Annotated in this window: 42 protein-coding genes, 2 tRNA genes and 1 pseudogene (1 of these 45 running past the window's edge); 11 read left to right on the forward strand and 34 right to left on the reverse strand. The window is 58.7% G+C overall.

What is annotated here, in order from left to right:
* The 16 genes from rsfS to RAE09_RS05940 form a co-directional block, all read right to left on the reverse strand.
* A protein-coding gene (gene rsfS, locus RAE09_RS05865; protein WP_179387589.1) for a ribosome silencing factor crosses the window boundary here: on the reverse strand, positions 1 to 10 show its beginning. The gene continues 434 nt to the left of window position 1, outside the view; 10 of the gene's 444 nt are visible here — the first part of the coding sequence; its start codon is at positions 8 to 10; its stop codon lies off the left edge, out of view.
* Between the two features lie 146 nt (positions 11 to 156).
* Complete coding sequence (nadD, locus tag RAE09_RS05870) at positions 157 to 774, reverse strand: nicotinate-nucleotide adenylyltransferase (RefSeq protein WP_316981199.1); 618 nt, start codon at positions 772 to 774, stop codon at positions 157 to 159.
* A gap of 23 nt (positions 775 to 797) precedes the next feature.
* A complete protein-coding gene (locus tag RAE09_RS05875) occupies positions 798 to 2,066 on the reverse strand; it encodes a glutamate-5-semialdehyde dehydrogenase (RefSeq protein WP_316981200.1) in 1,269 nt (422 codons plus the stop codon).
* Positions 2,067 to 2,138: 72 nt separating this feature from the next.
* On the reverse strand, positions 2,139 to 2,636 hold the full coding sequence (locus tag RAE09_RS05880) for a DUF1707 SHOCT-like domain-containing protein (RefSeq protein WP_316981201.1): 498 nt from the start codon (positions 2,634 to 2,636) through the stop codon (positions 2,139 to 2,141).
* The gene (locus RAE09_RS05885) at positions 2,636 to 3,541 is read right to left on the reverse strand and encodes a D-isomer specific 2-hydroxyacid dehydrogenase family protein (protein WP_316981202.1); all 906 of its coding nucleotides are present in this window, start codon (positions 3,539 to 3,541) and stop codon (positions 2,636 to 2,638) included. The genes RAE09_RS05880 and RAE09_RS05885 overlap by 1 nt, the downstream gene beginning before the upstream one ends.
* Complete coding sequence (locus RAE09_RS05890) at positions 3,541 to 4,470, reverse strand: D-isomer specific 2-hydroxyacid dehydrogenase family protein (protein ID WP_316981203.1); 930 nt, start codon at positions 4,468 to 4,470, stop codon at positions 3,541 to 3,543. The genes RAE09_RS05885 and RAE09_RS05890 overlap by 1 nt, the downstream gene beginning before the upstream one ends.
* A 33-nt stretch (positions 4,471 to 4,503) precedes the next feature.
* Entirely contained in the window at positions 4,504 to 5,736 is a 1,233-nt protein-coding gene (gene proB / locus RAE09_RS05895) for a glutamate 5-kinase (RefSeq protein WP_316981204.1), read from the reverse strand.
* Positions 5,737 to 5,817: 81 nt separating this feature from the next.
* The gene (gene obgE, locus RAE09_RS05900) at positions 5,818 to 7,350 is read right to left on the reverse strand and encodes a GTPase ObgE (protein WP_316981205.1); all 1,533 of its coding nucleotides are present in this window, start codon (positions 7,348 to 7,350) and stop codon (positions 5,818 to 5,820) included.
* 72 nt (positions 7,351 to 7,422) lie between these two features.
* A complete protein-coding gene (locus tag RAE09_RS05905) occupies positions 7,423 to 8,415 on the reverse strand; it encodes a LamG-like jellyroll fold domain-containing protein (RefSeq protein ID WP_316981206.1) in 993 nt (330 codons plus the stop codon).
* Positions 8,408 to 9,319: a S24/S26 family peptidase gene (locus RAE09_RS05910; RefSeq protein ID WP_316981207.1), complete on the reverse strand. Its 912-nt coding sequence runs from the start codon at positions 9,317 to 9,319 to the stop codon at positions 8,408 to 8,410. The genes RAE09_RS05905 and RAE09_RS05910 overlap by 8 nt, the downstream gene beginning before the upstream one ends.
* A 96-nt stretch (positions 9,320 to 9,415) precedes the next feature.
* Positions 9,416 to 10,036, reverse strand: a complete 621-nt coding sequence (locus tag RAE09_RS05915) for a hypothetical protein (protein WP_316981208.1) — start codon at positions 10,034 to 10,036, stop codon at positions 9,416 to 9,418.
* Positions 10,037 to 10,521: 485 nt separating this feature from the next.
* Positions 10,522 to 10,791, reverse strand: a complete 270-nt coding sequence (locus RAE09_RS05920) for a transcriptional regulator (protein ID WP_316981209.1) — start codon at positions 10,789 to 10,791, stop codon at positions 10,522 to 10,524.
* 38 nt (positions 10,792 to 10,829) lie between these two features.
* Complete coding sequence (locus tag RAE09_RS05925) at positions 10,830 to 11,183, reverse strand: hypothetical protein (RefSeq protein ID WP_316981210.1); 354 nt, start codon at positions 11,181 to 11,183, stop codon at positions 10,830 to 10,832.
* A gap of 219 nt (positions 11,184 to 11,402) precedes the next feature.
* Entirely contained in the window at positions 11,403 to 11,681 is a 279-nt protein-coding gene (gene rpmA, locus RAE09_RS05930) for a 50S ribosomal protein L27 (RefSeq protein ID WP_005329214.1), read from the reverse strand.
* A gap of 42 nt (positions 11,682 to 11,723) precedes the next feature.
* Positions 11,724 to 12,029, reverse strand: a complete 306-nt coding sequence (gene rplU / locus RAE09_RS05935; protein WP_316981211.1) for a 50S ribosomal protein L21 — start codon at positions 12,027 to 12,029, stop codon at positions 11,724 to 11,726.
* A gap of 226 nt (positions 12,030 to 12,255) precedes the next feature.
* Positions 12,256 to 16,143, reverse strand: coding sequence for a translation initiation factor IF-2 N-terminal domain-containing protein (locus tag RAE09_RS05940; protein WP_316981212.1), 3,888 nt, complete (start codon positions 16,141 to 16,143; stop codon positions 12,256 to 12,258).
* 203 nt (positions 16,144 to 16,346) lie between these two features.
* Between RAE09_RS05940 and RAE09_RS05945 the strand changes: the two genes are divergently transcribed.
* Entirely contained in the window at positions 16,347 to 17,114 is a 768-nt protein-coding gene (locus tag RAE09_RS05945; RefSeq protein ID WP_150851658.1) for a hypothetical protein, read from the forward strand.
* Here RAE09_RS05945 and arsB read toward each other — a convergent pair.
* On the reverse strand, positions 17,111 to 18,175 hold the full coding sequence (gene arsB, locus RAE09_RS05950; protein WP_316981213.1) for an ACR3 family arsenite efflux transporter: 1,065 nt from the start codon (positions 18,173 to 18,175) through the stop codon (positions 17,111 to 17,113). The genes RAE09_RS05945 and arsB overlap by 4 nt on opposite strands.
* A gap of 108 nt (positions 18,176 to 18,283) precedes the next feature.
* On the opposite strand from arsB, the gene RAE09_RS05955 reads away from it, so the two are divergent.
* Positions 18,284 to 18,634: a metalloregulator ArsR/SmtB family transcription factor gene (locus tag RAE09_RS05955; protein ID WP_316981214.1), complete on the forward strand. Its 351-nt coding sequence runs from the start codon at positions 18,284 to 18,286 to the stop codon at positions 18,632 to 18,634.
* A 269-nt stretch (positions 18,635 to 18,903) separates the two neighbouring features.
* Here the strand turns inward: RAE09_RS05955 and ndk are convergent, their stop codons facing one another.
* The 6 genes from ndk to RAE09_RS05985 form a co-directional block, all read right to left on the reverse strand.
* Positions 18,904 to 19,314 (reverse strand): nucleoside-diphosphate kinase, encoded by a 411-nt coding sequence (gene ndk / locus RAE09_RS05960; protein ID WP_005324068.1) that lies wholly within the window; start codon positions 19,312 to 19,314, stop codon positions 18,904 to 18,906.
* A 72-nt stretch (positions 19,315 to 19,386) separates the two neighbouring features.
* The gene (locus RAE09_RS05965) at positions 19,387 to 19,704 is read right to left on the reverse strand and encodes a hypothetical protein (protein WP_250412467.1); all 318 of its coding nucleotides are present in this window, start codon (positions 19,702 to 19,704) and stop codon (positions 19,387 to 19,389) included.
* Between the two features lie 48 nt (positions 19,705 to 19,752).
* Positions 19,753 to 20,265 (reverse strand): DUF4233 domain-containing protein, encoded by a 513-nt coding sequence (locus tag RAE09_RS05970; protein ID WP_150851524.1) that lies wholly within the window; start codon positions 20,263 to 20,265, stop codon positions 19,753 to 19,755.
* Entirely contained in the window at positions 20,262 to 21,797 is a 1,536-nt protein-coding gene (gene folC, locus RAE09_RS05975) for a bifunctional tetrahydrofolate synthase/dihydrofolate synthase (RefSeq protein ID WP_316981215.1), read from the reverse strand. Before folC ends, RAE09_RS05970 begins: the two co-directional genes overlap by 4 nt.
* Positions 21,797 to 24,517 carry a valine--tRNA ligase gene (locus RAE09_RS05980; RefSeq protein ID WP_316981216.1) on the reverse strand — a complete coding sequence of 907 codons (2,721 nt, stop codon included), beginning with the start codon at positions 24,515 to 24,517 and terminating at the stop codon, positions 21,797 to 21,799. The genes folC and RAE09_RS05980 overlap by 1 nt, the downstream gene beginning before the upstream one ends.
* 80 nt (positions 24,518 to 24,597) lie before the next feature.
* The gene (locus RAE09_RS05985) at positions 24,598 to 25,548 is read right to left on the reverse strand and encodes a malate dehydrogenase (protein WP_316981217.1); all 951 of its coding nucleotides are present in this window, start codon (positions 25,546 to 25,548) and stop codon (positions 24,598 to 24,600) included.
* A 373-nt stretch (positions 25,549 to 25,921) separates the two neighbouring features.
* Between RAE09_RS05985 and RAE09_RS05990 the strand changes: the two genes are divergently transcribed.
* Positions 25,922 to 26,689 carry a TetR/AcrR family transcriptional regulator gene (locus RAE09_RS05990; RefSeq protein ID WP_316981218.1) on the forward strand — a complete coding sequence of 256 codons (768 nt, stop codon included), beginning with the start codon at positions 25,922 to 25,924 and terminating at the stop codon, positions 26,687 to 26,689.
* Between the two features lie 66 nt (positions 26,690 to 26,755).
* On the opposite strand, the gene clpX is transcribed toward RAE09_RS05990, so the two are convergent.
* The gene (gene clpX / locus RAE09_RS05995) at positions 26,756 to 28,051 is read right to left on the reverse strand and encodes an ATP-dependent Clp protease ATP-binding subunit ClpX (RefSeq protein WP_005324061.1); all 1,296 of its coding nucleotides are present in this window, start codon (positions 28,049 to 28,051) and stop codon (positions 26,756 to 26,758) included.
* A gap of 227 nt (positions 28,052 to 28,278) precedes the next feature.
* Between clpX and fabG the strand changes: the two genes are divergently transcribed.
* Positions 28,279 to 29,046 carry a 3-oxoacyl-ACP reductase FabG gene (fabG, locus tag RAE09_RS06000; RefSeq protein WP_179386884.1) on the forward strand — a complete coding sequence of 256 codons (768 nt, stop codon included), beginning with the start codon at positions 28,279 to 28,281 and terminating at the stop codon, positions 29,044 to 29,046.
* A gap of 99 nt (positions 29,047 to 29,145) precedes the next feature.
* On the opposite strand, the gene RAE09_RS06005 is transcribed toward fabG, so the two are convergent.
* From RAE09_RS06005 to RAE09_RS06030, 6 genes are all read right to left on the reverse strand, one after another.
* On the reverse strand, positions 29,146 to 29,400 hold the full coding sequence (locus RAE09_RS06005) for a hypothetical protein (protein WP_005324057.1): 255 nt from the start codon (positions 29,398 to 29,400) through the stop codon (positions 29,146 to 29,148).
* A gap of 163 nt (positions 29,401 to 29,563) precedes the next feature.
* Complete coding sequence (locus RAE09_RS06010) at positions 29,564 to 29,854, reverse strand: hypothetical protein (RefSeq protein ID WP_005324056.1); 291 nt, start codon at positions 29,852 to 29,854, stop codon at positions 29,564 to 29,566.
* A gap of 3 nt (positions 29,855 to 29,857) precedes the next feature.
* Positions 29,858 to 31,156 (reverse strand): inorganic phosphate transporter, encoded by a 1,299-nt coding sequence (locus tag RAE09_RS06015; protein ID WP_316981219.1) that lies wholly within the window; start codon positions 31,154 to 31,156, stop codon positions 29,858 to 29,860.
* A 322-nt stretch (positions 31,157 to 31,478) separates the two neighbouring features.
* The gene (locus RAE09_RS06020; protein WP_179386885.1) at positions 31,479 to 32,981 is read right to left on the reverse strand and encodes a peptide MFS transporter; all 1,503 of its coding nucleotides are present in this window, start codon (positions 32,979 to 32,981) and stop codon (positions 31,479 to 31,481) included.
* Positions 32,982 to 33,218: 237 nt separating this feature from the next.
* On the reverse strand, positions 33,219 to 33,842 hold the full coding sequence (locus tag RAE09_RS06025) for an ATP-dependent Clp protease proteolytic subunit (protein ID WP_005324052.1): 624 nt from the start codon (positions 33,840 to 33,842) through the stop codon (positions 33,219 to 33,221).
* A 20-nt stretch (positions 33,843 to 33,862) separates the two neighbouring features.
* Positions 33,863 to 34,462 (reverse strand): ATP-dependent Clp protease proteolytic subunit, encoded by a 600-nt coding sequence (locus RAE09_RS06030; protein ID WP_005324051.1) that lies wholly within the window; start codon positions 34,460 to 34,462, stop codon positions 33,863 to 33,865.
* Between the two features lie 138 nt (positions 34,463 to 34,600).
* Here RAE09_RS06030 and RAE09_RS06035 point away from each other — a divergent pair, with 138 nt between their 5' ends.
* The 6 genes from RAE09_RS06035 (at position 34,601) to RAE09_RS06060 (ending at position 40,065) form a co-directional block, all read left to right on the forward strand.
* Entirely contained in the window at positions 34,601 to 35,281 is a 681-nt protein-coding gene (locus RAE09_RS06035; protein WP_005324050.1) for a metal-dependent transcriptional regulator, read from the forward strand.
* 115 nt (positions 35,282 to 35,396) lie between these two features.
* A complete protein-coding gene (gene nrdI, locus RAE09_RS06040; RefSeq protein WP_005324049.1) occupies positions 35,397 to 35,864 on the forward strand; it encodes a class Ib ribonucleoside-diphosphate reductase assembly flavoprotein NrdI in 468 nt (155 codons plus the stop codon).
* 50 nt (positions 35,865 to 35,914) lie between these two features.
* A complete protein-coding gene (gene nrdE, locus RAE09_RS06045; protein WP_200435299.1) occupies positions 35,915 to 38,110 on the forward strand; it encodes a class 1b ribonucleoside-diphosphate reductase subunit alpha in 2,196 nt (731 codons plus the stop codon).
* Positions 38,111 to 38,162: 52 nt separating this feature from the next.
* On the forward strand, positions 38,163 to 39,188 hold the full coding sequence (gene nrdF / locus RAE09_RS06050) for a class 1b ribonucleoside-diphosphate reductase subunit beta (protein ID WP_005324047.1): 1,026 nt from the start codon (positions 38,163 to 38,165) through the stop codon (positions 39,186 to 39,188).
* 85 nt (positions 39,189 to 39,273) lie between these two features.
* Positions 39,274 to 39,444, forward strand: coding sequence for a hypothetical protein (locus RAE09_RS06055; RefSeq protein WP_167315513.1), 171 nt, complete (start codon positions 39,274 to 39,276; stop codon positions 39,442 to 39,444).
* Positions 39,445 to 39,483: 39 nt separating this feature from the next.
* Positions 39,484 to 40,065, forward strand: coding sequence for an NADPH-dependent FMN reductase (locus RAE09_RS06060; protein ID WP_005324045.1), 582 nt, complete (start codon positions 39,484 to 39,486; stop codon positions 40,063 to 40,065).
* Positions 40,066 to 40,238: 173 nt separating this feature from the next.
* Here RAE09_RS06060 and tig read toward each other — a convergent pair whose 3' ends face one another.
* From tig to RAE09_RS06075, 3 genes are all read right to left on the reverse strand, one after another.
* Positions 40,239 to 41,597 (reverse strand): trigger factor, encoded by a 1,359-nt coding sequence (tig, locus tag RAE09_RS06065; protein ID WP_005324044.1) that lies wholly within the window; start codon positions 41,595 to 41,597, stop codon positions 40,239 to 40,241.
* A 90-nt stretch (positions 41,598 to 41,687) separates the two neighbouring features.
* Positions 41,688 to 41,761 (reverse strand) — tRNA-Pro (locus tag RAE09_RS06070).
* A 134-nt stretch (positions 41,762 to 41,895) separates the two neighbouring features.
* Complete coding sequence (locus RAE09_RS06075; protein WP_316981220.1) at positions 41,896 to 42,720, reverse strand: flagellar basal body-associated FliL family protein; 825 nt, start codon at positions 42,718 to 42,720, stop codon at positions 41,896 to 41,898.
* Between the two features lie 122 nt (positions 42,721 to 42,842).
* On the opposite strand from RAE09_RS06075, the gene RAE09_RS06080 reads away from it, so the two are divergent.
* A tRNA-Gly gene (locus RAE09_RS06080) sits at positions 42,843 to 42,917 on the forward strand.
* Between the two features lie 145 nt (positions 42,918 to 43,062).
* On the opposite strand, the pseudogene RAE09_RS06085 reads toward RAE09_RS06080, so the two are convergent.
* Positions 43,063 to 43,270: pseudogene (locus RAE09_RS06085) on the reverse strand (IS1249 family transposase); the annotation flags it as partial.

A 43,270-nucleotide genomic window follows, 5' to 3' on the forward strand; every position in this document is an offset into this window, starting at 1 on the left:
TTTCTGCCATGCGGCGGGCGAGATCAGAAGTAGACAATGTGTAAAAATTCCCTTTTCGCGTCTGAGTATATTCGGTATGAACTATCTCTATTGAGAGTCTATTCTTGCACGTTTAGCAGGCCCGTGCCCAAAATCTGGGGAAGGCCGCGGAAGTTTCTACAGGGGCTTATCTGGGTTAGGCCCATAGAGATTGTTCTTGGTGATGTACTGCACCACCCCATCCGGAACGAGGTACCACACGGGCTGCCCCTGCCCGGCGCGTTCGCGGCACGCCGTGGAGGAAATCGCCATGGCGGGGATGTCGATGAGATCGATAGCCTCTTGCGCATCGGCAGGTAGCATATCGGCGCTTAATTCATAGCCGGGGCGGGTCACGCCCACAAAGTGCGCCATCTCCAGCATCTCTTCCCAGTTATGCCAGCTCATGATGGAGGCCAGCGAGTCGGCCCCGGTGATGAAGTAAAACTCCGCCTCCGAGAAGAGTTCGCGCAGGTCCCGCAGTGTATCAATGGTATACGTAGGCCCCTCGCGGTCAATATCCACGCGCGAGACGGTAAAGCGCGGGTTGGACGCGGTGGCCACCATCGTCATCAGGTAGCGGTGCTCGGCCGCAGTGACGTCGCGGTGGGACTTTTGCCACGGCTGGCCGGTGGGAACAAAGACGACGGTATCGAGGGCAAAGCGGTGTGCGGCCTCGCTGGCCGCTACCAAGTGGCCATTGTGGATGGGATCAAAGGTGCCACCCATGATGCCGATGCGCTGTGGGCTAGTCATGGGTGGTGATTATAGTCGCGTTACTAAGGGCGGGTCTGACCGGTGCCCTGCAGGATCCACTTGGTAGAGGTCAGCTCCGGCAGTGCCATCGGGCCGCGGGCATGCAGCTTCTGGGTAGAAATGCCGATTTCCGCACCCATGCCATAAACCTCACCATCGGTAAAGGCGGTAGAGGCGTTGAGCATGACCGCGGCGGCATCTACCTCGTTGCCGAACTTCACTAGGACGTCGGCATCCTGCGCGGCGATGGCCTCGGTGTGGCCAGTGGTGAATTCGGCGATGTGGGCAATGGCACCGTCGACGCCGTCGACCACCTTGGCGCAGATATCCATGGACAGCGACTCTTCGCGCCAGTCCTCATCGGTGGCCTGCACGGCATCCTTGACGCCGAAGGCCTCGAGCTCGGCGACGTCGCCGTGGATGGTCACGCCCGCCTCCTGCAGCGCAGTGATAATGCGGAGCTTGGCGGAGTCGTCCAAGGCGGCGTCGATAAGCACGCACTCCGTGGAGTTACACACGGACGTACGGCGGGTCTTGCCGTTGATAACCATGTCGATGGCCTTGTCCAAGTCCGCAGAGGCGTCCACGTAGAAGTGGCAGTTGCCGGTGCCGGTCTCAATGGCTGGGACGGTGGCGCCGGTGACAACGGCCTCAATAAGCTTGGCGCCACCGCGCGGAATAACCAGGTCCACCAGGCCGCGAGCGGTGATGAGGTCTTGGACGGAGTCGTGGGTCTCGCACGGCAGGAGCTGCACGGCCTCGCGCGGAAGGTCAAACTCGGCGAGGGTATCCTGCAGGATTTCTACCAGCTTGGCATTGGAGTTGCGGGCGGACTTGGAACCGCGCAGCAGCGGCACGTTGCCGGACTTAATGGCCAGACCAAAGGCGTCCACGGTGACGTTGGGGCGGGCCTCATAAACCATGCCCATGACGCCGAGCGGCACGCGCACCTGCTTCATCTGGATGCCGTTATCCATGGTGCGGCCCTGCAGGATTTCCCCTACTGGGTCTTGCAGGCCAGCTACCTGGCGCAGGCCATCGGCGATGCCTTCGACGCGCGCGGCGTCGAGGGACAGGCGGTCAATGAGGGACTCGGACATGCCGCGCTCGCGGCCGGCTTCGATGTCCTGCTTATTAGCGGCGAGGATATCCTCGGTGTGGGCAATGAGGTTTGCGGCTGCGCGCTGCAAGATTTCATTCTTGCGCGGCGTGGATAGCTGCGCTACGACGGGCGCGACTTCCTTGGCAGCACGGGCTTTGGACAGAACTTCTTCGCGTTCAGTGTTGCTCATGTCATACCAGCCTAACGAAAGGCCACGCGCTTTTCAGCCAGTTGGGCGGCAATCACCCGCACGGTGGTGTCCTTATTGGCCGAGCTCGCGGCGGCGCTTGTCGGCTGCACGGCGGCGGCGCCTCTCGAACCGCCGCTCAAACATGAGGTATTCCTCTTCGTGATAGCTCAGATCATAAACGAAGCGGGCTCTGGCCGAGCACACCATGCAAATAATAGGAATAACCCAGAAATAGGACCAGTGGAAGACGAAATACCCGAGCACAATGGAAAGAATGGTGGCCGCCCAGGCAGCATAATCGACCACCTTTACTTTCTTCCGGCGCTCCTTCATGTCCGCCACCTCGGCCTCGGTGGGGTTGAATGTACTCTCATCATCCGAGCCGCGGTCTAAAGACGGAAGGTCTGCAAAGAGTTGGTCGATCTCGGCGCGGGTCTGCGCAGCAGCAGCCTCGGAGGTTCGCCGGTCGTATTCATAGGAATCTAGAGCGCCCTGAGTAAGGTAGCGGCTCAGTTCATCGATGGCCTGGTTGCGCTCGGCATCGCCTACGCGGCTGTCGGGGTTATTCATTAATAGCCCGCCTCAATGTCGACTTCGGTGGGGATTGCCTTGCCTGCGGCGAAGCGCTCCATGACCTTAGCTGTATGCGAACCGATACGCCTGCGCACCGAATACGGCGGATTGGCCTGATGCGGGGTGATGACTACGTTGGGCATGTCCCACAGCGGGTGCCCATCGGGCAGCGGCTCGGGGTCGGTGACATCCAGGCCAGCGCCGGCGATGTGGCCGGCACGTAGGGCATGGACAAGCGCGTCGGTATCCACCAGCGGTCCACGGCCGACGTTGATAATCACGGCGTGGCTGGGCATGGCGCGGAAGGCAGCGGCGTCGAATAGCTGGTGGGTCTGGTCCGTGAGCGGCGCAAGCGCCACAAAATAGTCGGCGGCCGGCCACACGCGCTCGATGTCGGCCGTGGCGAAGGTTTCATCGGCGCCTTCTACCGGATTGCCGGAGCGATTGACCGCAATGATGCGCGGACCAAAGCCCTCCAGCATGCGGATTAGCCGCTTGCCGATGCCCCCAGCACCTACCACCGCCACCGTCTTATCCTCGAACAGGAAGCTGGTGTGCGCCTCCACCTCATCGCGGTTATTCCAGCTCGTTCCCACCCGCTTGTGCGCATGCAATTGGGCGAGCAGAAGCGCAATGGTGGACTCGGCCACGGTGGCGTCATACAGCCCTGCCGCGTTGGACCAGCGGGCGGTGGTATCGCGCATGACCTCGAGCAGGTGGTCCACCCCGGCAAAGGGAACCTGCACCAAGCCGACGCTTGGCGGGAGGGGCTGCGGGAAATCATCGGGACCGCCGTTGAAGATGAGCACCTCGGCCTCCTCCAGCGGGGCACGCTCGTGGCCGGCGGCATCGAGGGCCTGCAGGGTTTCCTCCCACGGGGTGGGCAGCATCGCGTACTTCATTAGTAGCCAGCCTCCGCATCGACGCGGGTGGGCATGGCCTCTCCCCTCTCCCACGCCGCGGCATTGGCGTTAAAGATCGCGCCCAAGTGGTACTGCGCCACGTGCGCGGAGGCGGCCATGTGCGGCGTCATGGTGCAATTGGGTAGGTCATAAAGCGGGTGGCCATCGGGCAGCGGCTCGGGATCCATAACCTCCAAGCCGGCGCCGGCGATTTCGCCGCTGCGCAAGGCTTCCACAAGGTCATCGGTAACCACGGTGCTGCCGCGGCCGACGTTGATAAAGATGGCGGAGGGTTTCATGGCGCGGAAGGTGGCGGCATCGATAAGCCCCTCGGTGTCCTTGGTGGCCGGCAGAATGCAGAAAATAAAATCCGCCTCGCCCCACACGCTTTCGGCCTGGTCCATGGGCACGACCTCATCGGCGCCTTCCACTGCGCGGCCAGAGCGATTGACCGCAGTAATGTGCACGCCAAAGGGCTGCAGGAGCTTAATGAGCTGCTTGCCGATGCCCCCAGCGCCAAAGATCGCTACCCTCTTCGGCCCTTGCTGGTTATAGAGCCAGGCCTGGGATTCATCCAGCTCCTTGGCCACCGACCAGGTAGCGGCTTGGGCGAAGGCCTTGTGGTGGTGCGCCTGGGAAAGGGCCAAACCGAGTGCGGACTCGGCCACTGGCTGGGCAAAGGCGCCGGCGGAGTTGCACCATGGCACGCCGTCTGAGGTAATGACGCCTGCATCGATGAGCTGATTGACGCCGGTATAACAATGCTGCACCCAGCCGATATTCGCCGGCATCTCCGGGATGCGGCGCGGGTTGGGCGCATTATTGATATAGACCTCGGCGTCCTCGATGTTGCTTACGCGTTGGTGCCCGGCAGCCTCGATGTCTTCTACCATCGGCTGCCAGGTTTCCGGTCCCATGAAATACTTCATGCCCCAACCATACGGGGAATCTCCGCCCTCGGTTTAGATGCGGGAGGCGAAGTTGGAGAGGTAGTCCGCGTGGACAACGGAACGGCGCTGATCCTCGGGAAGCTCTTCCATCTTCTTGCCCTTGATGGCGTGTAGCTCCTCGGAGTCGAAGCGCACCTCGCCGCGGCCGATGACTTCGCCATTCGGGCCCAAGATGTCGATGATTTCGCCCTTGGTGAACTCGCCTTGCACATCGGTAATGCCGACGGCCAGCAGCGACGTTCCGCCCTTGGTCACGGCTTCCTTAGCACCTTCATCGAGGCGGACGGCTCCGCCGGTATCGGCGCAGTAGAGAGCCCAGAACTTCCAGGCGGACAGCTGGCGTTCCTCGCGGGTGTGGAAGACGGTGCCTACGGAGGCGTCGGCAAGCGCGGGCCCAATATTGTCCGTGGAGGTCAGCAGCACTGGAATGCCTCCGCGGGTAGCCAGGCGGGCCGCGGAGACCTTGGTGGCCATGCCGCCGGTGCCGACCTTGCCGCCATCGCCGGCCACGACGCCCTTCAGGTCCTTGCCGGTGCGCACCTCATCGATGAACTTGGCATCCGGCTCGGCCGGGTTCTTATCGTAGAGGCCATCCACGTCAGAGAAGAGGAAGAGCGCGTCCGCACCCACCAGGTTGGCCACCAGTGCGGAGAGGCGGTCGTTATCGCCAAAGTGCATCTCGGACGTTGCCACCGCATCGTTCTCGTTCACGATTGGGATGGTGCGCAGCTGGCGCAGGCGGTCGATGGTGCGCTGCGCATTGCGGGCACGGTCGCGGTGGCCGGTATCGGACGCGGTGAGGAGGACCTGGCCGATGGTGCGCTTATAGCGCGCAAAGGACTGGCCCCACACATAGGCCAAGTGCACCTGGCCGACGGACGCGGAGGCCTGCTTGGTAGCCAAATCAGTGGGGCGCTGGTGCAGGCCGAGCGGGCCCATACCTGCGGCAACCGCACCGGAAGAGACAATGATGACATCGGAGCGGCCCATGCGCGCATGGACGGCATCAACAATGTGATCGATCTTTTCCTGGGAAACGCGGAAATTCTCATCCGTGAGGGAAGAGGAACCAATCTTGACCACTACGCGCTTTGCCTGCGCGATGTCGCGGCGGAGATCCGATTCAAAACCGGACGCCACCGGATTTTCATCGAGCGGTTCCGGGAAAGGGGTATCAGCAGTAGGACCGTCAAAAGGCTCTACCGGAAGCGGAAGGATGGGCTCATTCTGTTGATCAGAAGACATAATTTCATAGTCTACAAAGGTTCTGAGCCCAGCACCCCGACTTTGGGGGCGCAGCGCACAAGGCCCGCGGCGGGAGCAGCCTTAGCCCTGCCACCTATCGCGGTTAGCGCCCTCGCGGGTGACCTCTTCATCATTGCCATAATCGTACTCATCGATAAGACCACGGCGCGCCTGGGAAGCGCGCTTACGTTCGGCGGCGGAAACGCGGCCGGTGCCCTTCAGGCGGGCGTCCTCGCCACGGCTTGCCATCGTTGGATCGCCGCCGGTCATCGGCTCCCACTCGAAGGTGATGCCACCGATGGTTACCGGGCAGCCTTCTACTGCGCCCTGCTCGCGCAGCTCGTCTTCCACGCCCGCCTTGGCCAGGCGGTCCGCCAGGAAGCCAACGGCCTCGTCGTTTTCGAAGTCCGTCTGCAGGATCCAGCGTTCGATCTTCTTGCCTTCGACAATGAAACCGCCCTGCACCTCCGGGTCCCGGGAAATGGTGAAGTCTGCAAAGGAACCGGTGTTCTTCTTATGGCCCTGTGCCTTGGGGTGGATGACCGTGTGGTTCGGATCGCGCTTGGGCTTCGGGCTCGCCTTGTGATGCTCAGTGACCATCTCCATGAGCTTGTACTTCAGCGGCTCCAAGCCCTTGCGGGCAGCAGCGGAAATAATGAAGACTGGCCAGCCGAACTTTTCCTTGAGGTCCTCTTGGACAAATTCCGCGAGTTCCTCAGCCTCCGGCACATCAGCCTTGTTGAGGATGATGATGCGTGGGCGCTCGCGCAGGTCCCCCAGGCCGGTGTCCTCTTGCAGCGCCTCTTGGTACTTGGCCAGCTCGTTTTCGAGGGCCTCAATATCGGATTCCGGATCGCGACCCGGCTCGATGGAGGCGGTATCAACTACGTGCGCCAGCACCGCCGTGCGCTCGATATGACGCAAGAAATCCAGGCCGAGGCCCTTGCCATCGGCTGCATCGGGAATAAGGCCAGGCACATCCGCGATGGTGAAGGAGCTATCGCCCATATCCACCACGCCCAGGTTGGGCTGCAAGGTGGTAAACGGGTAATCACCAATCTTCGGCTTGGCAGCAGAAAGAACCGAAATCAACGAAGATTTACCCGCCGAAGGGAAACCCACGAGTCCGACGTCCGCCATGGACTTCAGCTCGAGGATTAGATCGTGCGCTTGGCCCGGCTCGCCCTGCAGGGCAAAGCCTGGTGCCTTGCGGTTCTTAGAAGCAAGCGCGGCGTTGCCTAGGCCACCGAAGCCGCCTTCCGCAGCAACAAAGCGGGTGCCAGGCACCGTCAGGTCAGCCAGGGTATCGCCCTTTTCATTGCGCACCACCGTGCCGGCAGGAACCTCAAGGATCAGATCCTCGCCGCGGGCGCCGTTGCGCATATCGCCGGCACCATTGCCGCCGCGCTGGGCCTTAATGTGCGGGCGGTAGTGGAAATCCATCAGGGTATGGATCTGCTCAGAGACCTCGAGGACAATATCGCCGCCGTGGCCACCATTGCCACCATCTGGGCCACCCAAGGGCTTGAACTTTTCGCGGTGGACAGACACACAGCCGTGTCCACCGTCGCCAGCTTGCAGGTGCAGGACGACGCGGTCAATAAAACGTGCCATGGTCAAACCCTCCGTTTGTTAAATCTTTGTCCCCGCCAGTGTAATGCGTGTCTTGGGCTGGACTCCAACCGTTTAGCCCATGGTGGATTTTGGCCACGCTTTTCCAGAAACAGTGCGCGCATCCCAGTGGCGCTGAACATCTTCGTTGGTCAACCGCGTGGGGTAAATTGCAGCAAAAGACATATACCCCAAAAAGTTATCGGGACTTAGCTCCGGCCAGCGGTCGTGATTGCCGGAGTAGCCGTAGCGAACGAAGCCCTCGCTGCCGCCTGTGAACCGATACAGCGGGGAAGACGAGGTCTTAAAAGATTCTGGCTGCCCATCGACGTACAGCCCCATTTCATTAGTGGAAAAATCCCAGGTTGTTACTACTTGGTGCCACTGTCCATCGTCGATGCGCTCGGTACTTTTGACCTGATCATAAACTCGGTCGATCCCTAGAGGGGCTTGGCGCACCTGGAACCCCACGGTGCCATCGCGAAGCACTTGGATTCGCCATACCGGGCGCTCAAAATTGCCGTAAATGGAATTTACCGCCACCGTGCCTTGTGGATGTGAAGTATTAATCCACGTCTCCGTGGTGAATTGCTCAGGCATGGTAAATGCACTCGCATTAGCCGTAATAGTCGACTTGATGGAATTAAGGCGAGCGGTAGCTAGGGCTCCATCCGTAGAGTTGTCACCTTTGAAGTATGCATGCTTTTCGATCCCCACACATGGCTCTTCCCCCGCCTGTTGGCTTCCGTCATACACCCAGTTGGTATTCGGTCTGATTGGCCTGCGGTTCGCCAGGGTCCAAGCCGTCTGATTGAGCGAGTCATTCGTGGCTTGTGCGTACGGAGTATGGAAATGATACAGGTAGCCCCCATATTTCTTGGTGGTCTGCTGCATTTCTTCGTAGCAGTTGAGGGCATCTACGCCCTCAGCGGTTCCGGCTGCGTTTCGAGAATTGGTGACTCGGGCGCTCCAGCTGCCCAACGTCGGCTGCAAGGAAAAGGCCAAAATCAGCACAATGATGGCTAGGACGGCGGTGGCCACGACAGGAATCCGTTCCTTTTTAAGCATTGGGCTTCACCGCCTCGAGCTCGGTGGTATCGGCATTGGATTGGGCTTCTAAGGTGGCGTCGGCAAGCTCCTGCTCTTCCTTGAGCGCGCGGCGATACTGGGCATAGAACCATGCAAAGGGCGAGAGCACCAAGCCAATGAGGCCTATGATCCACGGCCAGGTCAATGCTGGCACAGGGCGGAAGACGAAGTCGCCCTTCTCATTTGGGGCGTCATCGATAGCGAAAGAATCGGTGCCGGTGGGGCTCATAATGGCGGAGTCTTCTCCCCCGCCCTCACCAAGCGGAACAACCTTGACTGGGAGCAGACCCGTGGAAACCACATGCGCCTGCGCGTAGGCCTCTTCGCCGGTGCCATTGACATTCATACCCAGCAGATAGGCGCCAAGCAGCGGGCGCATGATAATGATGCCAATGGCAAGGCCCAAAAAGACGCCGGTGTTGCGGTAGCGGCGGCGGTGCAGTTCATCGTCGATGCGCAGGGACGCCAGCAGCATCAGCAACCAGCCTGCGGCCATGATGCCTGCAATGCGCACGCCCCACCCGAGCGCCGGACAAGAAAAGATAACTTTGCCCTTTAACGTGTCAGCGGTAGCCGGTAGCGCATCGGGCGCACCATTGAGTACGCCCTGGGTAATAGCTGTATCACCGGCGCGCTCAACCACGTTGTGAGTATGGGTGGTGCCATTAGCACTATCGACGGTGATGGTATCGCCCACCTGCACGTCAGCAATATCTACCGGCTTGGTTATGGCCAAAGAGCCGACTGGAAGTTGCGTGCCCATCGACGGCGTGGTTAAAAAATGCGCCCGGAAACCCGCCAAGTAGAACCCGCCACAGATAATGGCGAGGACTAAAACCACCGCAGCCACAACGGTGGCGAGAGTACGGCGACGTGCCTGCATATACTCATCTCCCGACGTTGTGGCTGCTGAGCTGGCGTGATTCTAGGGCGTAATAACGCTCCTTTATAGCGTGTTCCTTAAGGACACAGGAAGGACTTAAGCAGTCAGGGTCCAGACAAGGTTCTGGGAGATCTGCTGGTCCATGATGGAGGTATCCGTGGTCTCCTTGGGCAAGGTCACGGTGATATCGAAATTCTTCGTCGCCCCCACGGCCATAGGAGCATCGATGTTGAAGGTTTTGCCGGCTAGAGCCGTCGGAGTCTGGTTATCTGCCAGGGTGGCACCGCCGGACTTAACGGTAACCTTGAGCGCATCACACAGGGACTTCTCGCCGGCATCCTGACCAGTTACGGCGCAGTTACCAAAGTTCAAGGTGAAAGCGGAGGCATCGACGGAGCCGGTGTTCTTGAACTGAACGGTGGTGGTCTTGCTATCCCCCGGCACCATCTTCATATTGCCGCCGTACTTGTTGATGTCGGACACGGAGATAGTATTGTTCTTACCTCCAGCGGTGTCTTTGGTCTTGGTGGGTTGACCATCAACGATTTCAGACTCAGACATGGTGAGCTTGCCGGTACCAGCAGTGTTGCCATCGTTAGTGATCTGGGCGGTATAGGCGCCCAAGGTTCCAGCGGCCAGGGATGCTACCAGAGCAACGGAGGCAACGGAGGCGGGCAGGATCCAGCCCTTGCGGGTGCGCTTTTGAGAATCGGACATAGTAAGAGGCTCCTCTTAGGAAAAGTGCGGTCTTGAAAAAGATTGGGGGCTAGTTCCCCGGAACGCGAGTGCTTAGGCGTGGAATTTCCCCTCTATCATGCAGTCAATCAATAGCTAGTCTCAAACTCTCAACTGGGAAAGATTCCGCTGCTTCTTGCGTTAAATCTCGCTCGTACGCCCGCAATCATAACGCCAGAAACTTTCAACCGTCAAGGCTATACGCAGGGCTTTTGGCGCTTATCCTATTTTTATACGGTACACAATTTAAGGTTGAAATTAACCCCGCTGCCCTTGACTTCTACCCCCTTTGGCCGAACAAACGGACTTTCCCAAGGCAAAGAAGCCCCTTTAATTTAAGAACTAGGCAAGAATTCTTAATTTGAAGAAAGAAAGGAGGACTGTTTCAGTGTTACAAATCACACTTCGGGTGAATTATGTGCAGTGCGCAGGAATTATTTCAAGTACCGAAACCATCTACCAAAGACCTATTGCTTGAACCCCACGACTATTCGGTCAAGGCACTGCAGGTATTCCGAGTAGACTTTTCTCCCCTTTCTGGACAGAGAAAGGTCTGTAACTGGAACCTTACCCTCAAAGGTCTTTGCCACTTTCACCAGACCAGCTTCTTCGAGCGCGCCCACTGCCTTTGAAAGAACCGGGTAACCAACGCCCATATAGGCTTTCAAGGTTTGATAATTAGCCGTATCCACCGAATTGAGGCACGCCATGACAGCCAATCGTTTCGGCGAATGCACTAGAGGCTCCAACCCCCGTAGAGCGGATTCGAATTTCACTAACTTCCCGCCTTTAGCTTCCAAGTAGCCATCAGTGCTACAGGAATTCCCGACACCACTGCCATTAACGCAGCCAAAACGACGTCGAAGCCGCCGCCGCTCCATTCCTGCCAGAAAAAATCAGCACCCGCAGCGCACGTCATCGACGCGAACGTGGCAAACAGAAAAAGGATGCGCCAACCCCGCGGTTGGACACCGCGGGTAGAAACAATACGCACAGCCACCCCTACCGCCAGAGCGATGAAGAGCAACGGAGACAGTGCATAGATGATGGCAGCAAGTGACGACTCCGCACCCTTAGACAGGAGTCGACTCAACACAAATAGCGCGATAAGGCTGGCCAAAAGCAACAACCACCACCCCTCAGTGCGCGATACTCCCTCCGGCCGCTTTGCCCTACTAGCCTTTACCTTGCCACTAAATCTGCCCAACTTCATTGCTCTCCCCTGTCGCTTAGTTTCCTAAACTATAACCTCTTTCCATTTTGGAAACAAAGGGCGTAGTTAAAACCAGAAAATCCTCGAGCCGCCCTCACCGGGACAGACTCGAGGATTAACCTCATCGGCCTGAAGTTAAGCAGTTGCCTCTGCAGCAACCTCTTCAGCCGGAACGATGTTGACCATACGACGGCCACGCTTCATACCGAACTCAACGGAGCCAGCTGCAAGCGCGAACAGGGTATCGTCGCCGCCACGGCCTACGTTCTCACCTGGGTGGAACTTGGTACCGCGCTGACGCACGATGATCTCGCCGGCATTAACCTGCTGACCACCGAAGCGCTTGACGCCGAGACGCTTGGACTCGGAATCGCGACCGTTGCTGGAGCTGGAAGCACCCTTCTTGTGTGCCATGTGGTTTTCCCTCCTTTAGGGATAATTACAGCCGGTTAAGGCTTACTTGATACCGGTGATCTTCAAGGTGGTCACAGGCTGACGGTGGCCCTGACGCTTCTTGTAACCAGTCTTGTTCTTGTACTTCAGGATATCGACCTTCGGGCCCTTACCCTGCTCAACGATTTCTGCGGAAACAGAAACCTTCTCCAAGTCGGAAGCCTTGGACTTAACATTGGCGCCATCGACGAGCAGAACCGGGGTGAGAGCTACGGCAGAGCCTGGCTCACCCTCGATCTTCTCGACCTTGACGAGGTCACCTTCAGCAACCTTGTACTGCTTGCCGCCGGTCTTGACGATCGCGTACATAGAGGGTTACCCCTTATCTAAACTCGCTCGGAAGCAACCGGGGAGGCCGCGTTCCGAATGGACACTTACACATTGCGTTTAGTTCCCGCGCGAACATGCCCGCACAGCTCACTAAGTGAGTGTCGGACTGATCCAGCGCCGTGAGTACTAAACAGCGACTGTCAAAGACTACCCCGTAGCGGGCACAAAATACAAACCACGCTTTTTGTGCCCGCGTGGCGTAGCCCTAAGACGTGCTTCGCCGTGCTACGCGGCGTCGGCCGCGCCCAGACTTTGCGTGCGACATTTCCTTGTGCGCACCACTCGCAGAAGACTGCTTGTGCCCTGCGTCATCCTGCGCCTTTGGGGCCTTGGCGCTTGCCGACGCCCCCTTCTTGCGCACCGCCCTCTTCTTTCCGCGGCGCAGCACCTTGGTACCGCCCGTGGTCGCCCGCTGGCCAGCACCGGAACGATCCGGCGAGCCACCCTGCTGCGTCGAACGGCCTTGGGCGGTCTTCGCTGCCTTCGGATTCTCTGCTACCGCCTTTTTAGGAGCGGCCTGGCGCACGGCACGGCGACGCCCACGGCCCTTGCCACCGGCGCGCCCCGCGCGTGCGGCGCCAGCTGCCTTTTCATGGCGCTGCTCGGCGGACCCGCCCGCCTGCTTGTGTTCGTGCTCCTGCGCCTTTTCCTTGACCTCGTGCGGCACGCGCGAGGTAGTCCGACGCTTGGCCTGCTGGGTGCGTACCGAACGACGGCGGCCACGCCCGCGAGCCTTGCGCTCTTCGCGCGAGGCCTGCTGCCCGTGCTGGGCTTCAGCCCCGCTAGCGTTACCGTCGGTATCGGCAGAGTCGTGGTCACCAGAGACCGCGAAATCCTGCGGCTGCGGGCGCCTATCGGAGCGCGAATTGCCGCGGGTGCGGCGCTTGCGGCGCGGGGAAGCCTCAAACTCGGCTACTGCCTCGTCATAGGTCTTTCCAGTTGCTTTCTCCGGAGCTGTTTTCTCCGGAGCGGTTTCCTTTTCCGGTGCCTTCTGCTCGCCGCCTGCAACCGTGTGCGTGGCCTTAGACCGGCGCGTCGCCCGGCGCGGCTTCTTGCCACGCTTGGAGCGGGCCCCTGCACCAGGGTGTGCCTTAGCAACGGCACCCGAGTCCGCATCCGTATCCGCATCGGGGACGTAGGAATTAAATTCCTGCACCTCGTCACTCTCGGCGGCATTATCCGCCGCGGCATACGCGATGGCCTCGATATCGGATACCTCAGTCTGAGTGCGCTTGCGCGCGCGGCGGCGACCGCGTCCACGTCCGCGCTCCTTGCTGCGGTAGTGGTCTCCGCTGTGCTCTTCCGATCCACCGTGCGACTGAGCTGGACCGCGCTCGTCCACAACGACGTTCGCTACGAGATCTTCCAGCGACGTCTTCGCAGATTCCCGTGCGGCCTCTTCGCTCTCGGTACCGTAGACCGGTGCCTGGGTCTTCTTGAATCGCTTAGGCTTGGAGGAGCTTTCGGCGGCGTCGTCAAGCTCGTGCTTATGCATCGCCACCGCCGCCGGGTGCTGCTGCGGATCGTGGTGTTGCTTCTTGTGCGCCTTGGGCTTGCGGCCAGAATGCTTGGAGCGCTGCTCGTCCTCGGCCTCTTCCACCGGATACTGGTGGATGATGATGCCACGGCCGTTACAGCACTCGCACTCGGTGGAGAACGTTTCTACCAAGCCGGTGCCGAGGCGCTTGCGGGTCATCTGCACCAGACCCAGCGACGTCACCTCGGAGACCTGGTGGCGGGTGCGATCGCGGCCCAAGGCTTCCTTCAGGCGGCGCAGCACCAGATCCTGGTTTTCCGGCAGGACCATATCGATAAAGTCCACGACGATCATGCCGCCGAGATCGCGCAGGCGCATCTGGCGCACGATTTCTTCGGCCGCCTCGAGGTTATTGCGGGTAACTGTTTCCTCTAGGTTGCCGCCGGAACCAGTGAATTTGCCGGTATTGACGTCGATGACGGTCATGGCCTCGGTGCGGTCGATGACCAACGTGCCGCCGGAGGGCAGCCATACCTTGCGCGAGAGCGCCTTATGCAGCTGCTCATCAATGCGGTAAGCCTCGAAGGCATCCTGCCCGCCGTGATCCTTGGCACGGTAGCGCACCACGCGGTCCGCAAGGTCTGGCGCCATGGAATCCACATAAGCACGGACGGTGTTGAAGGAACGCTTGCCATCGACGATGAGCTCGGTGAAGTCCTCATTGAAGAGATCGCGCACCACCTTGATGAGCATATTTGGTTCTTCATACATCGTCACCGGCTTGGCGCCCTTGGAGGATTTTTCCTTCTTAGCGTGTGCCACGATGTCCTCCCACCGGCTGTGCAGGCGGTTGACGTCGGTAGCGATTGCCTCTTCTGGGACGTTTTCGGCGGCGGTGCGGATAATCGCACCACCATCGCCTGGAACCACGCGGCCGAGGATATCCTTTAAGCGCTTGCGCTCCGGGGCGGGCAGCTTGCGGGAAATGCCGGCGCTGCGCCCACCCGGCACGTAGACCAGGTAGCGGCCAGCGAGGGAAATCTGGGTGGTAAGCCGCGCGCCCTTGTGGCCGATGGGATCCTTAGCCACCTGCACCAGCACCTGGTCACCAGACTTCAGGGCGTTTTCTACCTTGCGGGCGCGCCCGTGCAGCTTGGTCTTGCGCCAGTCGATTTCACCGGCGTAGAGCACGCCGTTTCGGCCCTGTCCGATGTCCACGAAGGCCGCCTCCATGGACGGCAGCACGTTTTGGACGCGGCCCAAGTAGATATTGCCAATGAGAGAGGCCTGGGACTCGGTGGTCACGAAGTGCTCGACCAACAGGTCATCTTCTAATACGCCCACCTGGGTGATGATGCCGGCGCCGTCCTCGCGCTCCTTATCGCGCACCACCATGGTGCGCTCCACGGCTTCGCGGCGGGCAAGGAACTCCGCTTGGGAAACGATGTGCTGGCGGGTGCGGCCCTTTTCGCGCAGTTCGGCCCGGCGGCGCTTCTGCGCCTCGATGCGCGTGGAGCCACGGATGGCCTTCGGCTCTTCAATGTGCTCGGGCTCGCCTGCCTGCTCTTCACGCTTCGCGCCGGCGCCACGTCCGCGGGATGTGCCACGGCGCCCACGGCGGCGGCCCTCAGACTTTCCGGAACCGCGGCCAGAGCCGGAGCCGGAGTGCTCGCGGTTTTCTTCGGCGGAGTCCGCAGCGTCCTCATTATCATCGCGTGCGGAGTCATCGGCGGAGAAGTCCTCCTCCGCTGCGTCTACTGCCGGTGCGAACGCCACGGCTTCGTCCTGCTGCGGGGCCATGAAGATAGGCGCAAAGTCATAGTGCCCAGAATCTTCCTCGGATTCGGCGCGCGGGACGATGTGCGGGGCGTAGTAGTCATCCTCGAAGTCCTCGCCGGCCTCGGCCAGCGCCTCGTGCAGCTTCGCCGCATCAACCGTTCCGGTATCGAGCGCGCTAGCCGGTGCTTCGCCCGCCTCATCCGTGGGTTCTGCCGCTTCGGATACTTCCGCTTCAGCGTCCTCTGGCTCCTCGGCGGCTGCGCCAGTTTCGGCTGCGGCCTGGGCCAGCGATGCCTCTACCTTGTCTTCGATCTGGGAGATCTCATTGTCCACGTTCTTGCGCACGCGGTGGCGCAGGTGCTCTTCGTCTTCCGCGGACTGCTCGCCTTCCCCTGACTCGACGGCATCTGCCGGCTCTTCGGGTGCCACGGCGGCGGACTTACGGGTGGCCTTGCGGGCGCGCTTGGCGCGCTTTTTCGGCGGCTTCTTTTCCCGTTCCTCGTCTGGGTTCTCTTCCGATTGTGCGGCGGCCTTGTCCTCGGGCTCTTCAGCCGGTACTTCGGTGGTGTCGCCCGAGGGGGCGTCGGCAACCGCGGCGGCGTTCGCTACGGTATCCAGCACTTGGCCTGCTTCCTCGCGGGAAAGGGAGCTCTGCGCGCTCTTTTTCAGGCCCATGTCTTTGAGTTGTGCCACCAGCTCGCGCGAGGAAAGCCCCAGCTGCTTGGCTAGGGAATACACGCGGGTCTTGTCCTTGAGTTGACTGCGATCCAGGTTCTGGGCCAAAGACGCCGCCGCCTTGAAGCTTTCAGTTGTTTCTTGAGAGTTCTGTGCCACCATGTTTGGGCTTACTCCTGTACATCGTCTGTATTTGGCGCGGCCTCGGGCGCAGGCACGGCCGAAGACCGTACCGCCGCCGCACGAGGCATAGTGCGCGCTATAAAAGTTTGTGGGATATGAAGTTATGCCGCGTCTCGTACGCGCTATCCCCCATTGTGTCACAGAACCGCGGCCAAGCTAGCAGGCGGTGTTATGTTGGCGGGGTGGCAGAACTAGCACGAATCCCCGCGCGCGAACTCGCGCAGTACCGACAGCGCAATGAAGTCCCGGTGCGCTCCGCACTTTACTTTGGCGTACCGGCCGGCTTTGCCATTGGCTTCGCCAACACGGGCGTGGATTATATGTTGATGGGAGCCGGTGTTTTTGCCGTCTTTGCAGTGCTGGGGTTGGTGCACCTCATCCGCAATTACCCGCGCGGCATCAACGCTGCACAAGAGGAATTCCGCGATGGTGACTACCCCACCATTGCCTATATCGCCCCGTTTATCCCGATCGCTGCGCCATTGGTCATGGCGCCACTGAGCGCGGCCGACCTGCTTCCAGAGATAGAGCTGGCCCCGCCCGTTGCCGGGATGCTGTCCGGGGCGTGGTGGGCCTTTGGCTTGCCGTTGGGCATCTGGAGCATGTTTTCCCAGTCCTTCCGGATCGGCCGGCGCCGCATTAACAAGATCCTGGAAAAAGACCCGCTCGACGGGGTTACGGAGGCTCGCTTGGAGCTTGCCGACGCCCACTCGGACATCCTCACCGCCCTCGTCGCCGCCGGCGCGGTGCAGGGAAACACGATTAATTCCACTGCCCTCTCGAAGTTCATGAAGGTAGACCTCGACCCTCTATCCGAACAGCTCGATGCTTTAGCAAAGGCGGACCTGGTGAAGCTGAGCCGCATGGGACTGCGCACCGCGCCCGCAAAGTGGACCATCACCATCACGCCGACTGGGGTTCGCTGTCTGTATCAAGTGGGCCGGCGCTAACTTGGCAAGCTTTTGTCTCCTGGGAAGAGCTTCGGGCCTATCCAGAGCATTATATAAACGAGGCCCACGAGCACTGGGATTTCAATCAGTGGCCCGATGGTGCCGGCGAGGGCCTGTGCTGACGCGGCGCCAAAGGTGCCGATGGAAACTGCAATGGCTAGCTCGAAGTTATTTCCGGCTGCTGTAAAAGCCACGGAAGCAGACTGTGCGTAGTTCATTCCCCCGGCTTTTGCTACGCCCAAGGCAAGGAAAAACATTCCAACGAAGTAAATAACCAGTGGAATCGCCACTCTCACCACGGCTGTCGGCTGGGCTACCAGCTGCTCGCCTTGCAGTGAAAACAGCAGCACGATGGTGTAGAGCAAACCAATCATCGCCAAAGGCGAGACTGCCGGGAGAAAACGGTCTTCGAACCATTCGCGTCCTTTGACCTTTTCTCCCCACACCCGTGAGAGCACGCCAAGCAGCAGGGGGATTCCTAGGAACACAAGAACCGCTGTGACGATGGACCAGAAAGAAAATTCAACAGAGGTGGTGTCTAGGCCTAACCATCCAGGTAGAACTTGCAAGTAGAACCAACCCATGACGCCAAACATGGCTACTTGGAAAATCGAATTGATAGCCACAAGTACCGCTGTGGCCTCTCGATCCGCGCAGGAAAGGTCGGACCATACCAAGACCATGGCGATGCAGCGCGCCAATCCGACGATGATTAAGCCGGTTCGCAACTCCGGCTGGTCTGCCAAAAATATCCACGCCAAGGTAAACATCAACGCGGGCCCCACCACCCAGTTCAGCACGATAGATATCACCATCAGGCGGCCATCGGCAGCAATGTCTCGAGTCTTTTCGTAGCGAACTTTAGCCAAGGGCGGATACATCATAACTAGCAGGCCCAGCGCGATTGGAAGAGAAATACCGCCAACCTCTAGAGCAGACAGTGCTTCTCCAATGCCTGGCAGGAAGTGGCCTATCAATAGCCCCACAGCCATGGCCATGATGATCCACACAGGAAGGAATCTATCGAGAAATGACAACTTTGGGCGTTGCGTAACGGCCATGGCTCTCCTTGTGCACCGAGGAATTCAACTTTCGAACAGTACTTTAATCGCCCATATTGATACTCGTCAATATAACGGAATGGGAGGCAGACTCCTTATACTGTGGGCATGGACTCCTCCCCTAGCAATGCCGATAGCACCCCGGATGCACAGTGCTGTTCCCTGAGCAGTGGCCCGCTCAGCCAGGGCGACTCCCTCCGCTTTTCCCAGCAATTTAAAGTACTTGCTGACCCAGCCCGCCTGCGCCTGCTATCCATATTGTGCGACGAGGGCTGCGGCCCGATGAGTGTTACGGAGCTGACCGCACTTTCCGGCCTTAGCCAACCGACGGTATCTCATCACCTCGGCAGGTTGAGGGAATCCGGTCTTTTAATCAAGCAACAATCGGGCCGTACCGTTACCCATCGAGTGCAAAAGGAAGCCTTCCGCACACTGCGCCAGTTACTCTCCTTCGATTAGGAGAACTCCAGTCCTAGTCTGCGAAGTGAATGACCTCGCGTGCCATATCTTCAGCAATGATCTGCCGCGTTAAGCACCTTCAGCCCCGGAACAAACCCCCTGCTCAAGTTCTGCTTCTCTACGTATTTGCGGCTTTGCGGTTTCAATACTTATTCAGGGTAGGGCCGGATACTCGGTATGTGGTTCTCCGCCTGGGCTTATGGATCAAGCAATAAATAAAGCCCGAGCCTACAGGCTCGGGCTGAATGATGCGCTAAGTGCGCAAAAGTTTAGAGGTTCGGGAACCAGATAGCGATCTCGCGCTCAGCGGACTCTGGGGAGTCAGAGCCGTGGACGATGTTCTCGCCAACGGTCAAAGCGAAGTCGCCGCGGATGGTGCCCGGGGTGGCCTTGGAGACTGGGTCGGTGCCGCCAGCCAGCTGACGCCATGCCTCGATGGCGCGCTCGCCCTCAACAACACCAGCGATAAGCGGTGCGGAGGTGATGAACTCGACGAGGTCACCGAAGAATGGCTTGTCCTTGTGCTCCTCGTAGTGCTTCTCCGCGGTCTCGCGGTCAGCAACGCGCAGGTCGAGCTCAGCCAGCTTCAGGCCCTTGCGCTCGATGCGGGAGATGATTTCGCCTACGTGGCCGTTCTTTACGCCGTCCGGCTTGATGAGAATCAGTGTACGTTCAGTCATGCCCCACACTGTACCGAAACCGCACGCATGCGTCGCGCGCTGGGGTATCCCGTTGGGGTAAAAATCTGGCGTCTAATGCTCTGCGAGCTGCTTGACTATCTCTTCAGCGCGCCCCTGCGAAGTCCCCCTGAACCACAGGCGTACCTGGCCTACTGCGGCGCCAAACTGCCCATTGCCCAACAGTCGTTGCAGCTCCGCGCGCTGCTCCTTATCCAAATCCTCAAAGGTGGCTTCTTTGGCCGGCTCAAAGTTGCTCCGCAGCGCCAAAACCAGAAAAACGCCACCAATGATGAGGGCGACTAGCGGTAGCCATGGCGTTCCCGTAGCGGCGCGGGCTACCACCGCGGCGATGCAGGCGAGTGCGGCAAGGACGAGATAGAGATTGCGCATGGGCGCTAGTCTATCGCGTCTGCCCCCACCCGCCGGAGGTATCGAGCCTTATTTCTCGTTGAGGTGCTGCGTGGTGAGGTAACCGCGCTTCATGCGGGCGATGAGGTTGCTGCGCAGGTAGACGGCCAGCAGCCACTCCATGCCAAAGATGATGAAGATGGCGGCCACGGCCCAGTGGACCATAAAGCCCACAATGACGCACAACAGCTGTGCCCACACAATGACGGACAGCGCCCACTTCTTATTCATGAACGCGATCATCACGAGGTGGAATACCACTGCGGCGATGACAAAGCCGTAGTTAAAGGGGGTCCACAAGGTGCCGTCATAAAGCTTGTACAGCATCGGCAGTGCGAAGGATAGGGCGAGCGCCTCCATGGTCAGGGAGCTGGCAATGACCATCCCGTTGAAGCTTTTGAGCGGGTCCTTGACTGGGGCTTGGCCCATGCCGAGGGGTCCGATCTCGCTTTCGGGGACCTGTTCCTCGCGGCCACGGGCGCGGGTGCGTCGGGGCGGGCGAGGCTGGTGCTCTCCGCGCGGGTGGTGATTATCGCGGCTCATGCAGGTTCCTTTCCAAACATCGCGCGGGCATCACCAGCGGTGACGACCGAGCCGGTGATGATGATGCCGGAGCCGGACTGGACCTCGGCGTCCTCGGCAAGCTCCACGGCCTGGGCATAGGCGCCCGGCAGGTTATCGGCTACGTGCACTCGCTCTTCGCCAAAGATATCGCGGGCGGTCTCTGCCAAGTCGTAGGCATCGAGCGCGCGCGGCGAGGAGTTTTGGGTGATGACGACCTCGGTGAGGTACGGCTCTAGTGCGGTGAGGATGCCGGTGGCGTCCTTATCCGCGAAAATGGAGAGCACACCGATGAGGCGGGCGAAGTCGAAATCGCGGTCCAGCGCCGCGCCTAGCGCCTTGGCGCCATGTGGATTATGGGCGGCGTCAATAAACGTCGTTGGTGAGGTGCGCACGCGCTCCAAGCGGCCGGGAGAAATTGCCTGCGCGAAGCCATTGCGCACGGTGGCAACATCCAGCGGGTGGCCGGCCGAGGCGCCGAAGAAAGCCTCCACCGCAGCAAGAGCCACGGCGGAATTTTTGGCCTGGTGCTCGCCATGCAGGGGCAAGAAAATATCCTCGTACATGCCGCCAAGGCCCTGGATAGTGACCTGCTGGCCGCCGACGGCGATGCGGGACTCGAGGGCAGCAAACTCGGAACCGGAGCGGGCCACGCCCGCCTCCACGTCCACGGCCTGCCGCAAGATAACCCGCATTGCTTCCGGGTCCTGTTCGGCGATGACAACAATGTTTTCGTTGGGGGTCAGCGGGTCATCGGCATCCTCGCGCGGCTTGATAATGCCGGCCTTTTCACCGGCAATCTCTGCGAGGGTATCGCCCAAGTAATCCGTGTGGTCCAAGCCCACCGGAGTAATGACGGAAACGTCCGCATTGACCACGTTGGTGGCATCCCATCGGCCGCCGAGGCCGACTTCAACGACGGCGACGTCCACGGGGGCGTCGGCAAACGCGGCATAGGACAAGCCAACGAGGACTTCGAACTTGGACATGGGAACGTCAGACTGGGCATCAACCATCTCCACAAAAGGCTTGATCTCGTGCCAGATGCGCACATAATCGCGCGGATGGATGGGCTGACCATCGATGCCGATGCGTTCGGTGACGCGCTGCAGGTGCGGGCTGGTGACCAGGCCGACGCGGCGGTGGAAGGCCCGCAGGAGCGAATTCACCATGCGCGCGGTAGAGGACTTGCCGTTGGTGCCGGCAATGTGGATGACATCGAAGGAACGCTCAGGGTGGCCCAGCAAATCCATGAGCATCTCGATGCGGTCGAGGGAAGGCTCAATCTTGGTCTCGGGCCAGCGCTCATTGAGCTCTTCTTCTACCTCCGCAAGGGCGCGCAGCTCTTCAGCCGACACCTCTTGCGGTGCGGCCTCGTTGTACTCATCCTCGCTACCCATGCCCAAGTTGAGCGTCAGGCCGGACTCGGTGATTTCCACCGGTCCACCGTCAGTGCCTTCTTTGAGGGCATCGACGATTTCGAAGTCCTCAGTCTCCTTGTCCTTGTCCGCCACTACTTCAGGCCCTCCAAACGGCTGGTGATGCGCTCGACCTCTTCGCGGGCGACCTGCTGGCGCTCCTTGATCTTATTGACCACTTCTTCCGGTGCCTTGGACAAGAAGTTCTCGTTGCCCAGCTTCTTGCCGGTCTGCTCCAGTTCCTTATTCGCCTTGGCCAGATCCTTCTCCAGGCGCTTGCGCTCGGCTTCTACATCCACCGCGCCGTGGGTATCCAGGGTGACCTCCACGGTGGCCTGGGAAAGGCGCACCTCGATGGAGGCGGAAGGATCGAAATCCTCGCCTGGGGCGGTGGTATTGGCCAGGTTGCGCACCAGTTCCTCTTGGCCGGCGAGATCCGCTGCGGCGAAGTCGAGGCGGCCCGGCACCTTCTGGGAAGGCTTTACACCCTGGTCGGAGCGGAAGCGGCGCAGCTCGGTGATGAGCTTATCGGCGTCCTCGATGCGGCGGGCGGCCACCTCATCCTTGGTGGCGCCACCATTGGTATCGGCAACGGTAGGCCACGGTGCAACGACGATGGACTCGCCGCCGGTCAGCGCCTTCCACAGCACCTCGGTGACGAATGGCATGGTCGGATGCAGTAGGCGCAGGACGACGTCGAGCACGCGGCCCAACACGATCTGGGTATTGCGGCCCTGCTCGCTTACGCCATCGCGCGGGATCTGGGTCTTGGCAATCTCCAAGTACCAGTCACACAGCTCGTCCCAGGTGAAGTGGTAGAGCAGCTCGTTGGCCTTAGCAAACTGGTAGTCATCCAGGTAGTCATCCACCTTGGCACGGACCTCTTCGGCGCGGTCAAGGATCCACCGGTCGGCGTCGCTAAGCTCCGCGCGGTTCGGCAGCGTGGCCACTCCAGCACCGTTCATGAGCGCGAACTTGGTGGCGTTAAAGAGCTTGGTAGCAAAGTTGCGGGCAGCCGCGGCGGCGTCGGAGCCAAGCGGCAGGTCCACGCCAGGGTTGGCGCCGCGGGCAAGGGTAAAGCGCAGGGCATCCGCACCGTAATCGCGCACCCAATCCATCGGGTCAATGCCGTTGCCCAAGGACTTGGACATCTTGCGGCCCTGCTCATCGCGGACCAGGCCGTGCAGGTACAGATCCTTGAACGGAACCTGCGGGCGGCCATCGGTGCCCTCACCCAAAAGCTCCGGGGCGTGGCTGCCCGCAAAGGTGCCGAACATCATCATGCGGGCCACCCAGAAGAACAAGATGTCGTAGGCGGTGACCAGCACGTTGGTGGGATAGAACTTCTCTAGGTCCGGGGTCTTTTCCGGCCAACCCAGGGTGGAAAATGGCCACAGCGCGGAGGAGAACCAGGTATCCAGCACGTCCGGATCCTGCTCGTATCCTGCCGGCGGCTCCTCATCAGGGCCAACACAGACGATGTCTCGCTGTCCGTCCTCGCCTTCTGGCCCGTACCAGATAGGAATGCGGTGACCCCACCACAGCTGGCGGGAGATGCACCAATCGTGCATGTCATCGACCCACTCGAAGTAGCGCGGCTCGAGCGACTGCGGGTGCAGGGTGGTATCGCCCTCGCGCACGGCGTCGCCAGAGGCCTTGGCCATCTTGGCCACGTCCACGAACCACTGCAGGGACAGGCGCGGCTCGATGGGCTCGCCGGAGCGCTCCGAGTGGCCCACGGAGTGGACGTACGGGCGGATTTCCTTGACAATGCGGCCCTGCTCGCGCAGTGCCTCGCGGATCTCCACGCGGGCTTCCTCGCGGGTCAGGCCGTCGAAGCGGGTACCGGTATTGGCAATGTGGCCGGTGGTATCGATAACGGTGGGCATCTCCAGGTTGTGGCGGGTGCCCATCGCGTAGTCATTCGGATCGTGGGCCGGGGTGATCTTCACCGCGCCGGTACCGAATTCCATGTCCACGTAATCATCGGCGATGATCTTGAGCTTCAGGTCATCGCGGAACGGGTGCGGTAGCTCCTTGCCCACCAAATCGGCGTAGCGCTCGTCGTCTGGGTGTACGGCGATGGCGACATCGCCCAGCATGGTTTCCACACGGGTGGTGGCCACGATGAGGTGCGGTTCATCGTCATTGAGCGAGCCATAGCGGATGGAGACCAGCTCGCCCTCGACGTCCTTGTACACGACCTCAATATCGGAGACGGCGGTCTCTAGCACCGGCGACCAGTTCACCAGGCGGTTGGCCTGGTAGATCATGCCCTCATCGTAGAGGTTCTTAAAGATGGTCTGGACGGCGCGGGAGAGGCCATCATCCAAGGTGAAGCGCTCGCGGGACCAGTCCACGGAGTCACCGATGGCCCGCATCTGGTTCTGGATGGTGCCGCCGTACTGCTCCTTCCATTCCCAGACCTTGTCAATGAATTCTTCGCGCTCATAGTCCCAGCGCTTTTTGCCCTCGGTCTCCTTGAGCTTGGCCTCGACCTTGGTCTGGGTGGCAATGCCGGCGTGATCGGCACCGGGCAGCCACAGGGTGGCGTAGCCCTGCATGCGCTTGCGGCGGATAATGGAATCAATCAGCGTGTGGTCTAGGGCGTGGCCCATGTGCAGCTGGCCGGTCACATTCGGCGGCGGCAGCACGATGGAATAAGGCTCAGCCTCCGAATTCGCATCCGGCGTGAAGTAACCCTTTTCTACCCAGCCCTCATAGAGGTCCTTCTCTACGGCCTGCGGCTCCCACGACTTAGGCAGCGCATCGGCGCGGTTGGTACCAACTAATTGCTCATTATTTTGCTCAGTCACCTGGCCGATTCTACCTTGCACGTCAACCGGCTCAGCCAGGCAGGGTGCGCACCGAGTATGAGGTGCGCACCGACCGTGTTTTAGAGCAGGTCCGCCACGGCCTTGCGCTCCTCGCGCAGCTCGGCCACAGAGGCCTCGATGCGCTCCTTTTGGAATTCAGTGAGCTCCAGTCCCTGCACAATCTCCCACTGGCCGTTGCGGCTGACAGTGGGGAATCCGCAGATAACGCCCTTGTCGACGCCGTAGGATCCGTCCGATGGCACCGCCGCGGTGCGCCAGTCCTCAGTGCCATGAATCCAGTCATGCATGTGGTCCACGGCTGCCGACGCCGCCGAAGCAGCCGAGGAGCTACCGCGAACCTCAATAATTTCCGCACCGCGCTTGGCCACCTTGGGGATCATCTCCTCGCGGTACCAGTCCTGGTCCACCTCGGCGTTGGAGTAGGTAATATCCGGGAACTGGCTAGCGGAGTGGTTGCCCCAAACCGCCACCTTGGTGAAATCGGTGGTGGACTTGCCGGTCTTTAGCGCAAGCTGGCTCAGGGTGCGGTTGTGGTCCAAGCGCATCAAAGCGTTGAACTGGGAATCATCCAAATCCGGGGCATTATTCGCAGCGATGAGGGCATTGGTATTAGCCGGGTTACCCACCACGAGCACGCGGACATCGCGCGCGGCGTAGTCATTGATAGCCTTGCCCTGCTTGGTGAAAATGGCGCCATTGGCCTCCAGCAGGTCGGCGCGCTCCATGCCCTTGCTGCGGGGGCGAGCGCCGACGAGGAAGGCAGCCGAGGTGTTTTCAAAGGCTTCCTTGAGATCATCAGTAACCGTGATGGAGTTAACCAACGGCAGGGCGGAGTCATTGAGCTCCATGGCAACACCTTGGGCCTTTTCCACCGCAGCGGGAATTTCCAGCAATGCTAGGTCCACCGGGGTGTCCTTGCCGTACACATCTCCAGCAGCGATGCGCCACAGCAGCGAATAGGCGATGTTGCCGGCGGCGCCGGTGACAGTGATCTTGACGGGCTGGGTCATGGTGTAAAGCCTCCTCAATAATGGCTGTGACATGGGCGGCACACGCGAGCCAGATTGCTCGCACCGCCAGGGAATGTAATCCATCACCGAGCTTAGCCCCACCGCCAGCATTCGCGCTGTGAATCTGGCCCCCTCTTTTGGAGGGAAAATCTAGGGCCCTTGCGATAAATTACCCCCATTTACCTCAAAATTAGCGCCCCCAATGGGCCAGATACTCCCGCACGGGGTGATTAATCGGGCATGATAGGAAAAGGAAATGCGGGACACTCCCCCACGCTGCACACCCAGAATGCATAGGGATTGCCAACTCCCGCACTATTAGACATCAGTTCACCGCGCCACCGCCGCGCCGCAAGGATTAAGGACTTATGCAATGAGCACAGAGAATACTGACCCACTGCAGGCTGCAGACCAGGCGGATTCTCCTCACGCTGCCCACGCGGAATCCGTCAGCATTGACTCCGTGGTGGACGTTGCGATCAAGCAGTTTTCCCATTTCGGATTTACAGAAACCAAGCTAGAGACCATCGCCCAAGAATCCGGCATGTCCAAGCGCATGATTCATTACCACTTTGGCGATAAGAAGGGCTTGTACCTGCGTGCGCTGAGCACCGCCGCGCAGCGCCTCAATCCGCCTGAGGATGCCCTGGAAATCGATACCGCAGTTCCGGTCGAAGGCGTGCGCAAGTTGGTGGATTGGCTTTTCCGCGAGCGCGTTGCCAACCCGGAGGCCATCCGCATGCTGGTATGGGAAAGTAATCAGCAGATTGTGGACCCGGCACAGCAGGCTATTGCCGACGTCGCCGGGGTGGCCCTCCACCTTGACCGCTTGCTGCTTTTGGGCCAAGACGCCGGCGCCTTCCGCCCCGGCATTTCCGCCAATGACATCTTCACCCTGATTTCCTCGTTGACGGTCTACCGCGTGACCAACCAGGTGATGGTGGAAAACATGCTGGGCGTAAACTTCAATACCCAAGAAAATATCGACGGCATGCATAGGCTCACCGTCGATGCTGTGCTGGCGTTTTTGACCGCCAATATTCCGGACTCGGGCCACGAGTCCTACCTCACCTCGTCCTCGTTCGATACCGAAGAAGGCGACGAGGCCTCCCCGCAGGATATCTACAGCGAGGAGTACTAGCGCGGGCCTTCCGGCCCACGCCCCACCCTGCCACAGCCCGCCAGTAGGCGCTGTGGCAGCTAAGGCCTAGGCAGATTCCTTGGCCTCGTCCTTGTAGCTAAACTGCGGCTCCGCGCCCTCGGTCACGCACTCCCGCGTGATGTGTACCGTGGCAATATCCTCGCGGTCTGGCAGGTCGTACATGACTGGGACCAAAAGCTCTTCCATGATGGCGCGCAGGCCACGCGCACCCGTCTTGCGCTCCAAGGCGAGCTCCGCGATGGCATCCAATGCCGCTGGCTCGATGTCCAATTCGCAATCATCCATCTCAAAGAGGCGGCTGTACTGCTTAACCAGGGAGTTCTTGGGCTCGGTGAGCACCTTGACCAAAGATTCACGGTCCAGGTTATCCACCGTGGCCACGACAGGCAGGCGGCCGATGAACTCTGGAATAAGACCGAACTTCACTAGGTCCTCGGGGCGCACCTGGGAGAAGAGGTCAACCTTTTCGCGCTCGTCCTTGGTATCCAGGTTGGCGCCAAAGCCCACGCCCTTCTTGCCCACGCGATCCGCAATGACTTGGTCCAACCCAGCGAAAGCGCCGGCAACGATGAACAAAATATTGGAGGTATCCAGCTGGATAAACTCCTGGTTCGGGTGCTTGCGCCCGCCTTGCGGCGGGATGGCCGCCACGGTGCCTTCCAGGATTTTCAGCAGCGCCTGCTGCACGCCCTCACCGGACACGTCGCGGGTAATGGATGGGTTCTCGGACTTGCGGGAAATCTTGTCCACCTCGTCGACGTAGATGATGCCGCGCTGTGCGCGCTCCACGTCAAAGTCCGCGGCCTGCAGCAGCTTCAACAGGATATTTTCCACGTCTTCGCCCACATAGCCGGCCTCGGTGAGGCTGGTGGCATCGGCGATGGCAAAGGGGACATCGAGAAGCCGGGCCAAGGTCTGCGCCAGGTAGGTCTTACCGGAACCGGTGGGGCCCAACATCAAGATATTGGACTTAGAGATCTCCACCTCATCGCCCTCGGCCTTCTTGCGGCGGGCCTCCAACGCAGCCGATTCTTCGGCCTTGATGCGCTTGTAATGGTTATAGACCGCCACAGACAGCACACGCTTGGCCTTGTCCTGGCCGATCACGTACTTATCGAGGAAGGCGGAAATCTGCGAGGGTCGGGGCAGGCGCACCTCTGCATCGGAGGATTCTTGCGCCTGCTCTTGGCCCAGTTCCTCTTCGATGATCTCATTGCATAGCTCGATGCACTCGTCGCAGATGTAGACACCGCCGCCGGCGATGAGCTTTTTCACCTGCTTCTGACTCTTGCCACAAAAGGAACACTTGAGCAGGTCAGCGCTTTCTTGCATACGTGCCATTAAGTTCTTTCACACTCGCTTTTCGTACCGCTATCCACAGTCGGAAGGACGATTCTACCCTTCCGAGCGGCTTCATCTTCATCTGTTTCTAGCTTAGTAAATCAACCCGACAGGCCCTTCATTCATTCCCTCCCGCGTGGCGAATTTCCCAGGCCCTTCCTGCTCTTGCGGCATAAACTAGAAGGTGAAATCACCCTCATCCCACCCCTTTTAGGAACAGGAGCATCATGTTCGATCTCACAGGCCGGGTAGCCATTGTCACCGGCGGCGCCTCCGGCATTGGCCGTGGCATCGTCGCCTCGCTGCGGGAGGCCGGCGCCACCGTCATCATCGCCGATATCGACCTAGACCACGCCACCGCTACTGCCAAGGAGTTGGGTGCCAGCGCCATTCGCGTGGACGTCACCGAACGCGCTTCGGTTAAGGACATGTACCGCCAGGTCACTGCCGAGCACGGCGGCTTCGACATTGTGTGCTCCAATGCCGGTGTCTTTCCCAACTGCCCGCTGGCAGAGATGACCGATGATAAGTGGGAGGCGATGTTTGCCATCAATACCCACGGCACCTTCAAGGTGGTCCAGGAGGCGCTCCCCTATCTCAAGCAACGCCGCTATGGACGCATCGTTATTACAACGTCTATCACCGGCTCGCACACGGGCTTTCCCGGTTGGGCCCACTACGGCGCCTCCAAGGCCGCGCAACAAGGCTTTATGCGTTCGGCCGCGCTCGAGGTGGCCCGCGATGGCATCACCATCAACGGGGTCCTCCCAGGCAATATCCTCACCGAGGGCCTCGAGGCCCAAGGCCAGGAGTACCTCGATCAAATGACGCGCTCGGTACCGCTGCACCGCCTGGGCACCCCACGCGATATTGGCACTGCAGCAGCCTTCCTAGCTTCGGAAGAGGCAGGCTACATCACCGGCCAAACACTAATTATCGATGGCGGCCAGCTTCTGCCCGAGACCCCTGAGGCCATACTGCCGCCGCGCGATTAGCCGCGCTTGCCGACGCCCCCGTGTACCCCACGCAGCACAAAGCCCCCTGCTACACACTGTGCGGCAAGGGGCCTCGTGGGGATTTCATTCAGTAGCTGCTTACTGCAGCCAATCGAAGTCGAGCAGGAAAAGTTCCGCATCGAGCATCTCGTGTTCATCCGGAGCATGACCGGTGACGGTTTCTAGCGCCTCTGCTACGTCCTTAGTAGTAGCAGGGGTCTTATCAGCGTCAAGCAGGGTTTCTGCCACCAAAGCGCGAACCGGAGCTTCTGAAACTGTATCCAGGCCGGTTCCAGTGGTGGAGCCCTTGAACGCATCAGCGATGCCGTCCATCAAAGTACGCATCTTGTTCATTTCTCACACCTCCATGTGGCTTTCTCTCTGTCTGATAGAGAAGAATATACGCGGCACACCCCCACTAAGCAACCCCTAGGTCGCTTAAAGTTAACCTTTTGTTAACTTTGGAAAAGTGTGCCGCGCATCACACGGAAGGTTTGCCCTCGGGCAAGAGGATTCTTTATAGATCACCGAACGGCGTAAAGCCGAAGTAGTGGTCCAGCGTATCGCGAGCAATCCACATGATGGCCACGAGAATGACTACGGCCAACACCGCATAGACGGTCCAGCCCAGTACCTTCATCTGCGTACTTGCCGGAGTATCGCCCACGACAACGCCGTTGTCGTCACGAATTGGGTCACCGGTCATGCACCGCATGCCCAGGGAGAACAGGAGCGGAATGCCAGCGCCGAAGACCAGCGCCAAGCCTGCAACGTGAATGAGGGACTGGAAGATTTCTGCAGCAGTCATGGTTTAGCGCTCCTCTTGAGCAGTAGACGGCGCGGAGACATCCTCCGCCTTGGTTGCGGATACTGGTGCGGCACCGGCAGCAACTGGCTCCTTGCGGTCAGAGCCCGCACCCATGGAGGAATCCACGGACTCGGAGTTTGGATCCCAGTCGTTGTTGACGTTGGAAGCATCCACCGGGTTCATGCGGGAGCGGATGACAATGAGCGCGGCCATTGCCAGCAGCAAGACGAAGTCCACAATGGCACCGGTTGCCACGTTGGTAAAGGAGGAGACGCCGTGCGCCAACCACCAGGTAGCAAAGCCCACGAACGCAGCGCACGGCAAGGTAATGAGCCATGCGGACACCATGCGCATGGCAACACCCCAGCGAACCTCAGCACCGCGACGACCCAGGCCGGTACCAAGAATGGAACCGGTGGACACGTGGGTAGTGGACAGTGCCATACCACCGGTAGCAGAGGTCAAGATGATCGCTGCAGAAGTAGCTTCAGCGGCCATGCCCTGTGGGGACTCAATCTCCACCAGACCCTTGCCCAGGGTGCGGATAACGCGCCAGCCGCCGGACATGGTGCCGGCCGCGATAGCCACAGCACAGGAAACGATAACCCAGGTAGGAATGCGGGCGTCAGCAACCGCATGCCCGGAAGCAACCAATGCCAGGAAGATAACACCCATGGTCTTCTGCGCATCGCCAGCGCCGTGTGCCAGGGACACCAAGCAAGCGGTAACAATCTGACCGTGGCGGAAGTGCTCGTTCTTCGCCTTGTTGGGAATGGTGTTGGTAACCCAGTAGATAAGGAAGGTCGCACATGCGGATACCAGCGCCGCGATAATAGGCGAGGCAACGGCTGGGATAATGATCTTGCCGGCAATGGAGGACCACTCCACACCGGTAGAGCCCATCGCAGCGAAGGCGGCACCAATGAGGCCGCCAAAGAGTGCGTGAGAGGAACTGGACGGCATGCCCAGCAACCAGGTGAACAGGTTCCAGATGATGCCACCGATGAGGCCGGTAAAGACCACCATCAAAAGCGCCTGGCCGTCGGTATCGGCGGCGGCTCCAGTTAGATCGTAGGAATCGAGGTTAACAATGCCCTTTGCCACGGTCGCAGCAACGTTGACCGAAAGGAAAGCACCGACAAGGTTGAGGACTGCGGAGATTGCCACCGCAGTAAAAGGCTTCAAAGCACCGGTGGCAATGGACGTAGCCATCGCGTTGGCAGTGTCATGAAATCCGTTCGTAAAGTCAAAGGCAAGGGCGGTTACCACCACAATGCCGAGGATAATCAGAGTCGCTGTCACAGCGTTGGCCCCTTGGAAAGAAAACAGATGAACACGGTACGCACCTACGACGCTTTCACGCGTCGCGGACGAAATGCAGATTACCCCTGCGCCTATCCACAGACAATTGATTTTCTTTAATATTCCCTTTGGTTAACCTTTTGTTAACCTGCTGGGGCTTAGAATCGAGCCCAAAAGAAGCCCAGCGGGACACAACTTCCCCAGCTCATACCGTTTATGTTCCCCCCCACCTTCCCCGCTTAACCCGAGTGATAAAAACCACTTAGGGAGGTATGCCAACATCACGCCGACATACCTCCCATTTAAGGGTGTTTTACAGCACCTAGCGGAAGGTAGAGAACTTCTTTACCACCCAGCGGCTTAGAACAAGCAGGATGGCGCCCAACACGATGGATACAACGCCGAGAGAGATAAAGAAGGTATTCTCCGCTCCTGCATCATCCGGGTTATAGAAGCTAGCCAAGGAGCCGGCCAGCGAGGTACCCATAGCCACCGCCATCATCCATACCGCCATCATTCGGGACGGGAATGCCACCGGCGCCACCTTGGTAGCAAGCGCATTTCCTACTGGCGAGAGGAGAAGCTCCGCCATAGTGAACAGGAACAGGATGAGGATGATGACATACATCGGCGTGGAGTTCGCCGCTGCACCCGAGTACGGCAGGAAGAAGAACAAGGAGATGCCAATGACGATATTGGCTACGCCGAACTTTACTGGGGTGGACCACTGCCTATTCCCTAGCTTCGTCCACATCGTTGCGAAGATAGCGGAGAAAATAACAATAAAGATTGGGTTAATGGACTGCACCAGTGATGGCGGGATTTCCCAACCAAACATGTGGCGATCCAAGCGCACATCCGCATAAATCGTCATTACGGTGAACTGCTGCTGGAAGATTCCGAAGAACAAAACACCGGAAATAAACATCGGAATAAAGCCCAACAGGCGGTTCTTTTCCTCGCGGGTCACCAACTTCGAGGTATACATCTGCGCCCATAGATAGATTGCTGCTACCAGAGCAACCGCGGTAACAATATTGGACAGCCAATCAACCTGAATAGCGCCGGTAGCCAATGCCACCACCATAATCACAATGATGGCGGCTACTACAACCCCGCCCATGAGCAGTTGCTTCGAGCTAGCCGGGTTTGGAACCTCATGCCCTGCATCCTTGATGGTGGTCTTGCGCATCAGGGAATACTGAATCAGGCCGAGCGCCATACCGATTGCCGCGATGCCGAAGCCCCAGTGGAAGCCCTTCCAGCCCCACAACGCAGTAGTAATCAGCGGTCCGAAGAGGCCACCGATATTGACGCCCATATAGAAAATGGAGAAGCCACCATCACGGCGCGGGTCATCGCGGGAGTACATGGAGCCAAGCACAACCTGCGCGGTGGTCTTAACGCCACCGGAACCAATCGCAATGAGGACAAGACCAATGGCCAAACCAGTTACCGCGGGGATAAACGCCAACGCGAGGTGGCCGGCCATAACCAGAACGGCCGAATAGAACAGAGTGCGCTCTGCACCCAAGACTCGGTCGGCAACTAGGGAAGCCAACAAGCAAGCCATGTACACCAAGCCGCCATACGCACCCACGATGGATGTCGCGTCCGCGCGGTCTAGACCAAGACCGCCATCGGTAGTGGCGTAATACATGTACAGCAAGACAAGTGCCTGCATGCCGTAGAAGCTAAATCGCTCCCACATTTCCACGCCAAAGAGGTTGGCCAAGCCCCAAGGGTGGCCAAAGAATGTACGTTCGCCGCTCTGCGGCGTGGGCGCAGCAGCTTGGGCCGCCGCGTCAGATGTGTGTTTCTCCATGAAGATATCTGACCACTTGGAGGCCTAAATCACAAATTGGCCATTATAAGTTTAGTGTCGCACGATAGAAATAAACCTAACGACCTGCAGATATTGCGCAGAGAGCATTACCCCATTCGGGTGCAGCAAGAATTAGCAGGGAATTGCCCCTTCCCTGCCCCACAATGCCAAAAGCCCCTGCCGCACAACCGGGATTCGGCTGCGCGGCAGGGGCCACGTGGAAAGCGTTATTCCAAATTATGCATTGAGCTTGCGGTAATCAAAGACCGTATCGATGATGCCGTATTCGACGGCCTCCTGAGCGGTCAGAATCTTATCGCGGTCAGTGTCAATGCGGATCTGCTCAGCGGTACGACCAGTGTGCTCAGACAGGGTGGTTTCCATCAGCTTACGCATGCGCTCAATCTCGGCGGCCTGGATCTCCAAGTCAGAAACCTGGCCTTGGGTACCCTGGGTCGCCGGCTGGTGGATAAGCACGCGGGAGTTTGGCAGCGCTGCGCGCTTGCCCGGTGCCCCCGCAGCTAGGAGCACTGCTGCTGCGGAAGCAGCCTGGCCCAAGCACACGGTCTGAACGTCAGGACGCACGTAGCGCATGGTGTCATAAATAGCCATCAGCGCGGTAAAGGAACCACCCGGCGAGTTGATGTACATGGTGATGTCACGGTCCGGGTCTTGGCTTTCCAGGACTAGCAACTGCGCCATGATGTCATTGGCGGAAGTATCATCCACCTGGGTTCCCAGGAAGATGATGCGCTCTTCAAAAAGCTTGGAGTATGGGTTGGTTTCCTTAGTGCCCTGTGCGGACTGCTCAATGAAGGACGGCAGAACGTAGCGGGAACTTGGCATCTGGGATTGATTCATAGTGATTTTCTCCTTATTCCCTAGTTGCTCAGCGGACCGTTAACGGACTCAATGACATGGTCAACAATGCCGTAGTCCTTAGCCTGCTGTGCGGTCATCCAACGGTCACGATCGGAGTCTTTGGTGATCTGCTCAAAAGTCTGGCCGGTGTGCTCTGCAATGAGCTCGGCCATCTCGCGCTTAGTCTGAGCAAACTGCTCAGCCTGGATCGCGATATCCGCAGCGGTACCACCGACACCAGCGGAAGGCTGGTGCATCATAATGCGCGCGTGCGGCAGAGCGTAGCGCTTGCCCTTGGTGCCGCCGGAAAGCAGGAACTGACCCATGGAGGCAGCCAGGCCCATGCCGTACGTGGCAATATCGCACGGCGAGTACTTCATGGTGTCATAAATAGCCATGCCCGCAGTGACAGAGCCACCCGGGGAGTTGATGTAGAGCGAAATGTCGCGAGTGGGGTCCTCGGCGGACAGCAGGAGGATCTGGGCGCACAGCTTGTTCGCAATCTCATCATCGACCTGGGTTCCCAGGAAGATAATGCGCTCGCGCAACAGGCGCTCGTACACGCTATCGCTCAGATTCATACCCGTAGACGACGAGTTCATTGAAATCTTCTCAGACATTAGTGGTTCTCCTTCAAGTGAAGAATGCTTTAACTGGCCCCACCTTACCGGCATTCCTCTCAAACTTGGCCTCTGTTCGCTATGAGCGTTGGGCCACAGCGCCAAAGGCGCACACGGAAGCTGGGTTAACATTTACTCATGTCTGTTTCCGAGCTGTCCACCAGTACCCAGAACTATTTGAAAGCTATCTGGGGGCTAAAGGAATGGTCATCCGAGCCCGTTACCGCCACGCTTATAGCGAAACAGCTGGGACTCAAGCTCTCCTCGGTTTCCGATGCAGTGCGCAAAATGGCGAAGCAAGGGCTCGTGTCACACACGCCCTATGGCTCTGTGGAGTTAACCGAACTTGGCAGGCAGTACGCATTGGTCATGGTGCGCCGTCACCGATTGCTTGAGTCTTTTTTGGTTCAAGCATTGGGCTACACCTGGGACGAAGTCCATAATGAAGCCGAAAATCTCGAACACGCGGTGTCTGACATGCTCATAGAACGTGTGGATAAGTTCCTTGATTACCCCACTAGGGATCCGCACGGCGATCCTATCCCTACGGTTGATGGACAGATCACCATCCCCAGTGCGCATCGCCTCACCGACAGCGGTGCACAATCGCAGGTGACCGTGGAACGCATTTCTGATTCCGACCCACAACTGCTGAAGTTCCTTGAAGAGCGCGGCATTGTCACTGGGGCTGTTCTTAGCACGCGCGAGGGAGCGCCCTTTTCAGATTCTCTCGAAATACAGGTGGCCGGCGGCACTCAGTGGGTAGTACTTGGACGCCCAGCTACCGACGCAGTGTTTGTAGCACACCACAACCTTTAGACATTCCCCTTTGCATTAATCCTGCTCTCACCTGCCCTTTTCAAAACTACGTTAGACCGTAGTTGCAACTACGGCATTACGTAGTTAGTCTTTTCGAATATCACCTACCCCACTTATGGCTAAGGCCAGGATGAGCAGGATTGCCATGTCAGACTCACCAGATTTGGTGTACTTTTCCAGCGTTTCAGAGAACACGAAAAGATTCGTCGAACGCTTAGATAGACCCGCGGTGCGCATTCCACTGCGCCCCAAGAAAACCGGGATGATCCAGGTTTCACACCCGTACGTACTCATCGTTCCCACCTACGGCGGCGGCTCGCTCAAACGCGCAGTCCCCAAACAGGTCATCGACTTCCTCAATGACCCAATCAACCGCTCCTTTATCCGGGGCGTTATTACCTCAGGGAATACCAACTTCGGAAGTGCTTACTGCGTCGCCGGACGCATCATTTCCGCCAAGTGCCACGTACCGGAGCTGTATCACTTCGAGCTTCTCGGCACCCAGAAGGACATCGCCGCCGTAAAGCAGGGCCTTCAGAAGTTTTGGGAGCAGCAAAAGCAGCTAACGATGACACCCCATTAATCCCCCACAAGATGAAGAACACATCCGCATCACACAGATTGGAAAACACAATGTGGCCTCTTGATGCCACCCCCACACAGACTATCGGCGCTACGCCCCGCACCGCTTCAGCAGACAATGCCGGCGGTGTCGGCAAGCGCAAGAGCTACCACGCACTCAACGCGCAGCTGAACTTGTTCGACGCTTCTGGAAAAATCCAGTTTGACAAGGACATTCAGGCAGCACAAGACTATGTCACACACCATGTCGCTCCCCGCATGCATCAGTTCGATTCCACCAAGCAGCGCTTGGAATGGTTGGTTGATAACGAGTACTACGAGCGGGATTTCCTTGAGCTTTATGATGACGCCTTTCTGTGCGCCATGTACGACAGAGCACATCGAGTTAAGCATCAGTTCCGCACCTTCCTCGGCGCATTTAAGTTCTTCACTTCATATGCACTGAAAACCTTTGATGGCTCCCGATTCCTAGAAGGCTACGAAGAACGCGTCGCCACCACAGCTTTATACCTTGCACAGGGCGACGAAGAGCTCGCAGAAAAGCTGGTGGATGACATCATGACCGGACGCTTCCAGCCCGCCACCCCTACTTTTCTCAACGCAGGCAAAGCCCAGCGCGGCGAACTGGTCTCCTGCTTCCTCCTGCGAATCGAAGACAATTTGGAGAGCATTGGCCGCTGCGTGAACTCTGCACTGCAACTATCAAAGCGCGGTGGTGGAGTGGCCCTGTTGCTGAGCAATCTGCGCGAATCCGGAGCCCCGATCAAAAAGATTGAGAACCAGGCTTCCGGCGTAGTCCCAGTCATGAAGATTCTCGAAGATAGCTTCAGCTATGCCAACCAATTGGGCTCCCGGCAGGGCGCTGGAGCCGTCTACCTGCATGCGCACCATCCAGATATTCTTCGCTTCCTGGATACCAAGCGGGAAAATGCCGATGAGAAAGTCCGCATCAAGACTCTTTCGCTGGGGGTTGTTATTCCAGATATAACCTTCCGTCTGGCCAAAGAGAACAAGGATATGCATCTTTTTAGCCCGTATGACATCGCTCGCGAGTACGGCGTAGCCATGTCTGACATGTCCATCACCGAGTACTACGACGAGCTGGTTGCCAATCCGCGAATCTCTCACACGACCATTAAGGCCCGCGAGTTTTTCACCACGCTGGCTGAGCTTCAGTTTGAATCCGGATACCCCTACATCCTCTTTGAGGATACGGTCAACCGCGCTAATCCCCTCAAAGGACATATCAATATGTCCAACCTGTGTAGCGAAATCCTCCAGGTCAACACGCCATCGACCTACGGAGCTTCGGGTGACTACACCACTGTTGGCCAGGATATTTCCTGCAATCTAGGTTCGCTCAACATTGCGAAGGCTTTTGAATCGCCGGACTTCGGGGAGACCGTCGAAACCGCAGTGCGTGCCCTCACGAAGGTTTCAGACCTGACGAATATCGAAGCTGTTCCCTCCATCGCTCACGGAAATGCTTCCATGCATGCCATTGGTCTGGGCCAAATGAATCTCCACGGCTTCCTTGCTTCACAGCGTATTCCTTATGGCTGCGCCGAGGCACTGGACTTTACAAATATCTATTTCCTCACGGTGACCTACCATGCGCTCCGCGCATCCCATGCACTCGCGGTTGAAAAAGGTCAACGATTCACAGGCTTCGAAGAATCCACCTATGCCACTGGCGCCTACTTTGACAAATACGTCGACCAAGACTGGGCGCCAGCCACTGAACACGTAAAACAGCTCTTCCACGAAGCAGGCGTGCAGATCCCTCAACGCGAGGATTGGCTACGGCTCAAGAATCAAGTGATGCAAGACGGCATCTACAACGCCTACTTGCAGGCAGTTCCACCCACTGGATCAATTTCCTACATCAATGACTCCACCGCGTCCATCCACCCAATTGCCTCCAAAATTGAAATACGCAAGGAAGGCCGCTTGGGGCGCGTGTACTACCCCGCGCCGGAAATGACCAACGACAACCTGGAGTATTTCGATGACTCCTACGCCGTGGGATACGAAAAAATCATCGACACCTACGCCATGGCCACCCAACACGTGGACCAAGGGCTTTCCCTGACCTTGTTCTTTACCGCTGATACCACCACGCGGGACATCAACAAGGCACAAATCTATGCCTGGAAAGCCGGAATCAAGACCCTCTACTACATCCGTTTACGCCAATCCGCGCTCCAAGGAACCGAGGTCGAAGGCTGCGTCTCCTGTGCTCTGTAGGAGCACGGTCCTCCCCCTTGTCCACAACCATTCACTCAGAAAGAAAGAAGCTATGTCGTCAACATCGAATAGTGCTGAACTAACCAGCATTTCAGTTACTCCGCCGAGCTACCGGCATGATCCTTCAGCCCGCATCCGCGCCATCAATTGGAACCGGGTGAGCGATGACAAGGATCTTGAAGTGTGGAACCGTCTAACCACCAACTTTTGGTTGCCAGAGAAGGTCCCGCTTTCTAATGATCTCCCGGCGTGGCAGAAGATGACACCCGAGGAACGCAACCTCACCATGCGGGTGTTCACGGGACTCACCACCCTGGATACTGTCCAGGCCACCGTGGGTGAAATCTGTCAGATTCAAGATGCCCGCACCGAACACGAGGAGGCCGTGTATACCAACATCGCGTTCATGCAGTCAGTCCATGCCCGTTCATACTCTTCAGTGTTTTCTACCCTGAGCAGTACAAAGGAAATTGATGAAGCATACCGCTGGGCGGTGAATAACGACCTTCTCCAGGCACGCGCCAAGAAAGTTCTCGCGCACTATTTTGGGCCGGATCCACTCAAACGCAAGGTGTCATCGACGTTGCTTTCCTCGCTGCTTCTCTACGCGGGTTTCTATCTTCCCTTGCACTTTTCTGTCCACGCCACCCTGACAAATACGGCAGACATGATCCGCCTCATTCTGCGTGACAAGGCAGTGCACGGCTACTACTCGGGTTACAAATATCAGCGCGGTCTGGAATCCACGACCCCGCTACGGCAGAAGGAGATGCATGATTTCACCATTTCTTTGCTCGAAGAGCTTTATGCACTAGAGCTGGACTATTCCGGCGAGCTATATGAGCCTTTGGGACTCATGGATGATGTAGCCGTGTTCGTTCGCTATAACGCCAATAAGGCACTCATGAATTTGGGCTACCCGGATTATTTCCCGCCCGAAGAAACGGAAGTGAACCCAGAAATCCTCGCGGCCCTAGCCCCCGGAGCAGATGAGAACCATGACTTCTTCTCCGGATCTGGTTCCTCCTATGTCATTGGTACTGCTGAAGAAACGAGTGATGATGACTGGGATTTCTAAACCTTTTCCGCGACCGGACCAAGGAAGCTGGCTTGAGACCATCGCGCTGTTTGAAGCCATCCGCGAAGGAAACCAACCCGCAGCCATGCGGCTGTTGAATACATCCGCCGCACGAGAGGCCGTCCTCGGGGGGCTTCTAGGACTCATCGATCTGTACTTCCGCCATGAAGAAGGAGACAAAGTAGATGGCTTCCTCACCGCCGCCCACGCTGCCGGCCCACCACCGGCCTTTGGCTGCAAGCCTTTTCTCCCTTGACCACGTCTCCCTACACCCAACTAAGAAAGAAGGTTTACCATGACCACCCCACGTATCAGCGTTATCGTCGGCAGCCTGCGCCGAGAGTCATTTGCACGCAAGATTGCACACGAGGTGCTCACGATGATCCCTGAAGGCTACGAGGCAAACATCGTGGAAATCCGTGACTTGCCGCTCTATGACTTCGACTACGATGACCCCGCCGTCACGGACAAGCCCACTCCGGCTGAGTACACCACCTTTCGCGAGACCATCAAGAACTCGAGCGGGATCCTCTTCATTACGCCAGAGAACAACCGCACTATCCCTGCCTGCCTCAAAAACGCAGTGGACATCGGCTCTAAACCCAACTCAGATGTGGCGTGGAAGAACCTTCCCGCAGGTATCATTAGCCACTCTGTAGGCCGCATGGGCGGCTACAGTTCACAGAAGAACCTTCGCCTCGCTCTGTCCTACTTCGACATGCCGCTCCCTGGTCAGCCCGAAGTATTTCTGGGCCAATCCCCCACCCTTTTCGAAGAGTCCGGACATCTCAATCAACGTACCGCAGACTTTGTCAAGGATTACGTTATGCGCTTCCTGCAGTTGACCGACGAGGCCTTTAGAGCCAAGAACGGCTAGCGGTATCCCCAGCCAACACACATCACGCCCTCTTCGAAGTACTCAAAGACTCCTAGAGGGCGTTCACAATGACACAAACCCCGGATTCAGGCTCATCCTTGAGTTACCTGAATCCGGGGTTTCATGCGCGCTCGCCACCACACATGTGGCAGCAGCGCGTTACAAGCGGGAGATTACTTCTCCTCGGAAGCTTCTGCAGCGTCCTCTTCTTCGATTTCACCGAAGTACTGGTCAACGTCTACGTCGTTGCCCTCTTCATCCTTGACGGTGGTGCGGCAGATAGCGGCAGCCAGTGCCTTGCCACGGCGCACGTCAGAGAAGAGGTTTGCGATCTGGCCGTTGGACTGCAGCTGCTGGATGAACTGGTTCGGGTCCATGCCGTAGGACTGAGCGGTGAACAGGATGTGGTCGGTCAGCTCCTGCTGGGAAACTTCCGGCTCTTCCTTCTCGGCTACGGCGTCAAGGAACAGCTGGGTGCGGACGGACTCTTCTGCCTGCTCGCGAGTCTGCTTATCAAACTCCTCGCGAGAGGTGCCCTGTGCCTCAAGGAGCTGAGCCAGTGCCTTCTCATCGTGAGCCAGCTGGCCCAAGATCTGGTGCAGCTGGGAGTGAGCCTGCTCGTCCACTACGGACTGCGGCAGCTCGAATTCAACCTCGGACAGTGCGGACTTCAGAACCTCATCGCGGATCTGTGCAGCCTGCTCAGCCTTCTTGGTCTCCTCCACCTGGGTCTTGGTGGACTCACGCAGCTCGTCCATGGTGTCGAACTCAGAAGCCATCTGAGCGAACTCATCGTCCATAGCCGGCAGCTTGCGCTCCTTGGACTGCTGAACGTGGACCTTGATGGTGGCCTCTTCGTCCTTGTGCTCACCGGACTGGATGGTGGAGGTGAACTCGTTATCCTCACCAGTCTTCATGCCGCGCAGGGCGGTGTCCAGACCCTTGATGAGGTCATCGTCACCGATGCGATAGGAAAGGCCCTCGGTGGAAGCGTCTTCAATCTTCTCGCCGTCGATCTCAGCGGTGATGTCGATGATGGCGTAGTCGCCGGTCTTCATCTTGCGCTTGGTGTCCTTGAGCTCACCGAAGCGCTCTGCCAGCTCCTCCAGAGCCTTGTCGACGTCCTCTTCGTCAGCCTTCAGGGCCGGAACGGTAACGGAGATCTTGGAGAAGTCCGGAATCTCGAACTCAGGGCGGATATCAACCTCGGCGGTGAACTCCACAAAGTCCTTGTCTTCGATCTTGGAAATGTCAACGTCCGGCTGGCCGATGACCTTCAGATCGTTTTCCTTGACTGCCTGCTCGTAACGGGAAGGCAGCATGTCGTTGACAACCTGCTCCAGGATGGGGCCGCGGCCGAAGCGAGCGTCAATAAGCTGGCGCGGTGCCTTGCCCTTACGGAAACCTGGAATAGAAACCTGCTGCGCGATTGCCGCGTAAGCTTGATCGATTTCCTGGTCCAGCTCCGCAAACGGAACGTTGACGGTGAGCTTAACGCGGGTATCGCTCAGCTTGTCTACGGTGGTCTTCACGAGTGAATCTCCCTGGCTTCATTGTTTTACGTACATAAACTTAAAGGGGGTCCGGAAATCCTTATTAGGGCATTTCCAGACCCCCATACGTCGGGGCGACAGGATTTGAACCTGCGACCCCCTGCTCCCAAAGCAGGTGCGCTACCAAACTGCGCCACGCCCCGTATGTAGGCCACCAAGTTGCCTTGGCTGCGTTGCATACCTGAGACAGTGTACCGTGTCCGTTTTAAATCTCCTAAACGGACCCCCACTTAATGGAATCAACGCAGCACAGAGGCCGCTTTTGACAGCCTAGCGGCTAGAAATCGAAATCAAACATTCCGTCAAAGAATCCGCCGCCATCGCCATCGCCAAGGCCATCAAATAGGCCGCCGCCGTCATCGCCGCCGCCCATGTCACCGACGTCGCCAGCATCGCCAGCGTCACCGCCCATTTCGCCGGCATCGCCCATGCCATCACCGCCACCCCAGTCGCCGCTTTCAGCAGCGGCCGCGGAATAACCAATGCCAGACATGCCGGAGAACAGGGCATTGAACATCATGGAGTAGCCAACCATCCACACGCCGGTCTGCAATGCATCAGCCCACCATGGACGGGAATACCAACCCGCCGGAACCGGACGGCCGGCCACGGTTCCGCCTGGGTAGTAGTTCGGGGTATCCGCGGAAGCATACGGCGAGGCAGTAATCTGCTGGCCATTCGCTTCCACCGTGCGCTTTTCCGTCACCTTGCCGGCGGCGCGCTGCCCCTCGAGCGGCGGCAGTTCTGGGCCTGGGTTCATGCCCATAATCTCGCGCGCAGCATTCACATAATGCATGCCCTCCAAAGCGGACTCACGCGCTAGGTTTGCCTGCTTTGCGGTGGTGGCGCGCGAAATCGCCGAGTTAGCTGCCGTGAAACGCTCGGACGCATCGGCCATTGCCTGCTGGGAGGCAGAGTCTGTGCCAGAAATCTGCATTACTTGGCCGCCCAGGCGTTCAATCCACCGGCGAGCATCGGCTTGTGCATCGGCCAATTGCTGTGCTTCTCGTTCCTCGCGGCGTTTTTGAGAGTTGCGCGAGGACATCAACCACGCGCCTCCGCCCACTGCCAGCACAAGGAGCAAAATTCCCACTATGATCATCGCTTTCTATAGATAGGGCCGTTCCGCTTATAACAACGACTCAGGCGCCAGCCTAGTTCCCTATTTTCATTTTTGCCCCCACGTGCGCTAAAGTATGGCGCAGCGTTTCAATAGCGCGCTGTGGGAATGTCGTATAGTGGCTAATACCTCAGCCTTCCAAGCTGAAGACGCGGGTTCGATTCCCGTCATTCCCTCCACGTTTCGCCCATCTTTTAGGTGGGCGATTTTCTGTTTTCCATCCATCATCGCTGGCTACTCATGGTAAACGGCGTACGCGTGCAACGAAGTGTAGGGTGGGGGTTAAGGGTCAAAATGTGTGTCTGGCTCGGCGTGTCGCTGGGGTTAGATTTGGCCTTTTTGGATGCCGATTGAATGGGTGTAGTTGGTGTCGATAGCGTTGTCGTAGAGGGCTGGTCGTCCTGTTTCGTGGTCGGCTTGGTTCTCATTGTGGGTCAGGGTTTGTACTTTGGCGAGTTGGTCCTGTCCCCAGTTGGATTGCCTGGCGATTTCTACGGGATCGTCGGGCAATTCAGTTTTTAGGTAGAGCCAC

The organism is Corynebacterium tuberculostearicum (assembly GCF_032821615.1).
In the GTDB taxonomy this organism is placed as follows: domain Bacteria; phylum Actinomycetota; class Actinomycetes; order Mycobacteriales; family Mycobacteriaceae; genus Corynebacterium; species Corynebacterium tuberculostearicum_H.

Coding starts and splice junctions, on each gene's coding strand:
- clpX (WP_005324061.1), bottom strand. CDS start 28,051: ATGGCACGTATGCAAGAAAGCGCTGACCTGCTCAAGTGTTCCTTTTGT.
- rpmA (WP_005329214.1), bottom strand. CDS start 11,681: ATGGCACACAAGAAGGGTGCTTCCAGCTCCAGCAACGGTCGCGATTCC.
- nrdE (WP_200435299.1), top strand. CDS start 35,915: ATGTGGCCTCTTGATGCCACCCCCACACAGACTATCGGCGCTACGCCC.
- RAE09_RS06025 (WP_005324052.1), bottom strand. CDS start 33,842: ATGAATCAATCCCAGATGCCAAGTTCCCGCTACGTTCTGCCGTCCTTC.
- fabG (WP_179386884.1), top strand. CDS start 28,279: ATGTTCGATCTCACAGGCCGGGTAGCCATTGTCACCGGCGGCGCCTCC.
- RAE09_RS05915 (WP_316981208.1), bottom strand. CDS start 10,036: ATGTCCGATTCTCAAAAGCGCACCCGCAAGGGCTGGATCCTGCCCGCC.
- RAE09_RS05875 (WP_316981200.1), bottom strand. CDS start 2,066: ATGAGCAACACTGAACGCGAAGAAGTTCTGTCCAAAGCCCGTGCTGCC.
- RAE09_RS05905 (WP_316981206.1), bottom strand. CDS start 8,415: ATGCTTAAAAAGGAACGGATTCCTGTCGTGGCCACCGCCGTCCTAGCC.
- RAE09_RS05990 (WP_316981218.1), top strand. CDS start 25,922: ATGAGCACAGAGAATACTGACCCACTGCAGGCTGCAGACCAGGCGGAT.
- RAE09_RS06055 (WP_167315513.1), top strand. CDS start 39,274: ATGCGGCTGTTGAATACATCCGCCGCACGAGAGGCCGTCCTCGGGGGG.
- RAE09_RS06005 (WP_005324057.1), bottom strand. CDS start 29,400: ATGAACAAGATGCGTACTTTGATGGACGGCATCGCTGATGCGTTCAAG.
- RAE09_RS06060 (WP_005324045.1), top strand. CDS start 39,484: ATGACCACCCCACGTATCAGCGTTATCGTCGGCAGCCTGCGCCGAGAG.
- obgE (WP_316981205.1), bottom strand. CDS start 7,350: ATGGCACGTTTTATTGACCGCGTCGTCCTGCACCTGCAAGCTGGCGAC.
- RAE09_RS05885 (WP_316981202.1), bottom strand. CDS start 3,541: ATGAAGTACGCGATGCTGCCCACCCCGTGGGAGGAAACCCTGCAGGCC.
- RAE09_RS05890 (WP_316981203.1), bottom strand. CDS start 4,470: ATGAAGTATTTCATGGGACCGGAAACCTGGCAGCCGATGGTAGAAGAC.
- nrdF (WP_005324047.1), top strand. CDS start 38,163: ATGTCGTCAACATCGAATAGTGCTGAACTAACCAGCATTTCAGTTACT.
- ndk (WP_005324068.1), bottom strand. CDS start 19,314: ATGACTGAACGTACACTGATTCTCATCAAGCCGGACGGCGTAAAGAAC.
- nrdI (WP_005324049.1), top strand. CDS start 35,397: ATGGCTAAGGCCAGGATGAGCAGGATTGCCATGTCAGACTCACCAGAT.
- nadD (WP_316981199.1), bottom strand. CDS start 774: ATGACTAGCCCACAGCGCATCGGCATCATGGGTGGCACCTTTGATCCC.
- RAE09_RS05910 (WP_316981207.1), bottom strand. CDS start 9,319: ATGCAGGCACGTCGCCGTACTCTCGCCACCGTTGTGGCTGCGGTGGTT.
- rplU (WP_316981211.1), bottom strand. CDS start 12,029: ATGTACGCGATCGTCAAGACCGGCGGCAAGCAGTACAAGGTTGCTGAA.
- RAE09_RS05970 (WP_150851524.1), bottom strand. CDS start 20,265: ATGAGCCGCGATAATCACCACCCGCGCGGAGAGCACCAGCCTCGCCCG.
- RAE09_RS05985 (WP_316981217.1), bottom strand. CDS start 25,548: ATGACCCAGCCCGTCAAGATCACTGTCACCGGCGCCGCCGGCAACATC.
- RAE09_RS06030 (WP_005324051.1), bottom strand. CDS start 34,462: ATGTCTGAGAAGATTTCAATGAACTCGTCGTCTACGGGTATGAATCTG.
- RAE09_RS06010 (WP_005324056.1), bottom strand. CDS start 29,854: ATGACTGCTGCAGAAATCTTCCAGTCCCTCATTCACGTTGCAGGCTTG.
- RAE09_RS06075 (WP_316981220.1), bottom strand. CDS start 42,720: ATGATCATAGTGGGAATTTTGCTCCTTGTGCTGGCAGTGGGCGGAGGC.
- RAE09_RS05940 (WP_316981212.1), bottom strand. CDS start 16,143: ATGGTGGCACAGAACTCTCAAGAAACAACTGAAAGCTTCAAGGCGGCG.
- RAE09_RS05965 (WP_250412467.1), bottom strand. CDS start 19,704: ATGCGCAATCTCTATCTCGTCCTTGCCGCACTCGCCTGCATCGCCGCG.
- RAE09_RS05880 (WP_316981201.1), bottom strand. CDS start 2,636: ATGAATAACCCCGACAGCCGCGTAGGCGATGCCGAGCGCAACCAGGCC.
- arsB (WP_316981213.1), bottom strand. CDS start 18,175: ATGGCCGTTACGCAACGCCCAAAGTTGTCATTTCTCGATAGATTCCTT.
- proB (WP_316981204.1), bottom strand. CDS start 5,736: ATGTCTTCTGATCAACAGAATGAGCCCATCCTTCCGCTTCCGGTAGAG.
- RAE09_RS06020 (WP_179386885.1), bottom strand. CDS start 32,981: ATGGAGAAACACACATCTGACGCGGCGGCCCAAGCTGCTGCGCCCACG.
- RAE09_RS06035 (WP_005324050.1), top strand. CDS start 34,601: ATGTCTGTTTCCGAGCTGTCCACCAGTACCCAGAACTATTTGAAAGCT.
- RAE09_RS05955 (WP_316981214.1), top strand. CDS start 18,284: ATGGACTCCTCCCCTAGCAATGCCGATAGCACCCCGGATGCACAGTGC.